The sequence below is a fragment of the Parvibaculum sp. genome (genome assembly GCF_046297875.1).
GTDB lineage: Bacteria > Pseudomonadota > Alphaproteobacteria > Parvibaculales > Parvibaculaceae > Parvibaculum.
In genome coordinates, this window is record NZ_JBKBHD010000001.1 from 1,402,501 (window position 1) to 1,458,120 (window position 55,620).

At 62.0% G+C, this 55,620-nt stretch carries 50 protein-coding genes, 1 tRNA gene, 2 rRNA genes and 1 pseudogene (2 of these 54 cut by a window edge); 26 read left to right on the forward strand and 28 right to left on the reverse strand.

Annotated features, from left to right (window positions below; all coding sequences use genetic code 11):
* The 3 genes from ACK4FH_RS06935 to ACK4FH_RS06945 all read left to right on the forward strand — a co-directional run.
* Nucleotides 1-941: ribosomal RNA gene (locus ACK4FH_RS06935) — 23S ribosomal RNA — on the forward strand; it begins 1,800 nt to the left of the window's first position.
* Between the two features lie 103 nt (nucleotides 942-1,044).
* A 5S ribosomal RNA gene (rrf, locus tag ACK4FH_RS06940) occupies nucleotides 1,045-1,159 on the forward strand.
* Between the two features lie 130 nt (nucleotides 1,160-1,289).
* A tRNA-Met gene (locus ACK4FH_RS06945) sits at nucleotides 1,290-1,366 on the forward strand.
* Between the two features lie 160 nt (nucleotides 1,367-1,526).
* Here the strand turns inward: ACK4FH_RS06945 and ACK4FH_RS06950 are convergent.
* The 3 genes from ACK4FH_RS06950 to ACK4FH_RS06960 all read right to left on the reverse strand — a co-directional run bounded on the left by ACK4FH_RS06950 (nucleotide 1,527) and on the right by ACK4FH_RS06960 (nucleotide 6,820).
* Entirely contained in the window at nucleotides 1,527-3,971 is a 2,445-nt protein-coding gene (locus ACK4FH_RS06950; protein WP_409812123.1) for a hypothetical protein, read from the reverse strand.
* The gene (locus tag ACK4FH_RS06955; RefSeq protein WP_409812125.1) at nucleotides 3,968-5,557 is read right to left on the reverse strand and encodes a hypothetical protein; all 1,590 of its coding nucleotides are present in this window, start codon (nucleotides 5,555-5,557) and stop codon (nucleotides 3,968-3,970) included. Before ACK4FH_RS06955 ends, ACK4FH_RS06950 begins: the two co-directional genes overlap by 4 nt.
* Nucleotides 5,558-5,647: 90 nt before the next feature.
* Nucleotides 5,648-6,820: a Fic family protein gene (locus tag ACK4FH_RS06960; protein ID WP_409812127.1), complete on the reverse strand. Its 1,173-nt coding sequence runs from the start codon at nucleotides 6,818-6,820 to the stop codon at nucleotides 5,648-5,650.
* A 162-nt stretch (nucleotides 6,821-6,982) separates the two neighbouring features.
* Here ACK4FH_RS06960 and ACK4FH_RS06965 point away from each other — a divergent pair, with 162 nt between their 5' ends.
* Together ACK4FH_RS06965 and ACK4FH_RS06970 are read left to right on the forward strand one after the other, a co-directional pair.
* Entirely contained in the window at nucleotides 6,983-7,768 is a 786-nt protein-coding gene (locus tag ACK4FH_RS06965; RefSeq protein ID WP_409812129.1) for a hypothetical protein, read from the forward strand.
* A 56-nt stretch (nucleotides 7,769-7,824) separates the two neighbouring features.
* Entirely contained in the window at nucleotides 7,825-8,904 is a 1,080-nt protein-coding gene (locus ACK4FH_RS06970) for a hypothetical protein (RefSeq protein ID WP_409812131.1), read from the forward strand.
* A 143-nt stretch (nucleotides 8,905-9,047) separates the two neighbouring features.
* On the opposite strand, the gene ACK4FH_RS06975 is transcribed toward ACK4FH_RS06970, so the two are convergent.
* From ACK4FH_RS06975 to ACK4FH_RS07005, 7 genes are all read right to left on the reverse strand, one after another.
* Nucleotides 9,048-9,995, reverse strand: a complete 948-nt coding sequence (locus tag ACK4FH_RS06975) for a GIY-YIG nuclease family protein (protein WP_409815193.1) — start codon at nucleotides 9,993-9,995, stop codon at nucleotides 9,048-9,050.
* Nucleotides 9,995-13,090: a type III restriction-modification system endonuclease gene (locus ACK4FH_RS06980; protein WP_409812133.1), complete on the reverse strand. Its 3,096-nt coding sequence runs from the start codon at nucleotides 13,088-13,090 to the stop codon at nucleotides 9,995-9,997. The genes ACK4FH_RS06975 and ACK4FH_RS06980 overlap by 1 nt, the downstream gene beginning before the upstream one ends.
* Nucleotides 13,091-13,099: 9 nt before the next feature.
* A complete protein-coding gene (locus tag ACK4FH_RS06985; RefSeq protein WP_409812134.1) occupies nucleotides 13,100-15,013 on the reverse strand; it encodes a site-specific DNA-methyltransferase in 1,914 nt (637 codons plus the stop codon).
* Between the two features lie 10 nt (nucleotides 15,014-15,023).
* A complete protein-coding gene (locus tag ACK4FH_RS06990) occupies nucleotides 15,024-15,845 on the reverse strand; it encodes a DUF4391 domain-containing protein (protein ID WP_409812136.1) in 822 nt (273 codons plus the stop codon).
* The gene (locus ACK4FH_RS06995; protein ID WP_409812138.1) at nucleotides 15,842-19,114 is read right to left on the reverse strand and encodes a helicase-related protein; all 3,273 of its coding nucleotides are present in this window, start codon (nucleotides 19,112-19,114) and stop codon (nucleotides 15,842-15,844) included. The genes ACK4FH_RS06990 and ACK4FH_RS06995 overlap by 4 nt, the downstream gene beginning before the upstream one ends.
* Entirely contained in the window at nucleotides 19,098-19,958 is an 861-nt protein-coding gene (locus ACK4FH_RS07000) for a WYL domain-containing protein (RefSeq protein WP_409812139.1), read from the reverse strand. Before ACK4FH_RS07000 ends, ACK4FH_RS06995 begins: the two co-directional genes overlap by 17 nt.
* Nucleotides 19,959-20,078: 120 nt before the next feature.
* On the reverse strand, nucleotides 20,079-21,233 hold the full coding sequence (locus ACK4FH_RS07005) for a tyrosine-type recombinase/integrase (protein WP_409812141.1): 1,155 nt from the start codon (nucleotides 21,231-21,233) through the stop codon (nucleotides 20,079-20,081).
* A 218-nt stretch (nucleotides 21,234-21,451) separates the two neighbouring features.
* On the opposite strand from ACK4FH_RS07005, the pseudogene ACK4FH_RS07010 reads away from it, so the two are divergent.
* From ACK4FH_RS07010 to ACK4FH_RS07025, 4 genes and pseudogenes are all read left to right on the forward strand, one after another.
* Nucleotides 21,452-22,890, forward strand: a pseudogene (locus ACK4FH_RS07010) (DUF6880 family protein).
* A 449-nt stretch (nucleotides 22,891-23,339) separates the two neighbouring features.
* Nucleotides 23,340-23,585, forward strand: coding sequence for a hypothetical protein (locus tag ACK4FH_RS07015; protein ID WP_409812143.1), 246 nt, complete (start codon nucleotides 23,340-23,342; stop codon nucleotides 23,583-23,585).
* Nucleotides 23,586-23,666: 81 nt separating this feature from the next.
* A complete protein-coding gene (locus ACK4FH_RS07020; protein WP_409812145.1) occupies nucleotides 23,667-24,104 on the forward strand; it encodes a hypothetical protein in 438 nt (145 codons plus the stop codon).
* The gene (locus ACK4FH_RS07025; protein ID WP_409812146.1) at nucleotides 24,094-24,876 is read left to right on the forward strand and encodes a TIR domain-containing protein; all 783 of its coding nucleotides are present in this window, start codon (nucleotides 24,094-24,096) and stop codon (nucleotides 24,874-24,876) included. Before ACK4FH_RS07020 ends, ACK4FH_RS07025 begins: the two co-directional genes overlap by 11 nt.
* Here the strand turns inward: ACK4FH_RS07025 and ACK4FH_RS07030 are convergent.
* Complete coding sequence (locus tag ACK4FH_RS07030) at nucleotides 24,873-25,217, reverse strand: DUF2190 family protein (RefSeq protein WP_409812148.1); 345 nt, start codon at nucleotides 25,215-25,217, stop codon at nucleotides 24,873-24,875. The two genes, ACK4FH_RS07025 and ACK4FH_RS07030, sit on opposite strands and share 4 nt — an antisense overlap.
* Before the next feature lie 169 nt (nucleotides 25,218-25,386).
* Between ACK4FH_RS07030 and ACK4FH_RS07035 the strand changes: the two genes are divergently transcribed.
* The gene (locus ACK4FH_RS07035; protein WP_409812150.1) at nucleotides 25,387-25,527 is read left to right on the forward strand and encodes a hypothetical protein; all 141 of its coding nucleotides are present in this window, start codon (nucleotides 25,387-25,389) and stop codon (nucleotides 25,525-25,527) included.
* A gap of 90 nt (nucleotides 25,528-25,617) precedes the next feature.
* Nucleotides 25,618-25,782, forward strand: a complete 165-nt coding sequence (locus ACK4FH_RS07040) for a DUF3309 family protein (RefSeq protein WP_409812152.1) — start codon at nucleotides 25,618-25,620, stop codon at nucleotides 25,780-25,782.
* Nucleotides 25,783-26,002: 220 nt separating this feature from the next.
* Here the strand turns inward: ACK4FH_RS07040 and ACK4FH_RS07045 are convergent, their stop codons facing one another.
* Both ACK4FH_RS07045 and ACK4FH_RS07050 read right to left on the reverse strand, forming a co-directional pair.
* Nucleotides 26,003-26,761: a winged helix DNA-binding protein gene (locus ACK4FH_RS07045; RefSeq protein ID WP_409812154.1), complete on the reverse strand. Its 759-nt coding sequence runs from the start codon at nucleotides 26,759-26,761 to the stop codon at nucleotides 26,003-26,005.
* Nucleotides 26,762-26,914: 153 nt separating this feature from the next.
* The gene (locus tag ACK4FH_RS07050; protein WP_409812156.1) at nucleotides 26,915-27,043 is read right to left on the reverse strand and encodes a hypothetical protein; all 129 of its coding nucleotides are present in this window, start codon (nucleotides 27,041-27,043) and stop codon (nucleotides 26,915-26,917) included.
* Nucleotides 27,044-27,309: 266 nt separating this feature from the next.
* Here ACK4FH_RS07050 and mtnB point away from each other — a divergent pair, with 266 nt between their 5' ends.
* Genes mtnB through mtnC form a run of 3 tightly spaced genes read left to right on the forward strand, consistent with a single transcriptional unit; the run spans nucleotide 27,310 to nucleotide 29,134 of the window.
* Nucleotides 27,310-27,876: a methylthioribulose 1-phosphate dehydratase gene (gene mtnB, locus ACK4FH_RS07055; protein ID WP_409812158.1), complete on the forward strand. Its 567-nt coding sequence runs from the start codon at nucleotides 27,310-27,312 to the stop codon at nucleotides 27,874-27,876.
* Complete coding sequence (locus ACK4FH_RS07060; RefSeq protein WP_409812160.1) at nucleotides 27,873-28,427, forward strand: 1,2-dihydroxy-3-keto-5-methylthiopentene dioxygenase; 555 nt, start codon at nucleotides 27,873-27,875, stop codon at nucleotides 28,425-28,427. Before mtnB ends, ACK4FH_RS07060 begins: the two co-directional genes overlap by 4 nt.
* Entirely contained in the window at nucleotides 28,424-29,134 is a 711-nt protein-coding gene (gene mtnC, locus ACK4FH_RS07065) for an acireductone synthase (RefSeq protein WP_409812161.1), read from the forward strand. The genes ACK4FH_RS07060 and mtnC overlap by 4 nt, the downstream gene beginning before the upstream one ends.
* A 55-nt stretch (nucleotides 29,135-29,189) precedes the next feature.
* Here mtnC and ACK4FH_RS07070 read toward each other — a convergent pair whose 3' ends face one another.
* The 5 genes from ACK4FH_RS07070 to ACK4FH_RS07090 form a co-directional block, all read right to left on the reverse strand.
* A complete protein-coding gene (locus ACK4FH_RS07070; RefSeq protein WP_409812162.1) occupies nucleotides 29,190-29,423 on the reverse strand; it encodes a hypothetical protein in 234 nt (77 codons plus the stop codon).
* Between the two features lie 102 nt (nucleotides 29,424-29,525).
* Complete coding sequence (locus ACK4FH_RS07075; RefSeq protein ID WP_409812164.1) at nucleotides 29,526-29,945, reverse strand: DUF6691 family protein; 420 nt, start codon at nucleotides 29,943-29,945, stop codon at nucleotides 29,526-29,528.
* A 1-nt stretch (nucleotide 29,946) separates the two neighbouring features.
* Nucleotides 29,947-30,366 (reverse strand): YeeE/YedE family protein, encoded by a 420-nt coding sequence (locus ACK4FH_RS07080; protein WP_409812165.1) that lies wholly within the window; start codon nucleotides 30,364-30,366, stop codon nucleotides 29,947-29,949.
* Nucleotides 30,367-30,376: 10 nt separating this feature from the next.
* Entirely contained in the window at nucleotides 30,377-31,252 is an 876-nt protein-coding gene (locus ACK4FH_RS07085; protein ID WP_409812167.1) for an MBL fold metallo-hydrolase, read from the reverse strand.
* A gap of 186 nt (nucleotides 31,253-31,438) precedes the next feature.
* Nucleotides 31,439-31,672: a YMGG-like glycine zipper-containing protein gene (locus ACK4FH_RS07090; RefSeq protein ID WP_409812168.1), complete on the reverse strand. Its 234-nt coding sequence runs from the start codon at nucleotides 31,670-31,672 to the stop codon at nucleotides 31,439-31,441.
* 149 nt (nucleotides 31,673-31,821) lie between these two features.
* On the opposite strand from ACK4FH_RS07090, the gene mtgA reads away from it, so the two are divergent.
* Nucleotides 31,822-32,565 carry a monofunctional biosynthetic peptidoglycan transglycosylase gene (mtgA, locus tag ACK4FH_RS07095; RefSeq protein WP_409812170.1) on the forward strand — a complete coding sequence of 248 codons (744 nt, stop codon included), beginning with the start codon at nucleotides 31,822-31,824 and terminating at the stop codon, nucleotides 32,563-32,565.
* Between the two features lie 3 nt (nucleotides 32,566-32,568).
* On the opposite strand, the gene ACK4FH_RS07100 is transcribed toward mtgA, so the two are convergent.
* The 3 genes from ACK4FH_RS07100 to ACK4FH_RS07110 all read right to left on the reverse strand — a co-directional run bounded on the left by ACK4FH_RS07100 (nucleotide 32,569) and on the right by ACK4FH_RS07110 (nucleotide 35,182).
* Nucleotides 32,569-33,051, reverse strand: coding sequence for a hypothetical protein (locus tag ACK4FH_RS07100; RefSeq protein WP_409812172.1), 483 nt, complete (start codon nucleotides 33,049-33,051; stop codon nucleotides 32,569-32,571).
* Between the two features lie 14 nt (nucleotides 33,052-33,065).
* Nucleotides 33,066-34,613, reverse strand: a complete 1,548-nt coding sequence (locus ACK4FH_RS07105; protein ID WP_409812174.1) for an FAD-dependent oxidoreductase — start codon at nucleotides 34,611-34,613, stop codon at nucleotides 33,066-33,068.
* Nucleotides 34,614-34,858: 245 nt separating this feature from the next.
* Nucleotides 34,859-35,182, reverse strand: a complete 324-nt coding sequence (locus ACK4FH_RS07110; protein WP_409812176.1) for a hypothetical protein — start codon at nucleotides 35,180-35,182, stop codon at nucleotides 34,859-34,861.
* Nucleotides 35,183-35,462: 280 nt separating this feature from the next.
* On the opposite strand from ACK4FH_RS07110, the gene ACK4FH_RS07115 reads away from it, so the two are divergent.
* The 3 genes from ACK4FH_RS07115 (at nucleotide 35,463) to ACK4FH_RS07125 (ending at nucleotide 38,191) form a co-directional block, all read left to right on the forward strand.
* On the forward strand, nucleotides 35,463-36,890 hold the full coding sequence (locus ACK4FH_RS07115; protein ID WP_409812178.1) for an aldehyde dehydrogenase family protein: 1,428 nt from the start codon (nucleotides 35,463-35,465) through the stop codon (nucleotides 36,888-36,890).
* Nucleotides 36,891-37,484: 594 nt separating this feature from the next.
* On the forward strand, nucleotides 37,485-37,787 hold the full coding sequence (locus tag ACK4FH_RS07120; protein WP_409812180.1) for a DUF2834 domain-containing protein: 303 nt from the start codon (nucleotides 37,485-37,487) through the stop codon (nucleotides 37,785-37,787).
* 11 nt (nucleotides 37,788-37,798) lie between these two features.
* Nucleotides 37,799-38,191 carry a limonene-1,2-epoxide hydrolase family protein gene (locus ACK4FH_RS07125; protein ID WP_409812182.1) on the forward strand — a complete coding sequence of 131 codons (393 nt, stop codon included), beginning with the start codon at nucleotides 37,799-37,801 and terminating at the stop codon, nucleotides 38,189-38,191.
* Nucleotides 38,192-38,305: 114 nt separating this feature from the next.
* On the opposite strand, the gene ACK4FH_RS07130 is transcribed toward ACK4FH_RS07125, so the two are convergent.
* From ACK4FH_RS07130 to ppk2, 4 genes are all read right to left on the reverse strand, one after another.
* Nucleotides 38,306-39,607 (reverse strand): MFS transporter, encoded by a 1,302-nt coding sequence (locus ACK4FH_RS07130; RefSeq protein WP_409812184.1) that lies wholly within the window; start codon nucleotides 39,605-39,607, stop codon nucleotides 38,306-38,308.
* Nucleotides 39,608-39,740: 133 nt separating this feature from the next.
* Nucleotides 39,741-40,592, reverse strand: coding sequence for a 23S rRNA (adenine(2030)-N(6))-methyltransferase RlmJ (locus tag ACK4FH_RS07135; protein ID WP_409812186.1), 852 nt, complete (start codon nucleotides 40,590-40,592; stop codon nucleotides 39,741-39,743).
* The gene (locus ACK4FH_RS07140) at nucleotides 40,589-41,797 is read right to left on the reverse strand and encodes an MgtC/SapB family protein (RefSeq protein ID WP_409812187.1); all 1,209 of its coding nucleotides are present in this window, start codon (nucleotides 41,795-41,797) and stop codon (nucleotides 40,589-40,591) included. Before ACK4FH_RS07140 ends, ACK4FH_RS07135 begins: the two co-directional genes overlap by 4 nt.
* Nucleotides 41,798-41,804: 7 nt before the next feature.
* On the reverse strand, nucleotides 41,805-42,605 hold the full coding sequence (ppk2, locus tag ACK4FH_RS07145; protein ID WP_409812189.1) for a polyphosphate kinase 2: 801 nt from the start codon (nucleotides 42,603-42,605) through the stop codon (nucleotides 41,805-41,807).
* A 185-nt stretch (nucleotides 42,606-42,790) separates the two neighbouring features.
* Here ppk2 and ACK4FH_RS07150 point away from each other — a divergent pair, with 185 nt between their 5' ends.
* A complete protein-coding gene (locus tag ACK4FH_RS07150) occupies nucleotides 42,791-44,920 on the forward strand; it encodes a TonB-dependent receptor (protein ID WP_409812190.1) in 2,130 nt (709 codons plus the stop codon).
* A 100-nt stretch (nucleotides 44,921-45,020) separates the two neighbouring features.
* Here ACK4FH_RS07150 and ACK4FH_RS07155 read toward each other — a convergent pair whose 3' ends face one another.
* Both ACK4FH_RS07155 and ACK4FH_RS07160 read right to left on the reverse strand, forming a co-directional pair.
* Complete coding sequence (locus tag ACK4FH_RS07155) at nucleotides 45,021-45,719, reverse strand: ChrR family anti-sigma-E factor (protein ID WP_409812191.1); 699 nt, start codon at nucleotides 45,717-45,719, stop codon at nucleotides 45,021-45,023.
* Complete coding sequence (locus ACK4FH_RS07160) at nucleotides 45,716-46,399, reverse strand: sigma-70 family RNA polymerase sigma factor (protein WP_409815195.1); 684 nt, start codon at nucleotides 46,397-46,399, stop codon at nucleotides 45,716-45,718. The genes ACK4FH_RS07155 and ACK4FH_RS07160 overlap by 4 nt, the downstream gene beginning before the upstream one ends.
* A 180-nt stretch (nucleotides 46,400-46,579) precedes the next feature.
* On the opposite strand from ACK4FH_RS07160, the gene ACK4FH_RS07165 reads away from it, so the two are divergent.
* The 7 genes from ACK4FH_RS07165 (at nucleotide 46,580) to ACK4FH_RS07195 (ending at nucleotide 55,133) form a co-directional block, all read left to right on the forward strand.
* Entirely contained in the window at nucleotides 46,580-47,968 is a 1,389-nt protein-coding gene (locus ACK4FH_RS07165) for an NAD(P)/FAD-dependent oxidoreductase (protein WP_409812192.1), read from the forward strand.
* Nucleotides 47,965-48,789, forward strand: coding sequence for a DUF1365 domain-containing protein (locus ACK4FH_RS07170; RefSeq protein ID WP_409812194.1), 825 nt, complete (start codon nucleotides 47,965-47,967; stop codon nucleotides 48,787-48,789). The genes ACK4FH_RS07165 and ACK4FH_RS07170 overlap by 4 nt, the downstream gene beginning before the upstream one ends.
* A gap of 85 nt (nucleotides 48,790-48,874) precedes the next feature.
* On the forward strand, nucleotides 48,875-51,124 hold the full coding sequence (locus ACK4FH_RS07175; RefSeq protein WP_409812196.1) for a putative bifunctional diguanylate cyclase/phosphodiesterase: 2,250 nt from the start codon (nucleotides 48,875-48,877) through the stop codon (nucleotides 51,122-51,124).
* Between the two features lie 164 nt (nucleotides 51,125-51,288).
* On the forward strand, nucleotides 51,289-52,482 hold the full coding sequence (locus ACK4FH_RS07180; protein ID WP_409812198.1) for an acyl-CoA dehydrogenase family protein: 1,194 nt from the start codon (nucleotides 51,289-51,291) through the stop codon (nucleotides 52,480-52,482).
* A gap of 11 nt (nucleotides 52,483-52,493) precedes the next feature.
* Nucleotides 52,494-53,591 carry an acyl-CoA dehydrogenase family protein gene (locus tag ACK4FH_RS07185; protein ID WP_409812200.1) on the forward strand — a complete coding sequence of 366 codons (1,098 nt, stop codon included), beginning with the start codon at nucleotides 52,494-52,496 and terminating at the stop codon, nucleotides 53,589-53,591.
* 39 nt (nucleotides 53,592-53,630) lie between these two features.
* Nucleotides 53,631-53,975, forward strand: a complete 345-nt coding sequence (locus ACK4FH_RS07190) for a SemiSWEET family sugar transporter (protein WP_409812202.1) — start codon at nucleotides 53,631-53,633, stop codon at nucleotides 53,973-53,975.
* A gap of 63 nt (nucleotides 53,976-54,038) precedes the next feature.
* Nucleotides 54,039-55,133, forward strand: a complete 1,095-nt coding sequence (locus ACK4FH_RS07195) for a zinc-binding dehydrogenase (RefSeq protein WP_409812204.1) — start codon at nucleotides 54,039-54,041, stop codon at nucleotides 55,131-55,133.
* 4 nt (nucleotides 55,134-55,137) lie between these two features.
* On the opposite strand, the gene ACK4FH_RS07200 is transcribed toward ACK4FH_RS07195, so the two are convergent.
* A protein-coding gene (locus ACK4FH_RS07200; protein ID WP_409812206.1) for a glutathione S-transferase N-terminal domain-containing protein crosses the window boundary here: on the reverse strand, nucleotides 55,138-55,620 show its 3' portion. Its footprint extends 120 nt past the window's final position; 483 of the gene's 603 nt are visible here — the last part of the coding sequence; its start codon lies beyond the right edge, outside the window; the stop codon is at nucleotides 55,138-55,140.

The following is a 55,620-nucleotide window of genomic DNA, read 5'->3' on the forward strand; positions in this document are numbered from 1 at the left end:
CGGGTAAGTTCCGACCTGCACGAATGGCGTAACGACTTCCCCGCTGTCTCCAGCATCGACTCAGTGAAATTGAATTCCCCGTGAAGATGCGGGGTTCCTGCGGTTAGACGGAAAGACCCCGTGCACCTTTACTATAGCTTTGCAGTGGCATTAGTGACGGCATGTGTAGGATAGGTGGTAGGCTTTGAAGTCCGGGCGCCAGCTCGGATGGAGCCGTCCTTGAAATACCACCCTTACTTTTACTGATGTCTAACCGCGGTCCGTTATCCGGATCCGGGACCCTGCATGGTGGGTAGTTTGACTGGGGCGGTCGCCTCCCAAAGAGTAACGGAGGCGCGCGATGGTAGGCTCAGGCTGGTCGGAAATCAGCTGTCGAGTGCAATGGCATAAGCCTGCCTGACTGCGAGACGTACATGTCGAGCAGAGACGAAAGTCGGTCATAGTGATCCGGTGGTTCCACGTGGAAGGGCCATCGCTTAACGGATAAAAGGTACGCCGGGGATAACAGGCTGATCTCCCCCAAGAGTCCATATCGACGGGGAGGTTTGGCACCTCGATGTCGGCTCATCACATCCTGGGGCTGGAGCAGGTCCCAAGGGTTCGGCTGTTCGCCGATTAAAGTGGTACGTGAGCTGGGTTTAGAACGTCGTGAGACAGTTCGGTCCCTATCTGCCGTGGGTGTAGGAAAATTGAGAGGATCTGTCCCTAGTACGAGAGGACCGGGATGGACATACCTCTGGTGGACCGGTTGTCGCGCCAGCGGCACAGCCGGGTAGCTATGTATGGACGGGATAACCGCTGAAAGCATCTAAGCGGGAAACCCACCTCAAAACCAGTTTTCCCTTGAGAGCCGTGGAAGACGACCACGTTGATAGGCCAGGTGTGGAAGTGCGGCAACGCATGTAGCTTACTGGTACTAATCGCTCGATTGGCTTGATTACTCTCATTTATCTCTGCTCATTTCCAAGTGAGCATTGCGAGAGACGACGACAGACCAAAACAGACAACAATCATTCGAAACCCTGACGATATGTTCTTCGCCGGCCTGGTGGTTATAGCGAGGAGCCTACACCCGATCCCATCCCGAACTCGGCCGTTAAATTCCTCAGCGCCAATGGTACTATGTCTTAAGGCATGGAAGAGTAGGTCGCTGCCAGGCCTGCCAAGCACATATCGTTCATCCCTTCTTCCGATAGAGCCGTCTCGCGGCTTCTCCGCACACATCCTGACCCTCTTGTCTCGATCGCGTGTGCGGGCGAGCAAGCGGGGTCTGGCTTTCAAGCTATTGACGCGGGGTGGAGCAGCCCGGTAGCTCGTCAGGCTCATAACCTGAAGGTCGTAGGTTCAAATCCTACCCCCGCAACCAAATTCCTACGCGTTTCCAAACGCTTGAACGCCGCCCTCTGGGGCGGCGTTTGCGTTTGAGCAGCCCGTGGAAGCACTGTGGAAGCAAGAGGGAACGAAGTCCTTCATGTCGCTTCGTAAATCAGCACGGGCCGAAATGAGTGCAGCATGAGCGGCGCCCCTCAAGGGAGGATCCTCTCGCAGGCTGACCGATGTGCCCGCGACAGCGCCTCTGGATCGATGCCAAGCCGATCAGCGTACTGGATGCTCATTCCGTCCATCACATCGGTGATCGACGCCGCGAGCAGTTCGTCCTTCGAGAGGTGCGTCCTGCGATAGACCTGCTCCATCAAGGGAAGGATGTGGCGCTGTATCTTGGTGCTTTCGCCTGGTGAGAGCCGTGCGCACAGGCAAGCATGCATACACCAGAAGCAAGTGGCCCAGCATTCGAGCAAGTCGGCAGGAAGTTGGTCGTGGACGCTGTCGAGCTTCAAGCATCGTATCGCGGGCTTTGACCCGCCGAAGACTTTGAAGATCAGCCGTCCGAGGACGTAGGGCCAACTGTTGGGATCGCCCTCCACGGGAAGAACCTGCAAGCTTGTCCGATCTTTCGGCTTTTCGCCTGCCTTGTCCGTGCCTCTCCACGAGGCGGCACAGATGATCATCAGTAGAGCGCGAAGCCGGAGAAAATCGCGGGACGAAAGGCTGCCACTCTCCTGCTTGAGTTCGATGCGCTTGGCGAAGTCCGCGGCCGCCTTCACAAGCTGATCCTTCGTCGCCTTCGCCCGACGAGCGTTGCGACGCTGCTCTTCCTCGCCTTCGTCCTGAACTGGCCGCGAAGTCGGTCTGGCCGCGAACTCCTCCCCTGCCGCCATCGCGGCTTCGGCATTCTGGGTCTCGTCCCCGAGATCGAAGGCAGCCTTCAGGGCGTCCTCGTCGTTCTCATCGACCGGCGTTACGAGCGAATTCAACCCGACGATCCGGTTCAGAAAGCCGCGGACGATTGAGACGTCGCTGCCGCCGAGGCTGTTGTGCTGAACATGCCCCGATTGGTGTGGCCGACGACCAGCGATGAAGTCGTCGTAGCTCAGTTGGCGATGCTTCTGGCCGCCTTCATCCGTTTCCTTTCGAGCCTTCGGGATGGAGACGCCTTCGCCATGCCCGTCGGCATCGCGATCTTCGATATTCTCGAGCAAGTCCTGCACTTCGAGCAAAGCGAGGGTGGCTTCTGTTTCGCCGTCCAGCTGAGCGAGCGCATTCTCCGTTTGTCGTGAGTGTGTTTCGCGAATTGCGATCTGCAGCGCATCGACGTGCGTGATGATCCCTGGCGTGAACTCCTGCGGCCCGAACAGTCGTGCGAAGGCCGGAAGGTCATCGGTTGCCTCAATCTGGAAGCGGATTCTCCGATGATCAGTACCTTCGAGTCGTGTCGGGTTGCTGACCAGCGGCGCGCCGGAAGCAGCCAGCAATTCGACTTCATATGCCTCGGGTGCGCCGACATGCGTAGCTGGTCGCCAGCTGAGTGTGTCGCCGTGAACCGCGAAAATGCCCGGGTGACTCTGCGAGAGGGCGTCGAACGGGATGTCGTCTTCGACGTGCAGCGGCGGCAGCTCCTCAACCTCAAGTCGCCCCTCGGGCGTGAGCACCTTCTCCAGCCCCAATTCCGAAACAGCCCGACCGGGCGGCAGCTGCCGATATAGGCTTGCCTCGCTGTTGGAGCCCGATGTGTTCCCGGTGCCAAGAGCTGCAACCGTGCAGTTCGCGCTGCCGATCAAGAGGTGGTCCGCCGTATCGGTCTGCGCGATCAAGGCCTTTGCATGAATGAAGCGACTGCCCCCGAACCCGTCCCGGCGATAGAGCGTTATGCCGGAAATGCTCCCGGTGGCATCCCGCGGGAACAACCCGGTGTCCGTGTCGATGAGCGCAGCGATTTCCCGTGGGCGGAGCCGCTCAGCCAGAGCTGACAAGGCTCCGAGCCGCTCATCCCAATAGGGGCTGATCACGATTAGGCGCTTCACTTCGCCGTCGATCTCGCGGGCGAAGCGGGTGCCTATGCCCTCGGCTGAGTTTGACAGTAGGAGCGCAGCCCGTGTTCCATCGCAAAGCTCGATAGGTCCCTCGGCAGATGCTGCAGAACGCAACCAGGCAGCGCGGGCGAGCATCCACTCGAACTGCGTCGGAAGCATCGGGTCAGCCGGATCGATAAGGCTGGAGAGGTAGCGATAGGCTTGAGCGATCAGACGCTGCGCGCCATCATCTTCAACTCCGGAGGTGAGAAGCGTGACGAGTTCGAGATTTCCAGCGAGACCTGCTGCCGTCAGGTTGGCAGACCCGATAAACAGGCGACCACCGTGACGTCCGATCTGCAAGAACAGCTTTGGGTGGAAAAGGCCCGCAACTTGGGCTCCAGAGGCGGTGTAGAGTCTTCCCGCTTGCCTCGGCAGCGGCGAGGCTCCGCCAAGAGCATGAGTCAGCATGCGCGCGTCAGCGAGGACCATGTTGTTGCGGCAGCCTGCACCGCGAATGCGTGGCAATACGATGCTCTCGTAAGCATCGAAATCGATACCGAAGGTCGTGGCGATGCTGCTATGATAGCCCTTGTCGGCGAAGCGTTCGTACAGCCTCATGAATTGACAGCCTCTCGGCCCGCCTCGGTGAGGCCGCTACTGGCCAGCAGCCCAATATCTTTAAGGAATGTGATTGCGGGGCCAAGGCGCGGATTGGTGAAGACTGGACCATCCTTCTCGCGGAGCCGCAGCTTGCCGTCATCGGTCTCGATCAAGAAGGTATAGTCCCCTTGGTGGCGCAGCTTCCGTAAGGCAACCCACAGATGCCGGCGGATCACCCGCTCTTCCAGGAGTCGCTCGATGGTTTGCCCGAACGGGGCTTCGCGATGCCGATCGAGGAATCGCGTTTCACTCAGCAGCGAGCGAAAAGCTTCTGGATTGAAGCCGCCGAGTGGCTCTTTCAGGTCCGGCCCTACCAGGTCAATCCGTCGATGGAGTATGGCCAGCAGGCGAACAGCCTTTGCTGCCACCTCCCGCGTGCATATCCGCGCGTCGTCACGGCCGGCTCGAATAATCTCATTGGTCAGCGAAACCGCGGAGTCGGGATCGCTTGCATCGAAGGCGTTCGAAGCCGGCTCCAATCCCTCAAGCAGGGCCGACCAAGTTTCCGGCACAGGTGAAATTTTTGATCGAATGTCGTGCGCACAGCGCCCGATCAGTCGCTCCATTCCCAGACCAGAGGGACAATTACCCAATGTATCGAGCGTGAACTTCAGCAGCGCCTCATGCGCGATGTGGCACAGATCATTTGCGTGATAGACCCACCATCGCGACCGCTGCACTTCGAGCGATGGATCGTCGAGGCTCAGGATGTTTCCTTGCTGATCGTGACCCGCGTAGAGCACCCATCGAACTTCATCGGCTCGGGGCTCCCGCTTAAGGAAGTCCGCCACCTTGAGGATCAGCAGGATGCTCAGCTTGCGCGAAAGGGCCCCGCTCGATGGAGTGCTGGCGCGTGACAGGAGGATGGCTTCGTAGAACTTCTGCTCCGTGCTCTCGCCGGTAATCCGTGAAGGCAGCAGGGGAGCGAGTTCATCGAGCTCGTCGTGAGTGACCGATCCAAGCTTGATCAGCCTGAAATAGAGGTCAGCCTGCGAACCGAGCGAGTGCTCGAAGGCATGAGCGAGTCCCTCCCCGAGGTCCTTGCTGGGCAGCGGGATCTCATGGTCGTCGGAGCGGTCGAAGATGCCGATCTCAAAGAGCTGGCTGCGATAGGCTGCGCCGAATGCGCCCCATGCCTGTTTCAGATAGTAGGCCTCGCTCCCAGGCTCGGCAGCCTCTTTGAAATCGATGGTGTCGCCGGACACCTCCTCGAGCGTTCGCGTGGCCCAGTCCGTTCCGGCGACGCCGGGCTCACCTCCATGGCGCGTTGCTACGAGCGCATAAAGCGCTTCAGCACGCCTGACATGCCGCTTCCAGTTGTTCGGGTCGGTATCGCCGATCTCCTTGGCATAGCGCTGCGCCAGCCAAGCATAGAGCCCGTAGTAGCGCATCCGCAGCGTCACGTTCGATATGCCGGGCAGAAGCGACTGGTAGAGATTTACGCTGCTGTTTTGCATCCCTAGCGGGTCGAGACCGTTCTTCTTCCGGTACTCGGTCCACTCGGGAAAGGCGATAAGCTCCTGCGTTTCTGCCAGCTCGTTCAATGTTCTCAATTCCTGTTCCGAAATTCGCTCGTTCCCGATGTCTTTCCCCGTCTGCCTTCTTCGCAGGACCGGCTTCGGCAGATCTCTGAATTACAGTGGTTCCGTCCCTCGACTGAGAATGCCGAGGTAGTCGCTGTAGACATACATCCGGCCACGTTGCTTCCCCGTCACCTCCCGCACGATGCCGAGATCCTCCAGATGCTGGATCGACTTGGCAATTGTTGGGGGCGAGATGCTCAGCCGCTGTGCCGCCGCAGGAATGCCGATGATCGGCTTCTGCTGAAGCAACTGGTGCACCCGGAGGGCGGATGCGGCCGGGCGCCCGAGATTCTCGATCCGGCGCCGATCGGCTTCGAACAGTGCGAGGATCTCGCGCGCCGCTTCGGAGGCCTGAAGAGACGTTTCGGCGATGCCGTCGAGGAAGAACTCCAGCCAAGTCTCCCAATCGCCGTGCTCGCGAACCTGCTGCAGCAGGTCGTAGTACTGGCGGCGATGCGTCTTGAAGTAGAGGCTGAGATAAAGGATCGGCTCCTTCAGGATGCCCTGCGTGCAGAGAAGGAAGGTGATCAGCAGGCGGCCGAGACGGCCGTTTCCGTCGAGAAACGGATGAATGGTCTCGAACTGCACATGGGCCAGCCCGGCCTTGATGAGGGTCGGCATTTCTGGCGTGTCGGTATGTATGAACGCCTCCAGGTCCGACATGAGGTCGAGGACGTTCTCGGGGGGCGGCGGGACGAAGAGCGCATTGCCTGGTCGCGTTCCGCCGATCCAGTTCTGGGACCGCCGGAACTCTCCCGGCTGCTTCGTGCTCCCGCGTCCCTTTTCAAGAAGGATGGCGTGGATCTCCCGGATCAGGCGCAAGGAAAGCGGAAAGCCCTCGCGGATCCTGTCGAGGCCATGGTTCATAGCGGCGACGTAGTTGGAGACTTCCTGCACGTCGTCGAGCGGGACGCCCGGCGCTTCCTCGCTCTCGAAAAGCAGCAGGTCGGAGAGCGACGACTGCGTGCCTTCGATCTGGGACGACAGCAGCGCCTCTTTGCGGACGTACATGTAAAGAAAGAGCGGAGTGTCGGGCAGGATGGAGGTCACGCCATCGAGTCGCCCGATCGCACGGTTCGCGTGCTCGAGGTGACGGTGGAGCCGTTCCATCCTGACTGGCGGAGACGGCGGCAAGGGTGGAGGCACGAACGCCTCTGCGCGCTCCCCCGCGGTCGAGATCGCTACGAGCCGTCCCAGGCGCGATGGCTCCGCTGCTAACGCCATGGTTGAAAAAGGATCCTTTCCTTGGCAGACTGATTGAGAAAGGATAGCACAAAATCCTTTCTTTGTCGTGTTTCTAACGGAAGGTTCCTTGGTTTGTCGAGCGCTCATTCCCCCAGTCCGCACCGGGTCCGGTTCGGGCGCACCCTCTGAGCCGGTGGCGCGATGGGACATCAGCGCCTCGGCAAACTGCCCACCCACCGATACTTGCCGGACATCGTCAGGTATCTGGTGAAGGGCGGCACGCCCACAGCACCTATAGTGGAACAGATCACCGAAGTGGGCAGGGATGCGCTGAAGCGTGCGCTGAAGGACCCTGTCTTCGTAGAAGCGCTGTGGTTGCTCATCAGGTTGCCGCAGGCCGCTGCGTCGAAGGATTTCGCGGCGGCTCTCGCCGAGATCGGCATGGGCCCGAAACGGCCGACTTCAGTGGCGGAACTGATGGTTGCCTTCGACAATACGCTCGAGCGAGTGCAGCGGCGCGAACATCGGGATGCCACGGACCTTGGCGAGATCGCCCGTCAGGCGGCCCTCACCGCGCTCGGCGATGCTGTGCGAGCCGGGATGCCGATGTGGTCGCCGACGGCGGATGATGTGCAGGCTTCTGTGGCTATGCTGAGGTCCCCGGAGAAGTTCGGTTCTCTGGCCCACCACTTCCACGCAAATACCGTGGAGCGCGTCATCCACTATTACGTCGATCGGAACCTTCATGAGCTCGTCGGCGCCGATCGCGTTGTCTCGTCCATTCAGGATCTCGCTACATACGATTCAGCGATACGCCGCCATTGCATGGAAGCCGCGCTCATCATGCGCGCCTTCGCCAGGGACTGGCTCGGCAAGAACCAGTACCGGGACGGCAAGGACATATCGAAGAACGAGGCAATAAAGTTCTCGGCCTACGCCGTCCGGAAGATCAGTATCGAGCTCAAGAACAGGAAGGGGCCAAAGTGAAACGGTGCCTGATTGAATGTGGCGTGCGGCAGGCATCCGAAGAGGGCGCTCTCGCGATGAACGTGAGCGACCCCGGCAAGAACGTCAATCTGAGGATCGAATCCATCAGCCGCGCGATGGTCGGGAATATCCCTAACCTTCTCATCGATCTCTTGGAGATCGCCGCATACGTCTACTGCGTCGATCAGCGAATCAAGCGCGGGACTGAGATGCTCATGGACTACGGGAAGGATTGGCGCCGCAGCCTGACCTTCTCGATCCCTGTGCGCCATCCCGAGGTCTGGAATGGAGAAGAGGTTCAGGAGCTGCTGGTCAAAACCCTCGGCTTCCTCTCCGACGACAGCTATGCATTCCGCTTCCGCAAGGCGGAAGCGCCGGTTCAGCCGCGCGATCCCTACTTCCACGAACTCCTCGATGCTTTCCAGGAGAACGACGAGGTGGCGCTGTTCTCGGGCGTCGTCGATTCCCTTGCCGGCGCGACCTGGATCGGCACGACGCCCGCGGTGCTGCAGAACATGGCGCTGCTTGGTGTCGGCACCACCGCCGATGCCGCCAATCCGTTCTCGGCCAAGCTCAACGCCGCGCATTGGACGGCGAAGACCGTGGCCGAGGGGGGTACAGGCGATCTGTTCTACACCATGAACAGGGAGGCTGCCGGAGACGATCTCGGGCTGACCCTTCAGACCGGCTTCGTGACCAAGGCGCTGGTGGGGCTGTTTGGCTCCGACAGGTTCCGGCTGGCGGTTTCGGCCGACGGCAGCACCTTCTTCGACGGCCTCAGCGTGGACAACACCACCGGCATCGTCGACCAGCCCCGGCTGCCGCGGTTCAAGGCTTGGACGAATTACGACAACTACGTCGGCGTCGGGACCTGGACCAAGATCGGCCTCAACAACACCGACTATAACGATCAGGGCGCGTTCGACGCCGCGAACAACCATTTCGTGGCGCCAGTGGACGGCACCTATCTCTTCGGCGCGACGCTGCTCTACAAGATCAACGCCAGCACCACGGCCCGCATGAGCGGACGGCTCGTCCTGAACGGGACCACCGAAATCCGCGGCTCCTCGGCGAAATCTCAGCCACCCACGTCTCGCTCGCCACCGCGATCTGGCTGCAGACCATGGTGCCGCTGACCGCGGGCGATACCGTCGAGCTGCAGGGGTATTTCCGGGTCGCGGACGGCTACTTCGCCGCCGATCACACGTCCTTCTGGGGCTGCAAGGTCGGTTAAATTCACGCGACGCTGACGGTACCGTTCCCCCCGTAGTCGCACCCTTCAGAATTGGCCTGACGCATCGCCCGCCACATCCTGGTTTGCCTCCCAATCCGCGTAATTGCGTCCGTCTGGGAGCTTCCAAAGGATCCGGCCATTGGCGCTCGCACCAATGACGGCCGCAGCCGCGGCAGAGGCAGACGTGAAGCTGTAGGCGCTTGTGAAGACAAAAAAATCGCCTTCCTCGCGGAGGACGCCCTTCTCGACCAGGGTGTTCCGGAGCGTGACCGTCCCTCTCGGTATCGTTCGCGTCGTCCGGACCCTTGCCCTCGAACCTGCTGTGACGACGAAATCTCCGGACGGCCCGAGCTCCATTTCAGCTTCGAACCCCTCTCCCCGGAAGAAGAATCGAGGGCTCCCGAAAGGAGCAGCGTCGGAAGGATCATCGTCGACCGGAATCGCTTCAGCCGCTCGCCCGCGGATTTTACGAAACAGATCCCAGCCGAGGGCTCCAACCAGCGTTTTCGTCTGATCCACGAACTCGTCCATGGCTGCGCGGTCGGGGAGCGGTAGCTTGCCCGCGTCGTCAGACGGCGTGCGCGTGTTGGGCAGGGTCCAGCGAGGATTGCTAACAACGCCCCGGATCAGGCAGGCTTCGACATAACGCGCGTGGCTCTTGGTCAGGTTCTCGTCCTTGCTGATCAGCACGACCGTGTCGGTCCAGAAGCCTTTGGCATCGCGACCCGCCTCATTCGAGTTGTGATACGATAGTCGAGCGCCGACACCTTCGGACTCGCCGATATATGAAAGCTGCCGGTCCTGCGCGTCTTCATCGGCCCCGATCAGGATGTAGACTCCTGGCCGTTCGATCTCGGGGAAAGCCTCACGAACCCGCCGAAGCTGGTTGCGCCGGAAGGCGATCGCCTGGATCGTCGACATCGAGATTTGTGCCACTCGTATGCCATTCGGATCGCCGTCGAGTAGGAAGATATTGATCGAGCGGGGCTTCATCACGCCGCACGCCCGACCAAGTCCATTAGCTTGCCGTAGTCGGTAACAACGTCGTACTTCACGCGATCAGCTGTGATGTGCTTACTGATCTCGTCGAAAAACTTGCGAGCGCATTCGATCTTCGTCTTCTCAACCTCGCGTAGCTTCATTGTAGACATCGTGCCTTTGGTCTCGGCGACGAAGTAGATGTGCCGCACGCTACCAGCCTTGAAGGATATCGCCCAATCGGGGTTGTAGTCCCCGACCGGAGTCGGGATCAGGAATCCACGTGGGAGTTTGGCATAGACAACGACCTCGCTGCTTGTATCCAGCTCTTTCACGAAATCTCTTTCGACATCGGAATCGGTGATCGCATAGTCGTAGACGTGGTTCTTGAGCTTCGCCGTGGCTCGGGAGAAATCCTGGCCGGTCTGGTTAGCAGTGAAAATGTCGACGTCGTATCGCTCATCAACTTCGTCGTAGGCCAGACGCTCGATCACCATGGCCGCCTTCTGCTCGGCGATGATACGCGAGGCCTCGGAGATAAAGTGCTCGGGGTTCTTCGTGAACTGTTCGAAAACTGCAGGCGCGATCTGGCCTAGGATGGTCGCCGTCGTGTCTCGTGTCAGCTGTGCGTTCTCGGCCACCTTCCCCACGAGGTCGTACTTCACGAGGGAATGGATTGAGTCCCCGCGCTCGGTCGTCGTGTTGGTGACCGAGAAGCCGTCGCCGCTGCGAAGCTGGCCGTCGGTCAACCCGTCGTTTTGTACGCCGACCTGAACGGTGTACTGCAAGGGGGTGACCCGCAGCTGGCTGTCCAGCGCGCTGACACACTTCCGGATCAGCTCCGCTGAGTCGAACTCAACCCGATAGACCGCCTTGCGGTTGATCCGCGCCCAGAGCTCCTGGAACTCCTTCTTCTCGAAATTCGCATTGAGAGGATTGGTCTTAGGCTTTCGGCCGTCATCGACCTTGGGCAGTTGTGCGTCGCTGAAGACGCTGTCGATGAGCTGGAACACCTGCTCGGCGTGCAGCTTCAGTTCCTCGGGCAAGTCGGCCAGTTTCCCCGCCGCCTTGGCCTCGTGGTAGGCGTCGGCGATCTGGTCCGCATCGTCGGTGTAGTCATTCTTCACCAGATAGCGGTAGATCTGCTTGGCCATGGCGGCAGTTACTTCAACCGGGCCATGCTCGGTCGCGAGTGTCTTGCCCGTGAAGTACTCCTCGGTTGCCTGCCGCGGACGCGACGAGAGAGTCTCCGCGATCTCCTTCTGGAGCCCGGCCACGAAGTCTTTGTAGCTCTCGCTTGCTACGACGGTCAGCACGTTGATGTCATGCACCACCGCCGGGTGGTCCATCCTGTCCCCGTGCTGATCGACGCTCAGCCGCAGGCCACGCCCCACTTCTTGGCGGCGCGAAATGGTGTTGTCGCTGTGCTTCAGCATGCACATGACGAAGACGTTCGGGTTGTCCCACCCCTCCCGGAGCGCCGAGTGTGAGAAGATGAACCGGGTGGGTTCGGCAAAGGAAAGAAGGCGCTCCTTGTCCTTCAGGATCAGGTCGTAGGCATCCACGTCGTCGGAATCGACAGAGCGGGCGCCAACGGCGGGGTCTTTCAGGCGGTTCGTCTTCTTGTCGATCGAGAAGTAGCCGTTGTGGGTCTTGCCCGGGTCGATGCCCGCGAGATACTTCCGGTACGCCTCGTTGTCGATCGCGAGCTCCGAGAGGTACTCGTCCTTCAGCAACTCGTACTCTTCCTCGAAAACCCGCGCGTACTCACCGTTAGCGTCGGCCTGGTCATAGTCCCGGTACTTCACCACCTCGTCGATGAAGAACAGCGACAGGACCTTGATGCCCTGTGCGAACAGCTGCTTTTCCTTGTCCAGGTGTGCCTTAATCGTCTCGCGGATCTGAATGCGGCGGATGTCGCGCTCGGAGACGTCGCCGTTCGCTTCACCAGCGCGCAGCACTTCGCCATTCGTGAATTCGACCGTGTCGTTGACGGCGTCGATCTGGCTGATCGTGAAGCCTCGATACTGATCCAGCCCGCCCGACTTCACGAACAAGTCATCGCGGAACTCAAGGCGCTTCAGCTGCCGTTTGATTTCACCCGATGCCAGCTTCACCTCGATCTCGATCCGCGCTACGGGGGCCTTCTTCGAGATTTCGATGCCCTCGAGGTAGAGATAAGCGTTGGTGCCGGCCAGCCCGCGGGTCTGGATGCCGCGTACTGCGATCTTCTTGACCAGCTTCTGGTTGTAGGCGTCCAGCGCGTCCAGCCGGTGAACGCGGTTGTGCTGGGTCCGGTGGGTCGCAGAATAGCGCATGATGAACAGCGGCTTAAACTTTGGCAGCGCCTCCATCGTCGCCGCGCCTTCCATCTTCTGCGGCTCGTCCAGGATCAGGATCGGCCGGTTAGAGGCGATCACGTCGATGGGCCTGCGCGACTGGAAGTCGTCCAGCTCCTCGTAGATTCGCCGGTTGTCGGCCCCGCGCGCGTTGAATGCCTGGATGTTCATCACCATCACGTTGATCCCGGCGTCGGACGAAAAGCTCTCCAGCTCGTGCAGGCGCTTGGAATTGTAGATGAAGAACCGCGCCTTCTTGCCGTAGCTTTCGGTGAAATGGTCAGCCGTGATCTGCAGCGACTTGTAGACACCCTCGCGGATCGCGATCGACGGCACCATGATGATGAACTTCGACCAGCCGTGCCGCTTGTTCATCTCAAAAATCGACTTGATGTAGCAGTATGTCTTTCCCGTGCCGGTCTCCATTTCGACGTCGAGGTGAACCCGGGTCGCGGCCAGCGCGTCGCGCTTGTAGGTGGCCGCGACGGGCACGCGCTCGCCCTGGGCGTTGAAGTTGGTGAAGTCCGTCAGCGACTGCGAGACGGGCAGGTTCTGCCGTCGTTGGACGGATCGGATGTTCTCCAGGATCTGCACGTCGGTCAGGGCGAGGTCGGCGTTCTTGAAGCCTTCCTCGAAGGCGCTGGCTTGCGCTTTGCGGCCGGGGTCGATGCGGTAGGTCAGGCCAGAGGTCATGGGCTGGCCGGCGAAGCAGTCGACCACATCGTTGACGGCATTGGTCTGATAGGGTTGAACCTTGAACTTGAGCTTCATGGTGCGCCCTCAGATCGACTTGACGTCAGTGGTGGGCGAGAGCTGGCGGAAGATCTGTTCTACGTTGATTTTCACTGCGTCCGAGACGAATCCGTTGTCGCGGAAGACGACCCGCAGGGGCTCGCGTTTCGCCAGCTCCTTGACCAGATCCTCGGTGATGCCGCGGTCGAAGCAGGCGACAAGGGCGTTGTCGTCGACGAAGAACACGGTCTTGCCCTGCACCGTCTCGCGGCGGATGGGCAGCGTCAGGTCCACGCCCCAATCGACCAGCACCTGGAAGAGCAGGTCCTCGGCCGTGCGGCCCTCCTTCACGTTGTCCACCATGTCAAGCAGGTCGGACTGCTTCAGCTCGTCGGGGCGGTAGTAGACGTCCTTCATGTTCGAGGTTTCGACCTTGAGCACCCGGAAGCCGACATCGCGGTTCCAGTCGGAGTGGCATTCGCCTTCGAGGATTTTCTTGCCAGCGCGGCGGATGCGCTCCTTCGAAATTTCAGCGATGGTCGTGAAGCCACGCTTGTAAGGTGGAAGCGAGGGGTCGATTACTTCCGGCACTTGCACCATGATGAAGCGCCGGTTTCCGCCATCATTTGCATTGAGCTGCATGACAGCGTGCGCGGTTGTCGCAGACCCAGCAAAGAAGTCTAATATGATCGCGTCTTTGTAGTTCCCGGTCACTGCTTCAATCGGATCGTACACGGCCCAAAGACTCTTCGGGAACGTAAATCCTGATCCTTCAACGAGACCATTCACCAACTTAGTACCGTATTCGTTCGAATCATAGCGCTTATCAGTCCAAACACTCCTGTAAAGACCAAATGTTTTTCCAATTTCAATCTGATACCCATCTCCGGAGCGCTTCGCCCTTAGCATGTTGGCGATCTCTTCTACGCTCTGGCGGGCGTAACGCCACTTCCTCTCGGTGCCAGAGTTGTCGATTGGATAGACGTACGCTACGTCATCCCTCCACTCGGTCTGCTCGGGGTGGAAGTCATCCGGGCAGACGTCTCCAAACCCAACAATCTTCCCGTCCTGGACCAGAACAGGGTAAAAGCAGTTCTTTGCATCCGTGCGCTCCGACTCTCCGCCCCAATTCCTGAACTGAGACCAGTTTACGTCCTCCTCACGAATTTTGCGATCGCCTATGGACTTTGTGCCGCTCGGATAGACGAAGATCAGGTACTCGTTGATGTAAGAGAAGTTTGTGCCTTGCTGGCCTCGCGGGTTGTGGATAACGCTTACGTAAGTGTGCTCCCAAGCGGCGCCGCTGAACACTTCTTTCATCAGTACAGACAGCGTTCCAAACTCATTCTCATCTATTGCGCAAACGAGAACCCCATCTTTTGCCAAGATGTTTTTTGCAACCATCAAGCGCTGATACATCATCGATAGCCAGTCGGAGTGAAAGCGCCCACTTGTCTCTGGATTGGCAACTAGTCGCCCGCCTTCATCGGATACTTGTCCTGATCTTTCAAGAAAGTCCGAGTATTTCGCACTATAATCGTTCTTATATATGAGGTTCCTCCCCGTGTTGTATGGAGGATCGATATAGATAATTTTGACTTTGCCAAGATAGTTTTCTTGAAGAAGCTTCAGTGCTTCTAGGTTATCTCCTTCGATGAACAGGTTTTGCGTGGTATCGAAATCCACGCTTTCCTCGCGGCAGGGGCGCAAGGTCTTGGCAATAGGCGCATTCGCCAGCGCCAAAGCCTCCCGCTTCCCCGGCCAGTCCAGCCGATACCGCTCTTGCGGCCCCTCCACGATGTGGTCGCTCAGCTCCTGACGCAGCAGGTCGAAGTCCACCGCCAGACGCAGCTTGCCCGTCGCCTCGTCCCGCGCCTCGGTCACGCAGCCGGGGAACAACTCGCGGATCTTCGCGATGTTGTCCTGGCTCAGGTCCGGGCTGTGCATCTTCAGCTTGTCCATGCTCGTCCTCTCAATCATTCGTCGTCTTTGGTGGCGCAAATCCGGACGCGGAAGCGGTGCCCACTTCCGCTGGATTTGCTTGTGCGGCGCTGGGGTGTGCCCCTGTCAGCCGCTCCAATTCCTGTTTGGCCGCGCGCAGCTCGGCATTGATCGCCACGCGCTTGTTGAATTGCCTCTCGCGCATGAGCCGCGCCTTGATCCGCTCGACCTCACGAGTCTGCGCCTTGATCGCCTCGGCCTGCGCGATGCGCTCTTCCAGCGACATGGGGCGCTCGGCTGCGGCCGGGGCGAAGGGCGTCTGCGGCGCCTCGCCCATGCCGGGGACCAACCGGGCCGTCTGCCCGGCCACCAGCGGCTCGAGCAGCCGCTCGTACAGCGCGCCCATGTCCAGCGCCACCGGCAACGGGGTGCGGGCTGCGTCTGCGGGCAGCCAATCCCCCTGGAAATAGTCGCCCACCACCCAGCGGGCGCTGTCGGCCTCGCCCCGACTATTCAAAGACTGGCGCTTGTAGGCCGCCACCATCCTCACGCGGCCGCCATGGGCCACCTCGAAGATCAGCGGAAAGGGGATGGCCTTGTCGATGGCGCGCAGCACGTCGCGGTCGAGCGTCGCGGTGCGCGTGGCGATGCGGAAGACCTGTATCTCGGTCACTTGGCGAGTCGCCGCCAGATTGATCGTCTCGGGCGCCAGCTTGTGCGACCAGACGATCTGGTCGACCTCGCGCACGAAAAGGTCCTTGAGGCCGGTGTTCGCCCCGGCGTGCTCGTAGATCTTGGTCTTGGGGATCACGCGCCCGAAGGCTGCGGCGCGGGGCCAATCGTAGAGGGTCATGACGCGCCGCCTTCGATGACCAGGAAGGCGATCAACTCAAAATCGTCCAGCCCCTTGATGGTGTGGGTCAGCGCCGTGGTCCGCCCGCCGCTGAACAGGCTGTCGATGTCCTTCTCTTCCTTCACCTCGATCATCGACCGGATCGCGCTGGAGAGCAGATCCGAGTAGCGGCCCATCTTGCGCCCGTCCTCGGTGCGCTCGTTGAAGATGCGGCAGACGTCGTGGATCGGCTCGATCCGCCCCTTGCAGCTGGATCGGATCAGGTCGAGCAGGCGCTTGACCTCGGTGTGGTCGGCGACGATCCGGCCGTCGTCGTCGATGTAGACCAGGTAGAAGGGGTGCAGGCGGTTCTGCTGGTTGACGTTCACGCTGTCGTGGATGTTCTTCAGCGCGAAGATGACGCCGGGCAGCAAGCCCAGCTCCGGCTGCGCGGGCACGACGGCGTGCATCCCGAAGGGCACGTTGTCGAGCTCGCCATGCTCCTTGACGTAGTTGAGCAGGTCCATCCGGAAATCATTGAGCCCGAGATCGGTGATCGAAATCCCGGCCTTCACGTCCTCCAGCTCGATGACCTCGTCCTGGAGCCGCTTGAGCTGTTCCTTGCGGTAGGCGATGTCGCTCGACTTGGCGGTGAGCACGTTGTCGTCGCCGGTGGCGGTGATGTCGGTGATCACCATCCGGTTTTCGACGCGTTCCTTCAGGTTGATGTATTCGTCGAGCGTGATGTCGGGCCAATAGTTGACCAGTTGGATCTGGCTGTTCGGGGAGCCGATACGGTCGATCCGGCCGAACCGCTGAATGATGCGCACCGGGTTCCAGTGAATGTCGTAATTGATCAGGAAATCACAGTCCTGAAGGTTCTGGCCTTCCGAGATGCAGTCGGTGCCGATGAGGATGTCCAGCTCTCCCGGCTCGTTCGGAAGGACGATGGCCTTCTCCTTCGACCGTGGAGAGAACAGCGTCAGGACGCTCTGGAAGTCGTAGGACTTCTTGAGCGTGGTCTTGGGCGCGTCCGACCCGGTGACCTTGCCGACATGCAGCCCGAGCTGTGCGGCGAAGGGCGCCAGGTTGTCGAAGAGGTAGTTGGCTGTATCGGCAAAGGCCGTGAAGACCAGAACCTTCCTGTTTCCGGGGTTCAGCGGCTCGTCGACCTTCTGCCGGATGAGGGCGAGCAGGTGCTGGAGCTTGGCGTCGTCCGCCGGTTTGACCTTTTCCATTGAGGCGATCAGATCTTCGATCAGGACGAGGTCCGCAGCCAAGTCGTGCTTCCAAGACGGCAGGTCCATGTCGGCGAGGCTGATCTGGACCTTCTTGCCGACCGTGAATTCGTCGAGCCCGGAGAGGTCGTCATCCTCGGGATCGAACTCGCTCATTTCTGCAAGGTAATCGCTGACGCTGTCGCTGCGTCCTGTTTCCTCAAATTCGTCGATTGCGTAGAGGGTGCGCGAGATATTGGCGCCGAGGGATCGAAGCGTGAGGCGGAAAGCGGCGACCGAGCTCTCCAGGCGTTTCAGCAGGTTGGTTGTCATGAGCGCCTGAAGGCTGCGCTCTCGATCGGCCTGCCTGAGCTTGCCGCGTCCGCCCTCGACCTGCGTGTCGTAAATCTCCTCATACTTCCGCAGACGGCTGGGCAGGATGTAGCTGATCGGGGCGTAGACCGCGAGCTTCAGCACAGAGAGCTGCGTGAAAATGTCGTTGAACCCCATCACGTCCGACCGTTCGGTGATCGGGCGGTGATACGAGAGCGGCTTGCGCCTTTGGGGAAACTTCCCGATGTCCGTCGTGTCGTAGAAGGTTTCGATGTGCTTGCGCGACCGGGCGATGGTGACCGCATCGAGCAGCTCGAAAAAATCGAAGTCGAGCGCCTTCAGGATCGACGCAGCGGTCCTCTCCTCTGGCGGGAGGGAAGACCATTCATTGAAGGCCTTCTGGGCCCGGCGGAAAATCTCTTCGACGCTGGCCTGTGTCTTCAGGTTCTTGCTGAGCGCTTCTGACTGCCCTTCGTAGGCAAGAGCCAGCTGGTTCCGAAGATCGTTGAACCTGTTGTTCACCGGGGTCGCGGAAAGCATCAGGACCTTGGTCTTCACGCCGGCGCGAATGACCTTGTTCATCAATTTCTGGTAGCGAGTCTCGCGGTCCTTGTAGACATCGTTGTTGCGGAAGTTATGCGACTCGTCGATCACGACCAGATCGTAGTTGCCCCAATTCACTCGATTGAGGGGGATGCCGAAGGACTCGCCGGAGGTGCGGGAGATGTCGGTGTGGCAGAGGACGTCGTAGTTGAACCGGTCCCTGGCGAAGATATTGGTGGTCAAGTTCGTATTGTAGTTCCGCCAGTTGTCCGCGAGCTTTTTGGGGCAGAGAACGAGAACGGAGCGGTTCCGCAACTCATAATATTTAACCACCGCCAAGGCGGTGAATGTTTTCCCGAGACCGACCGAGTCCGCGAGAATGCACCCATTGTAAGTCTCAAGCTTGTTGATGATGCCCGTTGCGGCGTCCTTCTGGTAGTTGAAGAGTTTGTTCCAGACCACGCTCTCCTGGTAGCCTGTCAGATCGTTCGGAAGGACGTCTTCATCGACCTCGTCGAGGAAGTCGTGGAAGATGTTGTAGAGCATCATGAAGTAGATGCGCTCGGGGGAATTCTCCTGATAGACGGACTCGATGTGCTCGCAAATGGCAGCGGTGACGTCCTTCACTTTGTCCGGGTCCGACCAGATCTGATCGAAGAGCTGAAGGTACATCTTTGCGTGTGCCGGATCATCGAAACGGGTCACGAAGTTCGAGACGGCATCACCCTTTTGGTACCCGAGATCGACTGCCGTGAAGCCGCTTATCGGCATGTAGGCCACTTCGCCTTCAGACCCGGCGACATGCAAGAATTGCTGCATCGGCGCTTTGGTCGTGTTGGACCGGAACCTGGCCTTTTTGCGGATCCAGTCAGCGCACTCACGGGCGACAGCGCGCTGAGTGAGCTTGTTGCGCAGCTGGATCTCGAATTCCGTGCCGTAGAGGCCGCTTTCCCGCCTTGCCTTGGGAATGAAGAACTCCCTCCGCTCCTTCCGGAGGCGGTCGGTCACCTCGGTAGGCACGAAGGTTGGCGCAGTGAAAATGAACTGCAGGCTGTCGACCTTCGAGAGTTCGGACTTCAGAGCTTCGAACGCGTAGATCGAGAAGCAGGACGCAGCAATCCGCAAACGCGTACCCCGACCGACTGAGGCCTTCAGGTCATCCCCGAGAAGGTGAGAGGTGTTATCGATGATCTGCATCGATAACCTCCCTGTTGAGAAGCACGATCTGCTGATCCTGCGGATTGCGGGCTCCCGGGTCGGTATCAAGCCCGAGACGCCTGAGCGCGTAGTACAGCAACGCCCGCCGGACTTTGATCTTCGCCTTGCCGGCCCGCATGCCGTAGTCAAGCGCAATGACCTTCGCCTGCGTCTCCGAGAGGTCGGGGTGGGGGCCGACCTCTAGGGTGACCTCTAAGTGCCAGTCGCGGTCATTCTCGGCCGAGGTGTCGCTCTCCCGCGATCCGCGGATGTCGAGGATCCGCGAGAGCAGGAAGTCCTTGAAGCAGTCATCGGTCAGGCAGAGCGCCCGGGTGTGCCAGCGGAACCCGTCGAACGCGATGGCGTGAGGCGCGATCCAGCGCCAGCGCGGCTCGGGGCTAGACAGGGACTGGTACTTCACCTCGATCGCCTCGGACCGGCGGATGGCGCCGACGACCGAGCGAAGTGTCACCGGCTCAACGCCGCGAACCGGCGTCGGGGCGGATGCGTAGGGTGGCAGGTCAGGGATCCAGCAATCTTCGCGCTCCAGCACATCGTCGGCAACCAGGCGGATTTGGGCGAGGTAGTGCGCTGCGTCCGGCGGGCGGAACTTGCAGTCGAAGTCTGGGCCGCGGACGTAAGTCCGCGCGCTCTTGTCGTAGACCATGTTGTCCGGTGCCAGCGCGATGTAGCGGTTCAGGTCCGAGGATGCCTGGTTCACCGAGACGCCGAACTGCTGCATCACGTCGATACGATTGACGTGTCCCTCCCAGAACAGACGGAACTCGATGAACTCGAGGCGCTGCTCAATCCCCCAGCGAAGTTCGGCATTGTCCCGGTCCACGTCGCACTCCCGCCCAGCCCTGCGCGCACGCGAACTGTGCGCGCCCAATTTCTGGGCTTTCTTGGACCGTAGCCGCGAGGGATCGAGCAATCAATCGAAAAGGGGAGCGACGGCGCGCGATTATCCCAAGGATTGCCGCAGGTTCTGCGCCACCGCGTCCGCCGCCATCCGCACAGGCTCGGCCGCGAGATGGGCGTATCGCGCCGTTGTCTGGACCTGCGTGTGGCCGAGGAGCTTGCCGATCATCGGCAAACCCTGACCCGAGGCGACGGCGGTCGACGCAAAGGTGTGGCGCAGGTCGTGGATGCGGACGTCCTTCACCCCGGCGCGAGCACGGACGCGCTGCCAGAAGGGCTGTAGATCGCTCAGCCGCTTGCCCGTCAGGGTGCCGCTGATGACCCACGGGTTCCCGTCAATGCGCTGGGCGTCGCGGAGCAGGTCGACGGCAGGCAGTCCGAGATGGACGATTTTGGCGCCGGACTTGGAATCCGGAAGGCGCAGAACGCGTTCGGCCAGATCGACGTATTCCCACTTCAACGTCATGATCTCGTTCAGCCGACACCCGGTCAGGATGAGCAGGCGCGCGGCGAGGACGGCCGAGGGCAGCTCGATCCCCTCCGCCTCCATCTCGCGCAGCACCTCACCGATCCGGCGGAGTTCGGCCGCGCTGAGAAAGCGCTCGCGCTTCTGCTCGGGATACTTCCGGATGTGCTTTCGCGGGTTGGTGCCGTCCGGACGCAGGCCCCACATCTCGGCGAGGCTGAACATCTTCGAGACCACTTCGAGGCAGCGGTTCGCTTGATAGGGAATGTGGCGGAGGTCGTGATGGAACTTCGCCACATCCGCCCGGGTGATGCCCGTGACCGTCAGCTGCCCGAGCGCGGGCAGGATGAAGCGTTCGAGGTTCCGGCGATATTCCTTGGCTGTGCTCGCCTTCACGCGGATGGCGATGTGCTCCTTGTCGAACCGCTCCGCCAGCTCCTTCACCGTGATCGCCTTGCGTCCAGCGTCCCGCTCGGCGGCGGGGTCCGCGCCATTGCGCGCGGCGGCGACGATGGAGATGGCGCGGTTGCGCGCCTGCTCGCATGTAAGGACCGTGCTGGGCCCGAGGCTGATCCGCCGGGATCGGCGTCCGGCGCGATACTGGACCACGTAGCCCTTGCGCCCGCTCGGCAGCACACGCAGCCCGAAGCCAGGGATCTCGCTGTCCCAGACGAAGTATTCGGCGGAGCGGGCTTCTGCGGCGTCGACGAGGCGTTTGGTGATCCTGGGCATGGCACTCTTCGGTGGTTCTTTCGCCGTTCCACAGTGCTGAAGCGCGGGCGACAGTCAACGAACACATTGAAATCGCGAAGAAAAAGGAAATGGCGCGTGGTTCCGCGCAGGGCGTTTCGGCGCGCTGGTGCGGGAAATCGACGAGCCCAGCGAATCAGAACGCAGGTTCCGGTGCCTGCGGACCGCTGATAGGCTCGGGGAAAAGAACTGGCTATCCGATGGCGTCGAAGACCACCCTCAATGCGAAGAACCTCGAAGCGCTGGGCGCCGAGCGCCTTGCGCAACTGCTGATCGAGGTCAGCACCGGCAATGCGGCGGCCAAGCGCAAGCTGCGGCTCGCGTTGGCGGGGGCCCAGAGCCCGAGGGAGGCCGCGCGGGAGATCACCAAGCGGCTGACCAGCATCGCCCGCGCCCGCAGTTTCATCACCTGGAAGAACCGCAAGGCGCTCGTCACGGATCTCGAAACCCAGCGACGCGCCATCGTCGAGCAGATCGCGCCGGCCATACGGACGAGGCGCTGGCGCTCATGTGGCGGTTCATGGCCCTCGCCACACCGGTGTTCGAGCGCTGCGACGACTCCAGCGGCACCGTCATCGGCATCTTCCGCCAGGCCTGCGCCGATCTGGGTCAGCTCGCCGCGAAGGTCCGGCCGGTCCCGCAGGCGCTCGCCGGCACTGTCCTCGATGCGGTGCAGGACAACGGCTATGGCCAGTATGACGGCCTGATCGGCATCATGGCGCCGGCGCTTGGTGACGAGGGGCTCGCGGCCCTGAAAGCGATGGCGGAGGACCTCGGTCGCTCGCCCGTGCCGGTGCCGCCGAAGGACCAATGGAAGGCGGTGGGCTGGGGCCCTGGCGGCACCACCTACGAGCACGAGATGCGGGCGCGCGAGCGCACGAGCACGGTCGCCATGGCGCTCAAGGACATCGCCGATGCACAGGGCGACGTCGACGGCTTCATCGGCCAGTACGATCCGAAGACCCGCAAGGTGCCGCAGATTGCGGCGGAAATCGCGCAGCGTCTGCTGGCGGCTGACAGGGCAGGCGAGGCGCTCGGGTTCCTCGAGCGCGCGGAGCTCGGCGACGGGTTGCGGGTTCCACGAGCCTGGGAGGACATTCGCCTGCAGACGCTAGAGGCGCTGGGTCGCGGCGAGGAGGCGCAGACGTTCCGGTGGGACTGCTTCGAGCGCACGCTCTCCGACAGCTACCTGCGGGCCTATCTCAAACGGCTTCCCGACTTCGACGACATAGAAGCTGAAGAGCGGGCAATGGCGCACGCCATGGCCTATCCGAGCCTTCTTCACGCCCTGCAGTTCTTCCTCGATTGGCAGGCGCTGGACCGCGCGGCCGAACTCCTGGTGGCTCGGCACGACGAGATCGACGGCGATTGCTACGAATACCTGGCACCTGCGGCGGAGGCTCTGACAGAGCGTCATGCGCTGGCTGCGACGTTGGTGCTCCGCGCGATGATCGACTTCACGCTCACCCGGTCACGGGCGAAGCGGTATCGCTATGCCGCCGAGCACCTGGCCAGCTGCGCCCGGCTCGCGCAGTACATCCCGGACTTCGGCGCGTTCGAGACGCACGAGGCCTACGTCGCCCGATTGAAAGAAGAGCACGGCAGGAAGTTCGGCTTCTGGTCGCTCACCGCCGCCTGATGGTCGTGCTACCGGAAAATCAGGTTTCAGCCCCGTGGAAGCATTGTGGAAGCAAGAGGGCGCGAAGTGCTGCCAATTTCCGCGCAATCGCGCGCATGGCGCGCGTGGGGCAGGGGGCTCCAACTGGCGGAAATATCGAAGGAATATGCAAACGAACGCAATCGTTCATGGTTCGTTCGATACGACTCATAACCTGAAGGTCGCAGGTTCAAATCCTACCCCCGCAACCAAACTTTCCTGCAAGATATCAAGCACTTAGGCCGCCCTTGGGGCGGCTTTTGCGTGTCGCGTCGTGTTGCAAGGCGGTCCCGAGAACTCCCCAAAGATTTCAAAGGCTTACGAACATCCCCGATTCCTCCGTGCTACACGGATGCGACACGGGACAGAGGCCTTGTTCGCGGGACGTTCGCGGCCAATGGCGCTTGCCATCCGCTGCGACCGGAGCCGTCATGATCCCCGACACCATGTCGGAGACCGCCATGCCCAAGACCAACGACGCCGCGCTCGCCGCGTTCATCGCGCGGAAGGCCGAGATTGACGCGGCCCTTGACCGCATCCGCGCCGCCAGCGACGACCATTTCTTCGCCAGCCCAGGGGACGTGCACTGGGGCCATGTCACGGCCCTCGCTGACCACGCGGCGCTGCTCAAGCGGATCACGGACGCGATCTACGCCGAGGGCGAACACATCGCCTGACGGCACTATATGTTGTGTGCCGATTGAGTCGGACATACAATCGCGCCGATTCTGCTATTCGACGGGAGCGGCGAATTCACGGTGGCGACTGACAAGGACGATCTTCCAAAGCACCTGGAGCTCATCCTGGATGTGGTCGAGCGCCACGCCCGCAACTCGTTTGTCCTCAAGGGCTGGTCGGTCACGCTGGTCGCTGCAGTGTTCCTGTTGGCCGTGAGGGGGGCTGAACCGGCGCTCGCCATGGCCGCGGGACTTCTGCCGTCCCTGACCTTCTGGGCCTTGGACGCGTACTATCTTCGGCAGGAACGAATGTTCCGCGCGCTCTACAATCACGTGCGAAAGGCGGAGCCGAACCCTGCCGACCGCTTCAGCCTCGATGCCCGGCCGTTCGCCGGTGAGGTTGCGAGCTGGTTCCGCACGTTGGGCGCCACCCCCGTGCTCTGGTTCCATGCGGCTGTCCTCGCAGTTGTCGTCGTTGCGCTGGCATTCTTTTCGTTGAGGCCTCCCGATGCCCCGTAAGGTGTTCTTCAGCTTCCATTACGATGACGTCACGCGCGTCAACGTGGTCCGCAATTCCGACCAGATCACAAGGCGGTATACGAAAGCTGCCCGTTTCCACGACAAGAGCCTATGGGAAGAGGCGAAGCAACAGGGGGCGCTCGCGATCAAGCGGATGATCAACGGCGGTCTCGACGGCAGCTCGGTCACGTGCGTCCTGATTGGTAGCCAGACATGGCAACGCCCATGGGTGCGCTACGAGATCATCAAGAGCCTTGCTCGCGGCAACGGCATACTCGGCGTGCGGATTCACGATGTGGGTTTCAAGCCGGGGCAGCCGACAAACGCTCTTGCCGGGCTCTTCGGAACATCGCTGCCTTCGAACGCGCTCACAGGCTACGGATCCCGCTCGGAGCCGACACTCGGTGGGCTACTGGGCCTTGCTGCTCAGCGGCCGGCGCCATCACAGAATGCACTGCTCGGCGCCCTGCTGGCTGGCGAGCAGAGCGTAGCACCAACGCCGCAGCGGGGACCGAACCCGCTTCGCTATCTCGGTTACACGGTCGACCGGCGCTACGGGTTGGTGCGGTTTCACGAAGTCGGCACCAGTGGGCAGTGGCGCGAGTACACGGAGGTGCAAGCTGTTCCGCTGCTCTCACTTCCGTGGCTCCCGAGGTTGAAGGATGCCGACAACCTCGAGAACCTGTTCCGCGTCTACGACTGGAAACAGGACGATGGCTCGTTCTACTTCCCGACATGGATCGAGCAAGCCGCTGCTCAGGTCGGACGCTAAGCCGCCGCCGTCGCGACCCCGTCCAGCCGCACCGCGACGCTGGCAACGCCGTTCCCGGCCGCCTCCACCGCCACGCCGATGGGGAAGCGTCCCGCAGCTGGGGTGTTCACCTGCTTCGCCGTGTTGTCCCACGCCACGCGCGTGCCGATGGCGAGAACTGCGGCGCTGGCCTTCGGCAGCTGGAACACGCCGGTGGTGGAGAGCTCGACAGGGGCGCCCTCGGCCGAGGAGTAGGCGGTGATGCCGAAGATGCTGCCGACGATCAGCCCGTCGCCCGAGGCGATGCCGCCTGTGGGCGTGGGCACGGTGATAACGTGGCCGTTCTGGATGTAGGTCTTCATGGGTTACAGCCCTTTCGAGGATTGGATGCGGACGACCGAGATGCGGTCGGTCGTCCCCGCGATCTGCCGGTTGAGGTCCGCGAGATGGAATTGATTTGCCCCGGGCGCGCAATCCTGAAACGGTGAGAACGACCCATTTGGGTCGGAATTGCAGATCAAGGTGGCATGAATGAACAACAACACGCTTTACCTCGTGATCGGCCTGCTCGCCGCCGGCGTCATCATTGTCGGTTTCCTGCTCTATCAGGAGCGTCAAAGCGGCGTCAGCATACAAATCGGTGAGAGCGGCGTATCGATCGATGGCAACTAGCCGAACGGTTCGGGCGGTGCCGGATTTTCCAGCCGTCAAATCGAAACAGGCAGGTCCGCTCAGCCGGGTCCTGCCAGAAGGGGAAGGCCCATGTCGATCGGAACCATACTAGTAATTATCTTGATCATATTCCTGCTCGGCGGCTTCAGCGGCAGGTTCGGCGGTTATGGCTATGGCTTCGGCCATGGCGGCGTCGGCGTCATCGGTGTCGTGCTGATCATCCTTCTCGTCCTGGTGCTTATGGGGCGTCTGTGAGACGCTCTGCTCATTCACCGCGGATATGAAGGGCGGGCGGCGGCGCCCGGAACACCAAATCAGAAACCCGCCATGCCTTGCATGGCGGGTTTTTTGTTTGCGGCATCGCGACGGCCGTCTCGCCTGTCAGGCGGCGCTCAAGATATTGCCGCTCGAGCGGCTGGCCGGCGAGATCATGCAGTCGACGCAGAGCTGGTGATCCGGCGCCGTGAGTTTGCGGTCAGGCCTTTTTCGATGATACGCGGGGGTCTGCCGCGAATGCCCCGCGAACATACTCGACATAGGCGAGCATGCGCGAAAAGCCGTCCTCTGTGAGATCGACGAAGACGCGCCTTCCGTCATTCTCGTCACGGACGCGCGTGGCGAGGCCTTCTGCCACAAGATCGCCGATCCGTCGAAGCGCCGTTGTCGCCGGCACACGCGAGGCAATGCACAGGCTCGACACGGAGACGCGCTTGCCGGCGAGGCGGGCATAGGTCAGGTCGAGAAGCATGTCCCAGGCAGGATCGCAGAAGAGCCCGTCCGGAAAATGATTCTGCCTTGCCGCGCAAAGACCGATCAGCATCCGCACCCAGTTGCGACCGGCTTCCTCGGGGGTGAAAAACTCGTGATCTGCCGTGGCACGGCTGCGCATTGGTGCGGGGGTGCCCGGTGCGGGCTGCGAGTTTGCCGGCTCCGGTGCAAAGCCGCTGCTCAGGCGGTCCGCGATGCTGACAAGATTGCCGAGCGCTGCGGGCGCGCTTGCGTTCTGCAGGGCGCCGACGATGTTCCGCGTCCGCACAAGGAGATCTTCCGCTTCGGCCCGGATCGCCGTCGACAGCATCGCAAGGCGGTGCTGGTCGGCCGCTTTGGCCGATGCCTCCAGCAGGATTTCGGTCAGCTCGCCGGCATCGCAGGGCAGGGCGAGAACCGACCAGGAGGCGAAGTGGCGCAACTGCGCCAGAAGCGGCGGCGTAACCCTGTCGCGCGTGACGAGCACCGCATGCAACCAGGCGCGGCCGCGAATCTGGTCGATATTTCGGGCGAGATCGCGAAGCAGGGGGTCGGCATCTTCTTCTGCGGCGATGATGACGAGGCGGACCGTATCGTCCTTCAGAAGCCTGTCCTTGACGGCGCCCCGCGAGGCGGCGACCTACCAGGCGAGTTTCGTTTCGGAAGGCGGCGGGGGCGCGAGATCGTTCTGCTGGAACAGTGCTGCGCAATCGGGGTCGACAAGGGCGGAAAAGGCGGGCGTCTCAAGATTCTGCGTAATGGAGATCATTGGACTAGACCTTAATGCTTAGGCGAATCGGATTGTGTTCAACCATAATGACGCACATAAATAGGTTTATGCAACTTTAAATATATGTGGCTATACCCTTTGGTGTAATCGCCCAATCCGGTGCCAAACCGGTGGAGTGCTTTCATCGTCATAGAATTTCTCTATGGTGGCGCCGAATTGACGGCTGAATGGAGAAAGTCGAGCAGATGCAAGGGTCCACGCCGCCTGTCCTTAGTTTTGCGGAGGCCGCCAGCGGCGTCATTGAGATGGCGCGGTTCGCCGGGTCGCGGGGCTGGGTTCCGGCAACCAGCGGCAATTTCTCGGTCAGAATGGATGCGAAAAAAGCTGCCCTGACGGCGACGGGGGCGAACAAGGCCGCGCTCACCGAAGAAGGTATTATCGAGGCGCAGATCGGGGGGCCCAAGCATCCGCGCGCCTCGGCCGAAGCCCCGCTGCATCTTGCACGATACGCCGCGGCACCGGAGATCGGCGCCATCTCCCACATGCATTCCATGGCCGCGACCGTGCTTTCGCGGCGGCACGAGAAGGCAGGTGCGCTCCGGCTCGAAGGCTGGGAGCTGCTCAAGGCCTTTTCCGGCATCACCACCCATGAGACGGCGCTCGATGTTCCGATCGTGCCCAATGGCCAGGATACGGACGCGCTTGCCCGGCAGGTCGAGGAACGGCTGGCGGCAGCCGGACCGGCTTACGGTTACCTCATTGCCGGTCATGGCCTATATGTATGGGGACGAACGGCGGCGGATGCCATCCGCCACATGGAAGCCTTCGATTTTCTTCTGACCGCACAATTGCACGAGGAGGGCGCGCGATGACGCATCTCACCGTTTATCCCGACACCGATCCCGCCACCGTTCTGATGGAGATAAGCGACGGCGCGAAGATCGCCGAAGTGCTTGGCGCTATCGGCGTCGACTTCGAGCGCTGGGCGGCACCGCATGCGCTTGCCGAGGACGCGGACCAGGATGCCGTTCTCGCCGCCTATCAAAGCGACGTCTCGCGGATCATGAAGGACGGCGGCTATCAGAGCGTCGATGTGATCCGCGTGAAGCCCGACAATCCCAACCGCGCGGAGCTGCGGCAGAAGTTCCTCGCCGAGCATACGCATGACGATGACGAGGTGCGCTTCTTCGTCGATGGCGCGGGCGCCTTCTACCTGCGGAAGGAAGGCAAGGTCTATCGCGTGATCTGCGAGCGCAACGACCTCATCAGTGTGCCTGCCGGAACGACGCACTGGTTCGACACCGGGCCCGCACCGGATTTCTGCGCCATCCGCATCTTCACCACGCCGGAAGGCTGGGTCGGGCACTTCACGGGCGACGATATCGCATCGCGTTTTCCGAAGTTCGAGCGCGAGGCGGCATGACGGAAATTCGTGCCGTCGTTACCGATATCGAAGGAACGACGACGCCACTCGCTTTCGTGCATGAGGTTCTCTTTCCCTATGCGCGCAACAGGCTTGCCGCTTTTGTAAAAGACAATGAGGGCAATGCCGGCGTCGCGGCGGCGCTTCGCGATGCGCGTGCGCTCGGGCATGTGCCCGATGCGGATCTGGAAGGCACGATCGCGCTTCTTCATTCGTGGATGGATGAAGACCGCAAGGCCGGGCCGCTGAAACTCCTGCAAGGTTTGATCTGGCGCCAGGGCTATGAGGACGGCGTGCTCAAGGGCGAGGTTTATGGCGACGCCGCCATGCTGCTTCGCCAGTGGCATGAGCGCGGGCTTCGGCTCTTCGTCTATTCATCGGGCTCCGAAGAGGCGCAGAAGCTCATCTTCGGCTTTTCCGACAAGGGCGATCTCGCCACGCTGTTCGAAGGCTTCTTCGATACGCGGATCGGAGCGAAAGTCGAGAGCGCGTCCTATCGCGCGATTGCCGAAGCCGCGAAGCTGCCCGCGGGCGCCATGCTTTTCCTGTCCGATCATGCGGGCGAAATCGCGGCGGCGGCAGTAGCCGGCATGAAGGTGGTGCGTATCGACCGGGCACTTTCCCCCGATGGCTGGAGGGATGACGGCGCCTCATTCGTTGCCGGGTCGTTTGATCCGGTTGAGAGGCAATTTCTTTCCCGCAAATAAGAAAAGGCCCGGCGCAATGGCCGGGCCTTTCGAATCGAGATTTGCGGACATTGCGTCAGCAATTGCCTTCCTTCTTGCAGCCCGAATAGGCGCCTGCGGCTGCGCCGACTGCGCCGCCGACAATCATGCCTGCTGCAATGCTGGAACCGGCGATAGCGGTCGCCGCCGCGCCGACGCCTGCGCCGATCGCACCGCCCGACAGCGCGCCCTGCTCGGTCTTGCTGAGATTGGTACATCCCGTGGTCAGGAAGAGGGCGGCAATCGCCAGGGCCGTTGCTGACTTTTTCACGATGGTCTCCATCTTCGGTGAATCGATCCGAAGAGTCTCGCGGGCGTTCGGGGCCTCAGAATGGCGGAAATGGGGCCATTTGGCCCCACTTCTCCATATTGGTTAACGGCCGAGCGTGAAGCGGAAGGCGAGCGCACCGGCAATCATCGCTGCGACGAAAGTGAGCGCATCCACCGGCGCAATGCTGATGGCCGCAAGCGCCGGGCCGGGGCAGAAGCCTGCCAGACCCCAGCCGATGCCGAAGAGCGCTGCCCCGGCGACGAGGCGCGGGTCGATGTCGTTGCGGTCGGGCAGCGACCATTCTTCTGCAAGGAGAGGCTTTTGCCGGCGCGTTGCCCAGCGAAAGGCGGGTAAGGCAACGAGGATGGCGCCGCCCATGACGAAGGCAAGCGTCGGGTCCCAATTTCCGGCAATGTCGAGAAAGCCGAGCACCTTGGCAGGGTTCGCCATGCCGGAAATGACAAGGCCAAGCCCGAAGATGGCGCCGGCGGCGAAGGATGCGAGAACCGTATTCCTGTTCATGTCAGCCTCCGATCACATGACGCATGACGAAGACGGTCAGAAAACCGAATGCCATGAAAGTGGCCGTCGCCACGATGGAGCGCATGGAGAGGCGCGAGATGCCGCAAACGCCGTGGCCGCTGGTGCAGCCGCTTCCGAGCCGCGTGCCGAAGCCGACGAGGAGACCCGCCGCGATCAGCAGCGGCGTGGAGGCCTCGATCTCGACGGTGACAGGCACGAATGCCGTCCATGCCGCAGGTGCTGCGACAAGACCGGCGAGAAAGGCATAGCGCCAGGCGCCTTCCGCCGATCCCTGCTCAAGCGCACCGCCGAGAATGCCGCTGATACCGGCGATGCGGCCATTGAGCAGAAGGAACAGCGCCGCCGATGCGCCGATGAGCAAGCCGCCGATCAGGCCCGAGACGGGTGTGAAGTTTTCCATTCGTCAATCCTCAGTTTGCCTTGCGGATGGGTGTCTTCAGATAGACCGAGCCGTCCTCTTCGGGTTCCGGCAGATGGCCGCCGCGAATATTCACCTGCAGCGAAGGATAGAGGAGACGCGGCGAACCGAGCTTTGCATTGCGTTCCTCGCGCAGCTTCACGAATGCTTCCTCGCTCACGCCTTCATGCACATGGGTATTCGACTTGCGCTGCTCTGCGACCGTCGATTCCCAGCGCACATCCGTCCGCGTCTCGGGCAGGTAGTCATGGCCGACAAAGACCCGCGTTTCGCCGGGTAGCGCCAGGATCTTGCGGATCGACGCATAGAGCGTGTGGGCATCGCCGCCGGGGAAGTCCGTGCGGGCGGTGCCGTAGTCCGGCATGAAAAGCGTGTCGCCGATAAAGGCCGCGTCGCCAACCACATAGGTTATGTCGGCGGCTGTGTGGCCCGGCGTATGGATCACGCGCACGGGCAGATTGCCGATGCTGAAGCTGTCGCCATCGGCAAAGAGGCGGTCATAGGGCGTCCCGTCCGCGGCGACATAAGGCATGTTGAAGACCTTGCGCCAATAGGACTGGATGTCGGCGATATGTTCGCCGATGCCGCTTTTCGCGCCGAAGCGTTCGCGCAGCACCGCCGTGGCGGTCAGATGGTCCGCATGGGCATGGGTATCGAGAACCCATTCGACCGTGAGGCCCTTTTCCTTCACGAAGGCCGAAATGTGATCGGCGCATTCATGGGAAATGCGGCCCGAGGCCGGGTCATAATCGAGCACGGCATCGATCACCGCGGCGTGCCGCGTCTGCGGGTCGGCGACGACATAGGTGACTGTCGACGTCGCCTTGTCGAAGAAGCCGGTGACGTCCGGTCTCAGGGCTTCTGTCATGGCTCAACTCCATTTCTTTTCGGGGCTTGCCCGGAACATTTGAACCAATATAAGTCCTAATAATCCAGAATTTAAGTGTGATAATCTGCCGCATTTATGGGAATGAAAACCGGCGGGAAGCCCATGAAAAAGGGCCCTGCAGCCATGCTGCAGAGCCTGATTTCCGTGGTGACGGAACCTTCCGGTTCAGCACTTGCCTTCTTCGCGGCAGCCCTTGTAGCCGCCTGCGGCCGCGCCGACCGCACCGCCGATCACGGCGCCTGTGGTTGCCGAGCCGCCCGTGATTGCGCCGGCGGCGGCACCTACGCCTGCACCGATCGCACCGCCCGACAGCGCACCGGACTCCGTTCTGTTGAGTTCCGTGCAGCCCGCCGTAAAGAGAAGCGCGGCGGCGGCCATCGCAATCGCTTTCTTGGTCATCACGTATTCCTCCGTGGTTGCTAACAGAAGAACGCGTGTGACCGAAAAGCGTTCCACTCCAAAAATCGCCGTCTTGCCGCCACTCGCAAGGCGGTTGCCGGATGAAAAGACTTGTATGAGTGCGACCGGCTACCGATGATCGCGCCGGCATGAGCAGCGATTTGAAACCAGAAGGGCCCGGCGGCGACCGGTTGCGGAAAGATGAGGCCGCCGAAACTTCGGGGCCTCTGCCGGTTATTCGTCTCGCCGCTCTCTATGCAGCCCGTGTCGCCGCTTTTCTCTTTTTCGCGCCCGCTTTCGTCATTCTTGTCTATGCAGTGGTGCCGCCGCCCGTGACGCCGCTCATGCTGATCCGCGCGGTAGAAGGGCATGGCCTCACGAAGGACTGGGTGCCGCTTTCGGAAATCTCGCCGCATCTGCAGCGCGCCGTCATCGCGGCCGAGGACGGAAAGTTCTGCAATCATGGCGGCTTCGACTGGGAGGCCGTCGACACGGCCTTGCAACGAATTCGGCGTGGCGGTTCGCTGCACGGGGCGAGCACGATCAGCATGCAGACGGCGAAGAATCTCTTTCTTTCACCGCAACGCACATTCGTCCGCAAGGGTGCGGAGGCCTATATCACCGTCTGGCTTGAGACGCTGTTGAGCAAGAAGCGGATACTCGAACTCTATCTCAACGTCATTGAATTCGGCCCCGGCATTTATGGTGCGGAGGCGGCGGCGCAGCATTACTTCGGTGTCAGCGCGAAAGACCTGTCGCGCGCACAATCGGCACAACTTGCTGCCGTGCTGCCGGGCCCGCTGACGCGGCGGCCCGCTGCGACCGCCTATGCGGGCACCATCGCCGCGCGCATGAACCATGTTGTGCTTGGCGATAACGGCCCCTGCAACTGACCGTCAGCCATGCGCCTCACTGCCGCCGGATGACGTGATGGCCGCAAGCGCGCAAAGGCTTCCTTCCGTCTGCGAGAGATGCCATTCGGCAATCGACACGGTGCGGGCAGCCGCGTAATCCGCGCGGACGGCGGCGGCGAGGGCGCGATGCGTGTCTTCCACGCTCATGCCGGGCGTCCAGCCTTCGGCGCACAATGCGCCGGCAAGACGCTTTTCATGAATGATCGCGCTTTCCGGTGCGCCGCCATCTGCGATGAAGCGGCGGCCGAGATAGGCGGCGCTTTCAGGGTCGGCGAGCAGCGCGATGAATTCCCCGGCTGCGACGCCGGAGCCCGCGGGCGTTCTCGTGAACAACATGCCGGGAATGGCTGCGGCAATGATCGCCGTGCCGCCCAGGATCATCAATGCGCGGCGCGAGACGGCGGGGCCGCGATGTGCCTCGTGGCCGTGGCCGCCACCATCCGCGTGGTCATGATCGTGGTTCATCTTTTCGGTCCTTTTCAGAGCGGCGTGGCAGAGGCGAAGCGGCGCTTCAGATGATCGGAGAGGCGCAGCGCCAGCGCGACAAGCGTGAGCGTCGGGTTGACTGTGGAGCCGGTGGGAAATACCGACGAGCCGGCGATGAAGAGGTTCGACATGCCATGTACGCGGCAGTCCGCATCGACGACGCCGTGCTTCGGATCTTCGGAAATGCGCGTCGTGCCGAGATGGTGGTTGCCCCAGCCTTCTGCGACCGTCCATTCGTCGCGCTCGGGAAAGAGCACGCGCACGCGCCCCTCGCCCCAGCCGCCAAAGGCGCGGGCAACCGCTTCGAGATTGGCGCGCAGGCTGTCGCGGTCGGATTTCTTCAGCCGCCAGGTGAGTTTGGTCCTGTTGAGACCGAGCGCATCCTTCTGATCCGACAGCGTGATGCGGCTTGCCGGGTTCGGCTCCTGTTCGCTTGCGCAGCCGACGCCGAGGCGCCAGCCGAATTCTTCCGTTGTGGCGGGCGATGATGTCGTGCTGCGCGCGAGCTGCAATATTTTCGGGTGGAGATATTCGGCAGGGTCCGGCGGATTGTCCTTGCCGGTCTCGGCGGTGACGGGGCGCGACGGCGCGAAGGTGAGAACCGTGCCGAGCCGCTTCGTGCGGCGCAGATATTCCTCGCTCATCAAGAGGCAGCCGCGCATCACCACATTGCCTGTGGGCCGTTCGACGCGCGTATAGGTGCGATACCAGCTCGCGACGAGATCGAGATCGGTGACGAGGAATGTCGCGGGCGAGCCGACATGCGGATGCTCCATGAAGAAGCGGCCGACATTGCCCGTGCGGTTGCCGAGGCCTTCCTTCTCGACGCTGTTCGAGAGCAGCAGCACGCGCGCATTCTCGATGCCGCCACAGGCAAGCACGCAGACGCGCGGGCGGATCGTGTATTTGACGCCGGTCAGCGTTTCGATTTTCAGATGATCCACTTCCGCGCCGTTTTCCGCCGGCACGATCTCGGTCACATTCGACTCGAGATAGCAGGTGATGTTCTGCGCACGCTCGATCTCCGGGCGGTATCTCGTTCCGAAGCGGGTGGGCGGGCTGTAAAGGAAGAAGCGCGTTTCTACTTCGTCTCCCGCCAGCGGCAGGGGCGCACCGCCATCGGCCCATTCGGACGCATCGTCGAAGCCCGACGAGCGGATCTGGCAGATCTCGCGGGCCCGGTCGTAATAGGGGTCGAGGTCTGCCCGCGTCATCGGCCAGCCGGAATAGGGCACCCAGTCACGCGCCTCGAAATCGATGGGTTCGAAGGGCCGCGTCCAGCCGCCCCAGTGGTTGGTGGTGCCGCCGAAATAGCGCAGCCGCGAGCTTGTCAGCGGATATTCCACGCCGCCCATTTCGCCTTCATAAAGATCCTGCGTCGCGGCATCGAATTCGAAGCCGCCGCTTTCGATGAGCGCCACGGAAATGTCGGTCCCGGCGAGTTCCCGCGCGATCGCGATGCCGGCCGCGCCCGCGCCAATGATGGCGAGATCGGTGTCGATGATGGTTCCGTCTTCAATCTGGCGGCCGTCGATGAACATGGTCGGTATCGGTCCTCACTCTATTGTCCGGCACGGGAGCCATTCCTGCCCGCTGCCGATCTTATTGTTTGAATTCGCGACCGAATTGCGGCGGCGAGGTGTCCGGGCGTTGCGCGCAGATGCGTCAGCCGGAAATCTGGCGTCATGCCGCCGGACCGGAAGCCATTTGCGGCTTGCCGGGCATAATCATAATGATGTGCCGCTCGCGGCCATCTCGTGCAAGATGGCCGCAAGCGGCCTCCGTCTCACTCGATCGTATAGCTGCCGGTCTCGCAAAGATTGGCGGTATCCTCAAGCACATCGCCATCCGCGAAGACCATCCTGAGATCGTAGGTGCATTGCTCGCGGCCATCCGCGATGATCACGCGCACGGCATCGCCCGAGCGCAGGATGTCCTGTCCCAGAATGTCCTCTTCCCATTCCGAAATGTCCGACGGAGCGGCGTAGAACTCGATCAGATCGTAGCCGCTGTCATTGGCAAGCATGAAGGCGAGGTCCTGTGCCTTTGCGGGTATGGCAAACCCGATGGCGGCGGCCATGGCAATTGCGGCAAGTTTCTGCTTGGTCACGGATTTCCCCCATAGAAAAGGCCGTTTTGTTCGGCAGGATGAGGCTACCGGCCTGCATGGCGTCGGCAAGTGCTATTTTGGCGGCCAGTCTGCACCCTAATAATTCGCAGGGTTTTGGCGGCTTTCGAGGGCGTTTTCGGCTGGACCCGGAAGCGCGCTCCATGCGAGGTTTCTTCCCAACAGAACACCCCCAGAGGCTGCCGCCGCCGGGCCGGAAAGGCCCAAGCGACAAGACGGCGCTTGCCGAAGGAGGGACCCCTATCAAACAGGAGGACGGTCAATGAAGGACTATCTGAAATTCTATATCAACGGCCAGTGGGTGGACCCTGCCACGCCGAAGACGCTCGACGTCATCAACCCGGCCACCGAAGAGCCCTTCGCGCGGATCAGCATGGGTTCGGCCGCCGATGTCGACAAGGCGGTAGCCGCCGCGAAGGCCGCCTTCCCGAAATTCTCGATGACCTCGAAGAAGGAGCGCATCGAGCTCCTGCAGTCGATCATGGCGGTCTATCAGAAGCGCTATGCCGATATCGCGGCTGCCATCACCGCGGAAATGGGCGCGCCGAAGAACCTGTCGGAAAAGGCCCAGGCCGCGATGGGCATCGCCCATCTCAACACCAACCTCGAAATCCTGAAGAAGTACGAGTTCGAGGAAGACAAGGGCACGACCCGCATCGTGCGCGAGCCGATCGGCGTCTGCGGTTTCATCACGCCGTGGAACTGGCCGGTCAACCAGATCGCCTGCAAGGTGGCGCCCGCGCTTGCCGTCGGCTGCACCATGGTGCTGAAGCCCTCCGAAGTCGCGCCGATCAACGGCTACATTTTCGCCGAGATCCTGCATGAAGCGGGTGTGCCGGCGGGCGTGTTCAACCTCGTCAATGGCGATGGCCCCGGCGTCGGCGCGCCGCTCTCCTCGCACCCGGATGTGGACATGGTGTCCTTCACCGGCTCCACGCGGGCGGGCATCCTCGTCTCCAAGGCCGCGGCCGATACGGTCAAGCGCGTCGCGCTCGAGCTTGGCGGCAAGTCGGCCAATATTGTTCTCGACGATGCCGATTTCGGCAAGGCGATCACGGGTTCGGTCTTTGGCATGATGTCGAATTCCGGCCAGTCCTGTAACGCGCCCACGCGCATGCTCGTCCCCGCCAAGCGCCACGACGAAGCCGTCGCCATCGCCAAGGCGGCCGCCGAGCAGGTGAAGGTCGGCGATCCGAATGCCGAAGGCACGGTGATCGGCCCTGTTGTTTCCGACGTGCAGTTCGAGAAGATCCAGGGCCTCATCCAGAAGGGCATCGAGGAAGGCGCGACGCTCGTCACCGGCGGCACGGGCCGTCCGGATGGCCTCAACAAGGGCTATTACGTCCGCCCGACCGTCTTTGCGAATGTCACCAACGACATGACCATCGCGCGCGAGGAAATCTTCGGCCCGGTCCTCTCGATCCTGCCCTACAAGGACGAGGAAGAAGCCGTCGCCATCGCCAACGACACGGTCTATGGCCTGTCCGGCTATGTGCAGGGCGAGCCGGAGCATGCCCGCAAGGTCGCCGCGCGTCTGCGCACCGGCAATGTGCACTTGAACCTCGCCGGCCCCGACCTCAACGCACCTTTCGGCGGCTACAAGCAGTCCGGCAACGGCCGCGAATGGGGCGAGTTCGGCTTCGAGGAATTCCTCGAAGTGAAGGCGGTGCTCGGCTACAACGCCGCTTGATCGAGCTTCCGGGTTCATCCGGATACGGAAAAGCCGGTGCGAGAAATCGCACCGGCTTTTTTATTGCGTCACAAGTAAAAGCGTCATCCCGGCGAAAGCCGGGACCCACTCGCCGGTCGGCTTGCCGCAGTCTTCGGAAAGATGCTCTGCGTTCCAGCAACGAAAGCTGATCCAGCCCGCCATTGCTAAGGGAACCACCCGCCTTCGCAATGCCGATGCGCTGCTTCGGCGGGCAGGACGGTTCCAGGCTTTCGCCGGGATGACACTTGTGGATGTGGTAAAGCCTCACCCCCACCACGTCATGCCCGGGCTTGAACCGGGCATCCAGAAGCCGCCATTGGCGGCGTCATTCTTCGTACGACTCTAGTGCTCAAGCTGTGGCGACGTTCGCGGCATTTTATTGAAGGAAACGGCGCGCTTTGCGCGCCTTCTGGATTGGCGGGTCCAGCCCGGCAAGGACATGTGTGGTGAGGGCGGGGGAGATGGAGCGCCTGAAACCGCCGTCCACCTCCCACCTACCTCCCAGGTAATTGCCGCAATGACGCCCCCGAGCGAACATGGCTCCAATGGGTCAACATCCTTGGGGAGCCTTTCATGTCCGTCCGTCTTCTTGCGCTTCTTGCCGTCATTCTCGCCTTCGGGGCGCTCACCGTGCTTGCGCTGATGGAGGCCGGGTATTTCGGCATCTTCCTTCAGCATTTCGAAAACTATGCGGGGATGCAGGTGCTGACCGATCTCGTCATCGTCTGTGTGCTCGGCATCGTCTGGATGCTCCATGACGGCAAGACGAGCGGCGTCACGCCCTGGCCCTTCGTCGTGCTGACGCTGGCCGCGGGCGCTTTCGGCATTCTCTTCTATCTCGTGGCGCGGGAGATCAAGTCCCGCGCGGCGACGTGAGGGGGGCGACAATGAACAGCACCATGAGCCCCGCCGAAACGGTGAAGCGCTTTCTCTCCATCATGATGGAGAAGGATTACGACCGGGGCCTCGCCCTCGTCGCGCCGGATGCCGAGTATGACAATGTGCCGATCGGCAAGGTGGCGGGGCCGGAAGGCATCCGCGCCGTGCTCGAACCTTTCTTCGCGCCGACGATCACCAATGAATACAAGGTGCTGCGCGAAGTCGTGGACGGCGCGACCGTCATTCTCGAACGGCTCGACAGGCATCTGCTCGAAAGCGGCTGGGTGGAATTGCCGGTGACGGGCATTTTCGAGGTGAAGGATGGCAAGATCGCTCTGTGGCGCGATTATTTCGATGCGCCGACCTTGATGAGCAAATGGCCGATGGCACGCGCGGGATAATTTTCAGGTGCCCTCTTGAACAGCGTCACGCTCGTTCCCACCTGTTTCATTATCTCCAGTATTGCGTTCGTAAAATCCGGATGCGCGCCAGCGAAAGCGGCGCGCACCATCTTGTCACGGCGTCTTCCGCCGCTTTCTCGGTTCGTCCACGAAGAACATGGTGATGACGGCGCCGGCCAGCACCACGATGGAGAAGGAGAAAAGCGCGCTGAAGGAAAGTCCGCGCGCGATGAGGCCGCCCATCAGCGGGCCGACGGCCATCATCAGCGATGTCGCCGTGTTCAGCACCGCGATCCGCATGGGCAGGTCGTCGCGCGCGCCGAATTCGACGATGATATTCTGGTTCGAGTTCTGGAAGCCGCCTTGTCCCGCGCCAAGCCCTGCGAAAACGAGCGCGAGGCCGATCATGTCATGCGTGAAGAGCAGCGCGACGGTTGATACGGCCCAGAGGCCGACCGAGGAAATGAAGACGATGCGGTTGCCGAAGCGGTCGGCAAGCGATCCCCAGGCGAGGTTCGCGCATGTCTGCGCCAGCAGGAAGGCGGTCGAGAGAATGCCGAGCGTCGTGCCGGAAAGGCCGATGCGTTCGCCCGCAAAGAGAATATAGAAGGGCACCGCCATGGTGCCGAGGGCCGCGAGTGCTGCCGCGATATAGAAACGTGCCAGCGCGGGGTCCGCGCGGAGCATCGCGGGAATTTCGCGGAGCCGCCCGCCCAGTTTCGCGCGGGCGCGGATCGTCGGCGGTTCCGGCTCGCGCACCAGCATGAGGAGCGACAATCCGATGGAAGTCAGCACGAAGGCCATGAGGAAGGTCGAGGCATAGCCATTGCCGAGAAGATTGCCCTCGACGAAATAATGCCCGCCCATCCATGAGACGCCTGCCGCCGTGAGGCCGGCCGCGAAATTGCGGAAGCCGGTGAGGCGGCCGCGCAGGCGGAGCGGGATTACCTTTGCCATCAGCGTGTTGAAGATCACCGCCTGCATGCCGTTGAAAAGGCCGAACAGGCAGAGAAAGGCGAGCGCGGTGATGAGCGCGAGATTGGGCGGCAGGAAGAAGCCGCCAAGGGCGAGGCCCAGCACGCCCGCCCGCATGCCCCAGCCGATGAGAAGGCCCATGGGCAGCACGCGCTTTCGATGTTCGATCAGCGTCGCGCCAAAGATGGAAGAGGCCGACGCGCCGAACCATTGTGCGGCAAGCGCCAGGCCGACCGCGAATTCCGAGCCCGAGAGCAGGAAGATATAGGCGGGAACGAAAGTCGGCGCATTGACGAGGCGGAAGCCCGTCTGGCCGAGCAGCCCATGGGCGAGGTTCGCGGCATAGTTCCGCTTCAGGTTTGCCTCGATCTCGGCTTCATAGGCGGTTTCCGCCTCGGCGAGGCGCGCTTGCCTCTCCTCTTCGGTCAGCGACTGGTCCATTCCGCAAATCCGGTTTCCGGCCGCTTCTTCTTGTCTGGGCTTTGGGCGCGGCGCTGGGCCTTTATAGACCCGTTTGGCCGATCGGGTCAGTTTGCTTGTCGTAAAAGTTTCAGGGAAGCCTGTTCGCAGGCGATCAGGCGGTCAGCCATTCCTCCCGCGCGCGGGCGCCGGGCCCCTGCGCCAGCGTGGCGGCGAGCCAGTCGAGAAGCGACAGGGCGGCGGATTTGCCGTTTCCGTCCCGTTCGGTCAGGACAAAAGGCGGGTTCACGAGGATCATGCCCGATCCGGTCATGCGCATCGGGTCGGTTGCCATCACCTGCAGTTCGAGGGCGAGCGTTTTCGGCGGGCCGTCATTCGCAAGCCGCTCCAGAAACTCGCCGGAAACGGAAGGGTCTTTCAGCGGATACCAGATCATGTAAGTCCCGGTTGCAAAGCGGCGGCTGGCTTCCGCCAGCGCCTCCACGAGCCGGGCATATTCGTCGCGCTGCTCGAAAGGCGGATCGATCAGGATGACGCCGCGCCGTTCCTTTGGCGGCAGCATGGCCTTCAAGGCCGTGTAGCCATCCATCTCATGGGTCTTCACGCGCGCATCGCGGCGGAAATTCGCGCGGAGCGTATTCGCGTCCTCCGGGTGCAGCTCGCAAAAGGCAAGCCGGTCTTCGGCGCGCGCCATATGCGCCATCAGCGCGGGCGATCCCGGATAGCGCGTGAGCGGCGCACCGCCCAGCGCGCGCACGGCATCGAGATAGGGCGCGAGCAGCGGGTGCAGCACCGGCGCTTCGAGCAGGCGTGCAATGCCGTTCTGATATTCGCCGGTCTTCTGCGCTTCCTCGCCCGCGAGGTCCGTCATGCCGGTGCCTGCATGGGTGTCGAGCAGGAAGAAGGGCTTATCCTTCTTCTTCATGTGTTCGATCACGAGTGTCAGGAGTGCGTGCTTCATCACATCGGCAAAATTGCCGGCGTGATAGGCGTGGCGGTAGTTCATGAAAGACCGACCGTGAGAAAAATGGCGGCAATGCCTCCCGCCGACAGTGCGAAGAGCGACAGCGCGGGAACAAGGCCGTGCGCGCGTCCTGCAAAGGCGAGTGTGTAGGCGCCCTTCAGCAGATTGTTGGACGTGGCGGCAAGCAGGATCGCCGCCGCATCGAAATGGAGCGTGGCGTCGCCATGCGCCGATTGTGCGACCGAAAGAACGAGCGGGTTCGAAGGCGGCAGCACATCGGCCCCGTTGGCGCTGCCATTGCTCGCGCCGCGCCAGTACTGCCAGGCGGAAAGAAGCAGGCCCACGGCCAGAAGTGCCGCAAGCGAGGGCGCAAGCGCGAATGCAAGCTCGCGGTTGAATATGGCCACGACGATCAGGATGCGCAGGAACATGACGCTGGTCGAAATCGTGATCGCGGCATTGAGGATATGTGTGCCGCCCACCGCCGCGCCCGCGCGGCGCGACAGCACGACCGTCGTGGCGGTCGAGGAATAGAGCCCGCCAAGCGCTGCCGAATAAAGCAATCCGTGGCGCGGCGCGACATAGCGCTGCACGACATAGGATGCGTAGGACAACGTGCTCACCACGACGACAGCGAGCCACACCTGATAGGGCGTTATCGGCGTGATGTCGGTCACCGGCTCGTTCGGAACCAGCGGCAGCACGATGCCGATGATTATGAGGAATTTCGCAAGCGTCGCGAGTTCCGTGCTGCCCACCGATTCTGCGAATGTGTGCAGCCGTTCGCGCGCACCGATGAAGAGAACGGCGCTGACGGCGATCGCCACCGCTATCCAGAGCGGCTGCGTCAGCGTGATGGCGCCCAGCAGATAGGCAACCAGATTGGCGACCAGCGCCATGATGCCGCCGTCGAGGCGTATGCCGGGTGAATGTTTGATGCGGGGTTCGGCGCGCTGTATCGACAGATATTGCCAGTACCAGATGGCGAGCCAGGTGCCCGTTACCGCAAGCCCGCCGAAAAAGAGAAAACCCGTTTCGGGTGCGAGCGCATAGAGAAGCGCGCCTGCAAGCGCCAGCAGCGGGAATGTGCGCACGCCGCCTGGCGCCTTCAGCTTGTTGTCGCCGAAATATTCCTCGAAGGCGAGGCCGAGAAAGAAGGCAAGGCCGAGCAGCGCGACGAGCCGCGCCGGATCGAGAAGTGTGTCCGGGCCGGCCGAAAGAAAGGCATCCATGCTGTCTTCGTTCATGACGGCCTCAATGTTCGAGACGCCCGGCTTCGATCAGTGACGGATCGAAAGGCGTGACGATCCTGAGATCCGCATGAATGCCATCTTTCGGTTTGCCGCGATAGTCGATGCGCGACAGCAGGTCGCGGATCAGGTGAATGCGCGCAAGCCGCTTGTCATTGGCGGTCACGACATGCCAGGGCGCATGTGAAGTGGTCGTGCGTGTCAGCATTTCGTCGCGGGCATCGCTATAGGCCTGCCAGTGTTTCAGGGCGACATTGTCGACCGGCGAAATCTTCCACTGCTTGAGCGGGTTCTTGCGGCGGTCGGCAAGGCGGGCGCGCTGTTCGGATTTCGAGATGTCGAGATAATATTTGATGAGCACGATGCCGGAATCGACCAGCATTTCCTCGAAATGCGGGACGGAGCAGACGAAGCGTTCATAGTCGTCTTCCGTGCAGAAGCCCATGACGCGCTCGACACCGGCACGGTTGTACCAGGAGCGGTTGAAGATCACGAGTTCCTGCGCGGCCGGCAGGTGTTCGGCAAAGCGCTGGAAGTACCATTCGGTCTGCTGCCGGTCGGACGGCTTGCCGAGCGCGACGACGCGCGTTTCGCGCGGCGAGAGATGCTCGACAATGCGTTTTGCGGTGCCGTCCTTGCCGGCCGAGTCCCGGCCTTCAAGGATGACAAGGAGCTTCCTGTTGCGGGCAATGATGTCGCGCTGAAGCTTCACCAGCTCGACCTGGAGGCGGTAAAGCTCGTCCTTGTAGGCCTTTTTCGAGATGGTGAGGGGGCGCGCCGGCGCCGGGTTCTGCATTTTCGTCATCGTGATTTCCCTGCCGCTTCCGGGCTGCTTTCCGCCGAGGCGAGCCTATCGCTGCCGGGGCCGGGCGGGAAGTACGCATGCCCCATTCCTTTGAGGGGGTTGATCGGGGGTGGGGATGCGGCTATGAGAGGTATGTTATAACGTTACACTCAAGAATGTGAAATTCACGACATAAGGGGGCTGCCATGCGCGATCGGGTCCATCGCCATCAGGGTTTCAACAGGTTGAAGACGGGGCACCGGAGGCTCTTGCTGACGGCGGTTTCCGCGCTGGCGCTCGCGGCGGGGCCCGCGCTTGCACAAGGGGCAGCCGAAGAAGAATCCGGCAACACGGATGCCGCCCTGGAGCTTCCAACCCTTGTCGTTACCGGTTTGCCGCTTGCCGCGCCGCTCGACGAACTTGCCGCGCCGGTGACGGTCATCACGCGCGATGAAATTCTCACTTCCTCCGCGCGCACGATCGGCGGCCTTTTGAAGGATGAGCCCGGCATATCCGAAAGTGCCTTTGCCGCCGGTGCGAGCCGTCCGATCATTCGCGGTCTCGACAATACCCGTGTGCGCATTCAGGAAAACGGGATCGGCGCCGGTGACGTATCGGCGGTGAGCGAGGATCACGGCATCCCGATCGACCCCTATTCCGCCGAGCGCGTGGAAGTCATTCGCGGGCCGGCCGTGCTTCGCTATGGCAGCGAGGCGATGGGCGGTGTGGTGAATGTCATCAACAGCCGCATCCCGAAGGCGATGCCTAGGGGCGGTTTCGAGGCCGAGGCCAGCGCCTCCTATGACAGTGTGAGTACCGGCCGCCAGGCAGGCGGCATGGCGAAGGCGTCGGCAGGCAATGTGGTCTGGCATGCCGATGGATTTCTGCGCAAGGCGGATGATTACCTCATTCCGGGCGCGGTCAGCCGGCAGAGCGAAAGCTGGGCGGAGAGTTCGGGCGTCGCGGGCGGTGCGTCGCTCATCGTCGGCAATGGCGATGTCGATGGCCATGTCGGGGCCAGCATTTCCTACTACGACAGCAAATACGGCATCCCCGCGCCGGGAAATCCCGCCAATCCGGTTCACATCGACATGAACCAGACGAAAGTGCAGCTCGGCAGCGATCTGGAATTTGCAGGCGGCATCCTCTCGGGTGTGAGCCTGTCGGGCGGCTATAGCGACTACACGCATGGCGAGGTCGACGCGGCGGGCGTCACCGGATCGCGTTTCGACAATGAGGAATGGGAAGGCCGCGCGGAGTTTCTCCATCGCGCCATCGGCCCCTTCACCGGCGCTGTCGGCATACATGCGCATCGACGCAAGATTTCGGCGGAAGGCGAGGGCGGCGAACTCCTTGCGCCGGCGAAGATGGAATCCATCGCCGCCTTCATCTTCGAGGAAATGCCGATCGCAGGCGAGGCGCTGAAGCTGCAGCTTGGCGGCCGAATCGAGAATGTCGATGTGTCGGGCCGCGCGCTCGATTACTCGGACCCGCTCGCGCCGTTCGACTATCCGGTCTCACGCAGCTTCACGCCGGGCAGCGTTTCGGCGGGGCTTGTGTTCAATCCGGCAGAGAAATGGGTGTTCGGCCTGACGGCGCAGCATGTGGAACGCGCGCCCGATGCGCTTGAGCTTTTCTCGAAAGGGCCGCATGAAGCGACCGAGACTTTCGAGGTCGGCGATCCGGCGCTCGGCAAGGAAAAGGCGCTGAGCTTCGAAGCGAATGTGCGGCGCGCGGGCGATGATTTCTCGTTCGAGGCGGCGATCTTCCACACCTCGTTCAAGGACTTCATCTACAAGCGCCTGACCGGCGAAACCTGCGACGATGATTTCGATACCTGTACGCCACATGGCGCGGGCGATGAGCTCGATCAGGTGTTCTTCACGCAGGAAGACGCCACTTTCCGGGGCTTTGAAACCAGGGGCAGCGTGACGCTGGCGCGTTTCGGTACGGCGCGGGCAGGCATTACCGGACAGTTCGATGTGGTGCGGGCAAAGCTCGATGCGGGCGGCAACGTTCCGCGCATTCCGCCGATGCGGGCCGGCGCCGGCGTCTTCTATGAAGACGTACAGCTCTCGGGACGCTTCGGGTTCCTTCATGCCTTCAAGCAGGACAGGCTTTCGCCGAACGAGACCGAAACGGGCAGCTATACCGATCTCAAGGCGGAGCTCCGCTACCGTTTGCCGGAAGGGCTGTCGGGTGCATCTGCCTATGAGATTGCGATTGTCGGTGAGAACCTGCTCAACCATGACATCCGCACCCATTCCTCGTTCAAGAAGAACGACGTGCTGCAGCCTGGGCGCAATGTGCGCCTTGTCGCGACCGCACGGTTCTAGGCTCCCCCGAGAGGCAGGTTGCTGGCCTGCCCCCAAAAGCGTCATGGCCCGGCAATTTGCCGGGCCATGATCGTTTCAGGACTATTTCGACACCGATATTTCAGAGACCGATGAATGGCTGGAGCATTCTTGCGATCAGGCCCTTGAAGCGCGTCGGGCCCTCGGTGAGCGCGAGGCAGATGCATTCCTCGCCCTCGCCGGTGCGCAGCGCATGAACCACGTCGCTGGTGCATTCCTCGATATCGCCGGTATGGAACGTGCCATGCGGATCGGTCAGGCTTCCCTTGAGGACGAGCACGAGTTCCGTGCCGCTGTGACCATGCATGGGAATGTCGATGCCCGGCGCGGCGCGCAGCATCCAGAGCCGCTGATCGTTCTGGCCGCCATGCCAGAGATTGACCTTCTTCATGCCCGGCCCGAGCCATGTCCATTTCAGATCGTCGACGCTGCAGCCGAGCCAGTCGCGCAGCGGCGCGGGAAGCGGATCGCCGGCTTCGGCAGCGTGCTGCGGTACCGGCACGGCCGGTGCACCAGCCTCTTCCGAATCGAGCAGGGCAAGTGTGCGCGCAAGGGCGTCGGGCGCCATGCGATCGGCCTCAAGCCGCTCGAGCAATGCGCCGCCTGCCGCCTCGGCGAGCGAGATACGCGTCGGCGCGTCATTCAGGTAGCTCAGATGCGAGGCGACGATCAGCGACTGGCCTTCGCTCAGAGCGCCGGCCGCATAGGCCATCAGCCATTCATCGCCGAGGCGATGGTTCACGGGTTTGGTATTCACGCCAGCCGGCGTCGGGGCAGTCATCGCAAATCCTCCAGCACCGGGCGGAGACGCGCAAAGGCGAGCCGCAGGCGCGATTTCACCGTACCTAATGGAATGCCGAGACGTTCGGCGATAGCCGAATGGGGCATTCCTTCCAAGAAAGATAACTCGACGACTTCCGCCTGGTCGGGCGGCAGATCGCCGAGCGCCGCGTGGACGCGTTCACCGATTTCCGCGCCCGCCAATGCCTCGTCCTGCGGACGGGTCTCTTCGGGCAACAGCATCGGCTCTGCGGGATCGAGCTCGGGCCGGTTTTCCCGGCGAACCCGATCGATGAAGCGGTTACGGGCGATGGTAAAGATCCAGGTGCCCGCCGAAGCTTTCGACCTGTCGAACTGGCTTGCCTTTCGCCAAACGGTCAGCATGACTTCCTGCGAAATATCTTCCGCCAGCCGGTCTTCGACCCGCAGGCGCCGCAGATAGGATTTAACGCGCGGCGCGTAATAGCCGAAAAGCCGGGCAAAGGCAGTCCGGTCCGCATCGCTCGCAATGGACGCGATCAGATCGGCCATTTCGTTCGCGAGCTGCCCCTGGGGCAATGCCTCTGGTGTTTCACCGGATGTCCGGTCCCGGTTCATCAGGCCTAACTCTCTCAGGTTCGGCCGCCAAATGGGGCGGACGTTCAGGGCCGGTCTGATCTGGGGAGCGCATTTCGTCGGCATATTCAAACTACGATGCCGATCTGGCCCCGGATCACTTGATTTGGCCTATTGTGATCGAGTCTAGGGAAAAGGCGTCATTCGGGAAAGCGCAACGGTGCCGCAGCGGCGCGCGGTGATCCGTGGCGGGATGTGCCGCGTAAGCATGAGGTAAACCAGCGATTTCCGTTACCGGGGAAAAACATGTCGCCTTTCGACGACCGAACCACCACTCATGCCGAAACCTCCGATCTGGGAGGGCGCATGCGGATTGCCGTCGTCGGAACCGGCATATCGGGCCTGTCGGCCGCGTGGCTGCTTTCGTCGCGGCACGATGTTGTGCTGTTCGACAAGGAAGCGCGGCCGGGCGGCCATTCGAATACGCTGATTGCGGAGTGTCCGGAAGGGCCGGTGCCGGTCGATACTGGCTTCATCGTCTACAATGAACTCAACTATCCGAACCTGACGGCGCTGTTCGATCATCTCGGCGTTGCGACGCAGGCGAGCAACATGTCCTTTGCGGCCTCGCTGGAGACGGGCGGCAAGCGCCGCTTCGAATATTCCGGCGCCGGGTTCAACGGACTGTTTGCCGACAGGAGGAACATTGCCAGTTTGCGCATGTGGCGCATGATCGGCGATATCGCCAAACTCTATCGCGCAGCGCCCGAGCTTGCCCTGCAGACCGGGCTCGATGAAAAGCCGCTTGGCGATTTCCTGCGCGAGCAAGGCTATTCGGACGCGCTGCGCGACGATCACCTGTTGCCCATGTGCGCGGCGATCTGGTCCCTGCCGGTCGAACGCGTGGAGCAGTTTCCCGCGCTTGCCTTCCTGCGCTTCTTCGACAATCACGGCTTGATGCGGCTCAAGGGAAGGCCGCTCTGGCGGACGGTGCGCGGCGGATCGCGCGAATATGTGCACAAGATGCTTGAGGACTTTGGCGGCGAGTTGCGGCTCGGTACGTCGATCGGGCGCATTGAGCGCGACGCAATGGGCGTGACCGTGATCGACAGGTCCGGGCATCGTGACCGGTTCGACCATGTGGTGATTGCGACGCATAGCGACGAGGCTCTGGAGCTGCTCGGCGATGCGGATTGGCGCGAGACAGGTCTCCTTGGCGCCATGCCCTATCAGCGCAATATCGCATGGCTCCATTCCGACCCTTCCTTCATGCCGAATGAACGCCGCGTCTGGTCGAGCTGGAACTACATGGGCGGCGGCGCAGGCCGGCCCGTCTGCGTCAGCTACTGGATGAACAGGCTGCAGGCGCTGCCGACGGAGCGGCAGCTCTTTGTGACGCTCAACCCGTCGCATGAGCCGGATGCAGCGAGTGCCATTGCCCGGATCGAATATGACCATCCGGTGTTCGATGTGGGCGCTCTTGCCGCGCAGCGCCAGCTCTGGCAGTTGCAGGGTCGGCGCCGCACCTGGTTCTGCGGTGCATATTTCGGATCGGGTTTCCATGAAGACGGATTGCAGGCCGGGCTTGCCGTTGCGGAAGAACTTGGCGCTGTCAGGCGGCCCTGGACGGTGGACAATCCCTCGGGCCGGATCAGCCTGATTGCCGGCCTGTCAGCGCAGGAACTGGCTGCATGAGCAAGGATGTGACATCGCGGCTTTATGAAGGCGAGGTGTTCCACCGCCGCCTGAGGCCGCGTGTCCATACGCTGTCCTATCGCGTCTTCTACATGCTGCTTGAGCTTGACGAACTCGAAACGCTGTCGCGCCAGTCGTGGCTCTTTGCTCACAACCGGTTTTCGCTTTTCAGTTTCCATGACGCGGATCATGGCGATGGGAGCGGCGGGCCGCTTCGCCCCTGGATCGAGACGCAGCTTGGCCGGGCAGGCATCGGCATCGAGGGCGGGCGGATATCTGTGCTCTGCTTTCCCCGTGTGCTTGGCTATGTGTTCAATCCGATCAGCGTCTATTTCTGCCACCGGGCGGATGGGGCGCTCGCTGCCATCCTCTATGAAGTGAACAATACTTTTGGCGACCGGCATTCCTATCTGATCCCGGTTGAAGATGGCGCGGCCGAAACGCTGACGCAGGATTGCGACAAGGCATTTTATGTCTCGCCCTTCCTGCCGGTGGCCGGGCGTTATCATTTCAAACTGCTTCGGCCCGGCGCGCGATTTGCGCTGACCATCCGCGAGAGCGATGCCGAGGGGCCCTTGCTCACCGCTTCGTTTGCCGGGCGCGAGAGGGCTTTCCGGGACAGGGATCTCCTCGCCGCCTTCGTTCGCCACCCGCTGATGACGCTCAAGGTCGTGGCGGGCATTCATATCGAAGCAGCGAAACTCTCGCGAAAGGGCTTCCGTCTGGCGGCCCGGCCGGCTGCCCCGGCCAGCCCGGTAACGATTGTGCAACCTTCCGTTTCATTGCGGGACAGTGGCGGCGTATTCGTTCCGCCTGCGTAAAGCAATTTTAGACATCTTGTCTCTATATCTGGCCTTTGATCGAGGATTCCGGGACTTCCGGGCATCGGAGACGAAAGGGCCGCGTTTGTTGGATCAGCGAAAGGACGGGCAGACGGAAGCGGAGAATCCCTCCGCTGACGCAAGAGCCGCTGCGCCGGGCGACGGCGGGTCCGGCGCACACTTTCTTGCGCGCCTGTCGGCGTGGCGTGACGCATGCCTCAGCCATTTCGTATCTGTCCGTATCAAGGTCGTTGCCCTGATGACGGCAGTCGGCATGGCGCTCGTGCTGATGAGTGGCGCTTTCGTCATCTACAATTTCAACAGCAATCTCGAACGTGGTGCCTATGCGCGTTCGGAAGGTGTCGCCGATGCCGTGGCCCATGCGGCACTGAACGCGGCGGGCCCCGAGCAGATTGCGCCCGTGATCGCCGCAGTTGCGGGCGCGCCGGGGCTCGATGGCGCGGCGATGGCAACGCTGAACGGACGTGTACGCTTCGCGTCGCATGACAGCTGGCTTGGCAAACGGATCATGTTCAGCGCCGATCTTCTTGGTGAGGCGCGGCGTCAGGCCGCCGTGAAGGTGCCGGCGCAAGATGAACTCGAGGGTGCCGGGCATTATCAGGGCGACTTTATCAGGATTCTTCGCTTCGAATCCTCAGGAGAAGAAGCCCTGCTGTTTGTACGTGTCGATATGGAGAGCGTTGCGTCGGACCTGATCGTCGACGCCTGGAACCTTATGGCTTGGCTTGTCATTGCAGTAATTCTCGCGGTGCTCAGCATATCGCTTCTCATTCATCGCATCATCGTGACGCCGATCGAAGCCTTGCGCGACTATGCGGCGAGTGGCAGCACGGCCGCGCTGCAAGCCGTTGGGCCGAATGATGAAATCGGCGCCGTTGCGCGCGCGCTCAGCGAGAGTTTCAGCGCGCGCAGGGCTGGTGAGGCGCGAATCGAATCGCTTGCCGCGACAGACGGATTGACGGGGCTCGGCAATCGCATGCATTTCAAAACACGACTCGCGGAAGAAATCTCATCCGGAGAGCGTGGCGGGCGTATGGTCGGGGTGATGGTCCTCAATCTCGATAACTTCAAGGACGTGAACGACACAATCAGCCATGATGCCGGCGACATCGTACTGCAGCGAACAGCGGATATTCTCAAAGGTTGCGCGCGCGACGGCGACACTGTCGCGCGCATCGGCGGCGACGAATTCGGCGTCATCATGCCGGGCGTGAAGAGCGCGGATGATGCGCTTCAGCTTGCGAGCCGGCTCGTTCGCGCGGTGGGTGCGCCGTTCCGCCTCGGTACGCAGGATTTGCAGCAGGGCGCTTGTGTCGGCCTGACGCTCTATCCTCAGGATGGGCGCGACGCGGATGTGCTGGTCAAAACCGCCGACCTGGCGCTGTCTCGCGCCAAGCAGGAGGGCGCGGGCGCTTGCGTTCTCTATCGCCACGAACTTCATCTTCGTGCCATTGAGCGCAACACGATTGAGCGCGATCTGCGCACGGCGCTGGCGCAAAATCAGCTCATGCTCTTCTACCAGCCGAAGGTCGACATCGAGACGGGCCGCGTAACGGGGGCAGAAGCCTTGATCCGCTGGCGGCACGAGGATCGCGGGTTCATTCCGCCTGCGACGTTCATCCCCGTCGCAGAGCGCAGCGGCCTTGTGGTACCGCTGACAAAATGGGTGCTTGATGAAGCCTGCCGCCAGAATCGCGTCTGGCAGGATGACGGGCTGATGAAGATCGGCGTTGCCGTCAACGTTTCGGCGATTGACCTGCGGCGTACCGACCTGACCGACACGATCGCGAATACGCTGATCCGGCGCGGGCTTTCGCCCCGGTTTCTTGAGCTCGAAGTCACCGAAAGCATGGTGATGGAGGATGTCGATGTGGTGATCGGCACGCTGAGGCGCCTGCGAAGCCTCGGTGTCGGAATCAGTATCGATGATTTCGGTACAGGCTATTCCTCGCTCGCCTATCTGAAACGCTTCCCCGTAAAGCGGATCAAGATCGACCGCAGTTTCGTGCAGGATGTCGCCGACGGCCGCGATGGCAATGTGATCCCGAAGGTCATCATCGACCTTGCCCATGCGCTCGGCGTGAAAGTGATCGCCGAAGGCGTCGAGACGGCCGAGCAATATGAGGCCCTGCGCGCGCTTGGCTGCGATGAAGTGCAGGGCTATTTCGTCGGGCGGCCTATGCCGGCCGCGGAATTCGAAGTCTTCCTGCGCAATTCGCCGGCCGGCGGCTTGCAGGGAGCACCTATTGAGATGTCGAAGCCGACGGGCCTCAAGGCCGGCCGCAGAACCGGTTTCGAGGGTTCGGCAGCCTGATCCTTACCTTGCTCACTTTCTTGACGCAGCGTGATCCTTGGCCGTGGCGGGAAAGCCGCTTGGACGGCGGTGCGCCTTTACGAAATCGTTAGGGACGCTAAACTTCTCCCAGCCAAGAACGACAATGAGCGCCGGCTCAAGCGCGGCGTCACGGGAGACGAAGCATGGATCTCGCCTATGGGCCCGAATATGAGGCCTTCCGCGCCGAAGTGCGCGACTTCATTGCAAGGAACAAGGACAAGGCGCCGCGCCGCTTCGGCGTTGCGCGGCCATCGGAAGAATCATGCGCCTGGCAGCAACTGCTTATCGAGCATGGCTATGCCGCGCGAACGATCCCGAAGGAGTATGGCGGCTATGGCGCCGAGCCCGACATTTTGAAGTCCCGCATCATTGCAGAGGAGTTCACGGCGGCGAAGCTGCCGATGGGGCTTGCCAATCAGGGCATCTCGATGCTGGTACCGACGCTGCTGGAGCTTGGCACCGAAGAGCAGAAGAAGAAGTGGATCGCGCCGACGCTTCGCGGCGAAGTGATCTGGTGCCAGGGCTATTCGGAGCCGGGATCGGGTTCGGATCTTGCCTCGCTCCAGACGAAGGCGACGGAAGACGGTGACGATTTCATCATCAACGGCCAGAAGATCTGGACCTCCACCGCCCATGCCGCAGACATGATCTTTTGCCTTGTGCGGACAGAGGCCGACAAGCCCAAGCATGAAGGCATCTCCTATCTCATCTTTTCGATGAAGACGCCCGGCATCGAAGTGCGGCCGCTGACGACGATGACCGGCCATGCGGAGTTCAACGAAGTCTTCTTCACCGATGTCCGTGTTCCGCAGAAGGATATCGTGGCCGGACGCGGGCAGGGCTGGTTCGTTGCGAACGCGACGCTCAAGCATGAGCGCGGCATGCTCGGCGACCCGAACCAGGCAGGCACGCGACTCAGGGAAATCATCGACCTCATGCATGAGGAAACGATGGACGGCGTGAGGCTCATCGACCACCCGGTCTATCGCGACCGGCTGCTACAGTTGCAGGCGCGTGTTCTGGCCATGCAGTTCCACGGGCTTCGCCTGCTCACGGCCTCCTTGAAAAAGGAAGACCCCGGTATCGCGCGGCTGATCGTCAAATTGCAGGGCTGCGAGATCAACCATCAGCTGGCCGCGCTCGCCATCGACGCACTTGGCGAGATCGGCGTGCTTTATGGCGACAGCCCGCATCTGCGCGCGCATGGCAGCTGGCAGCATCGCTACATGTTCGACCTTGGCCTCATCATCGGCGGCGGCACGGCGCAGATTCAGAAGAACATCATTTCGGAACGGGGGCTCGGTATGCCGCGCGAACCGAAACCGGCAAAGGCATAAGGAGCAGGACAATGGAATTCGGATTGTCGGAAGACCAGAAGCTGCTTCAGGAAAGCATCCGCGGCACGCTGGAGCGCGTTTCGCCGCTGGATCGTGTCCGCAAGGTTGCGGAAGCGCGCGAGACAGAGGCACCCGAGATCCGTCAGGCTCTGGTGGAGCTTGGCGTGCCTGGCATGCTGGTGCCCGAAGCGCAGGGCGGCATGGGCATGACGCTGCTCGATGCGGCGCTTGTTTCGGAAATGCTCGGGCGCTTTGTTGCGCCCACGCCCTTCATCGGCACGGGCGTGATGGCGCCCATCGCCATTGCCGGTGCGGGCTCGAAGGCACAACAGGAAGCCTGGCTGCCGAAGCTTGCCAGCGGCAGCGCCGTCGCAGGCGTAGCCGTTTCGGAAAAGGCTTCGGGTTCGCGAGACGGCGCGGGTATTGCCGCGTCGGGCGAAAAGCTCTCGGGCAGGGCGCTCTTCGCGATCGATGCAGCCGCAGCCGATATCATCATCGTCGCCGACAAGGCGGGCGGGCTTCATCTCGTCAAAGGCGATGCGAAGGGGCTGACCAGGGTCCGCCTCACTTCCATCGATCTCACGCGCACACTGACAGAGCTTCAGTTCGACAATGTGGAGGCGGAAGCCTTGTCGTCTGGCGATGCCGGGGCGGTGCTTTCGCGCATGATCGATGCCGGCCGCGTCATGCTCGCTGCCGATACGCTGGGTGCGGGCTCCATGATGATCGAGAAGGCGGTCGCCTATGCCGGAGAGCGCAAGCAATTCGGCCGGGTCATCGGCTCCTTCCAGGCGGTCAAGCACATGTGCGCCGAGATGGCCTCAGAGCTTGAGCCCTGCCGCTCGCTGATCTGGTATGCCGCGCATGCCTTCGACGTCATCCCGGATGAAGCGAGCCTGATGGCGGCCCATGCCAAGGGCATGGCGGGCGAGGTGGGCCGCTTTGTTGCGCGCACCGCCACGGAAGTTCATGGCGGCATGGGCTTCACCGATCTCATGGGCCTGCACTACTGGTTCAAGCGGATCGGGCTCGACCGGCAATTGCTCGGCTCGCCGGAGCGGGTGCGCCATGAGGCGGCGGCGATGCAGGGCTGGGTGGCGGCGGACTGACGCTGCCTCCCATTGCCAAGCGAACCGGGCGGGCGTCATATGCGCGGCATCGTTTCCCGCTTGCCCGGTGCATTCATGGACAATATCGGTTACATCGCCGCCTTCCTCACGACCTTCGCTTTCCTGCCGCAGGCGATCAAGACGATAAGGACGCGCGACACCGCAGGCGTATCGCTTCTCATGTATGCCTGCATGACGGTGGGCATCGTGTTCTGGCTGCTGCATGGCATTCACCTTGGCGACTATGCGCTGATCGGCGCGAACAGTGTGACGCTTTTCCTGGCCCTGCCGATCCTTGTCATCGTGACGTCGAACACCCTTGCCGAGAAGCGGCGCCTGCGTGCCGCTGCGGCAGCCGCGAGACAACTGGACCGCAGTCTATAAATTCACTTGCGCGGGCCTTGCTCGCCTGCTTGCATACCGGCAACGAAAATCCGGAGGAAACCCATGCGCGCTGCCGTGTTCCGCAATGGCGATCTCGTCGCCGCCGACATTCCCGAACCCAAACCCGAGCTTGGCCAGGTGCTGGTGAAGACGCTGGCTTGCGGCATTTGCGGCTCGGACCTGCATGCCTTTCATCATGCGGACAAGATGGTCGAGACGGCGAAGCGCTCCGGCTCGAGCTTCAGCATGGACACATCGAAAGACATCGTGTTCGGTCATGAATTCTGCGCCGAGATTCTCGATCATGGGCCGGGCACGGAGAAGAAGCTGACACCCGGCACGCGCGTCTGCTCCATGCCGATCGCCATCAGCATTGACGGCCAGAAAGCCAAGATGCACCCCGTCGGCTATTCCAATTCAAAGCCGGGCGGCTTTGCCGAACAGATGGTGCTCAACGAATCCATGCTGCTCGAAGTGCCGAACGGGTTGCCGACCGAACAGGCGGCGCTGACGGAGCCAATGGCGGTTGGCTGGCATGCGGTCGAAAAAGCAAACCTCACGAAAGACGATATTCCGCTCGTGATCGGCTGCGGGCCGGTGGGGCTTGCGGTGATCGCGGGTCTGAAGATCAAGGGTGTGCATCCGATCATCGCGGCGGACTTCTCACCCGCGCGGCGCAAGCTCGCCGAGGAGATGGGTGCCGATATCGTGCTCGATCCGAAGGTCGAGGGGCCTTATGCCCGCTGGACGAAGGAAGCGACGCCTGAAGGCTACGACCCCGAGAACATCATGACGCTGCTCGGCGTGGGGCCGAAGATGCGGCCGGGCGTCATTTTCGAATGTGTCGGCGTGCCGGGCATCATCCAGCAGATTTTCGAAGGCGCGCCGCGCTTTGCCCGCGTGGTGGTCGTGGGCGTCTGCATGGAGCAGGATCGCTTCGAGCCCTTCTTCGGCATCAACAAGGAGCTGAACGTGCAGTTCGTCCTCGGCTATACGCCGGAGGAATTCGCGCTGACGCTGCACCATCTGGCGGAAGGCAAAATCGACGGATCGCCGCTTGTGACGGGCAAGGTCGGCGTCGAGGGTGTGAAGGAGGCCTTCACTGAACTCGGCAATCCGGAAAAGCACGCCAAGATTCTCGTCGAACCCTGGCGCTGATACTTCAGGCAGGCGGTGCGGTATCGATGAAGGACGGACGCTTGGCGATATCGCGCCACCAGCCGGCCAGATCGGGGAACTTTTCCTGCCAGCCCAGCGAGGCATGACGGAAGTCGAGATAGCCGAGCGCAGCGCCGACCGAAATCACGCCAAGATCGACCGGCCCGTCGAGGTCGGTCACTTCCGCCTCAAGAAGTGCGAGGCTTCTCAGGATGGCGCGCTCCCAACGGCCGAGCCATGTGGCCGACTGCTCGGCATCCTTGCGATTGCGCTCGAAGATGATTGAGACGGCGGCATCCATGATGCCGTCCGCGATCGCCTGCTGACGCAACACGCGAAAGCGCTCCACATTCGATGCGGGAATGAGTGAGGGGCCTTCCAGCATCTTGTCCAGTACTTCGCAGATGACCGGGCTGTCGAACCATGACGTGCCGTCGCCCATGACAAGGGCTGGCACCTTGCCGAGCGGGTTTGCCTCGTGGAGCGC

What these genes read in the sequence shown, in the direction of transcription:
- ACK4FH_RS06950 (WP_409812123.1), bottom strand. Translation starts at nt 3,971, where the DNA reads ATGAGGCTGTACGAACGCTTCGCCGACAAGGGCTATCATAGCAGCATC.
- ACK4FH_RS06960 (WP_409812127.1), bottom strand. Translation starts at nt 6,820, where the DNA reads ATGGCGTTAGCAGCGGAGCCATCGCGCCTGGGACGGCTCGTAGCGATC.
- ACK4FH_RS06965 (WP_409812129.1), top strand. Translation starts at nt 6,983, where the DNA reads ATGGGACATCAGCGCCTCGGCAAACTGCCCACCCACCGATACTTGCCG.
- ACK4FH_RS06970 (WP_409812131.1), top strand. Translation starts at nt 7,825, where the DNA reads ATGAACGTGAGCGACCCCGGCAAGAACGTCAATCTGAGGATCGAATCC.
- ACK4FH_RS06975 (WP_409815193.1), bottom strand. Translation starts at nt 9,995, where the DNA reads ATGAAGCCCCGCTCGATCAATATCTTCCTACTCGACGGCGATCCGAAT.
- ACK4FH_RS06980 (WP_409812133.1), bottom strand. Translation starts at nt 13,090, where the DNA reads ATGAAGCTCAAGTTCAAGGTTCAACCCTATCAGACCAATGCCGTCAAC.
- ACK4FH_RS06985 (WP_409812134.1), bottom strand. Translation starts at nt 15,013, where the DNA reads ATGGACAAGCTGAAGATGCACAGCCCGGACCTGAGCCAGGACAACATC.
- ACK4FH_RS06990 (WP_409812136.1), bottom strand. Translation starts at nt 15,845, where the DNA reads ATGACCCTCTACGATTGGCCCCGCGCCGCAGCCTTCGGGCGCGTGATC.
- ACK4FH_RS06995 (WP_409812138.1), bottom strand. Translation starts at nt 19,114, where the DNA reads ATGCAGATCATCGATAACACCTCTCACCTTCTCGGGGATGACCTGAAG.
- ACK4FH_RS07005 (WP_409812141.1), bottom strand. Translation starts at nt 21,233, where the DNA reads ATGCCCAGGATCACCAAACGCCTCGTCGACGCCGCAGAAGCCCGCTCC.
- ACK4FH_RS07015 (WP_409812143.1), top strand. Translation starts at nt 23,340, where the DNA reads ATGATCCCCGACACCATGTCGGAGACCGCCATGCCCAAGACCAACGAC.
- ACK4FH_RS07025 (WP_409812146.1), top strand. Translation starts at nt 24,094, where the DNA reads ATGCCCCGTAAGGTGTTCTTCAGCTTCCATTACGATGACGTCACGCGC.
- ACK4FH_RS07030 (WP_409812148.1), bottom strand. Translation starts at nt 25,217, where the DNA reads ATGAAGACCTACATCCAGAACGGCCACGTTATCACCGTGCCCACGCCC.
- ACK4FH_RS07035 (WP_409812150.1), top strand. Translation starts at nt 25,387, where the DNA reads ATGAACAACAACACGCTTTACCTCGTGATCGGCCTGCTCGCCGCCGGC.
- ACK4FH_RS07040 (WP_409812152.1), top strand. Translation starts at nt 25,618, where the DNA reads ATGTCGATCGGAACCATACTAGTAATTATCTTGATCATATTCCTGCTC.
- ACK4FH_RS07050 (WP_409812156.1), bottom strand. Translation starts at nt 27,043, where the DNA reads ATGATCTCCATTACGCAGAATCTTGAGACGCCCGCCTTTTCCGCCCTT.
- mtnB (WP_409812158.1), top strand. Translation starts at nt 27,310, where the DNA reads ATGGCGCGGTTCGCCGGGTCGCGGGGCTGGGTTCCGGCAACCAGCGGC.
- ACK4FH_RS07060 (WP_409812160.1), top strand. Translation starts at nt 27,873, where the DNA reads ATGACGCATCTCACCGTTTATCCCGACACCGATCCCGCCACCGTTCTG.
- mtnC (WP_409812161.1), top strand. Translation starts at nt 28,424, where the DNA reads ATGACGGAAATTCGTGCCGTCGTTACCGATATCGAAGGAACGACGACG.
- ACK4FH_RS07075 (WP_409812164.1), bottom strand. Translation starts at nt 29,945, where the DNA reads ATGAACAGGAATACGGTTCTCGCATCCTTCGCCGCCGGCGCCATCTTC.
- ACK4FH_RS07080 (WP_409812165.1), bottom strand. Translation starts at nt 30,366, where the DNA reads ATGGAAAACTTCACACCCGTCTCGGGCCTGATCGGCGGCTTGCTCATC.
- ACK4FH_RS07085 (WP_409812167.1), bottom strand. Translation starts at nt 31,252, where the DNA reads ATGACAGAAGCCCTGAGACCGGACGTCACCGGCTTCTTCGACAAGGCG.
- ACK4FH_RS07090 (WP_409812168.1), bottom strand. Translation starts at nt 31,672, where the DNA reads ATGACCAAGAAAGCGATTGCGATGGCCGCCGCCGCGCTTCTCTTTACG.
- mtgA (WP_409812170.1), top strand. Translation starts at nt 31,822, where the DNA reads ATGAGCAGCGATTTGAAACCAGAAGGGCCCGGCGGCGACCGGTTGCGG.
- ACK4FH_RS07100 (WP_409812172.1), bottom strand. Translation starts at nt 33,051, where the DNA reads ATGAACCACGATCATGACCACGCGGATGGTGGCGGCCACGGCCACGAG.
- ACK4FH_RS07105 (WP_409812174.1), bottom strand. Translation starts at nt 34,613, where the DNA reads ATGTTCATCGACGGCCGCCAGATTGAAGACGGAACCATCATCGACACC.
- ACK4FH_RS07115 (WP_409812178.1), top strand. Translation starts at nt 35,463, where the DNA reads ATGAAGGACTATCTGAAATTCTATATCAACGGCCAGTGGGTGGACCCT.
- ACK4FH_RS07120 (WP_409812180.1), top strand. Translation starts at nt 37,485, where the DNA reads ATGTCCGTCCGTCTTCTTGCGCTTCTTGCCGTCATTCTCGCCTTCGGG.
- ACK4FH_RS07125 (WP_409812182.1), top strand. Translation starts at nt 37,799, where the DNA reads ATGAACAGCACCATGAGCCCCGCCGAAACGGTGAAGCGCTTTCTCTCC.
- ACK4FH_RS07130 (WP_409812184.1), bottom strand. Translation starts at nt 39,607, where the DNA reads ATGGACCAGTCGCTGACCGAAGAGGAGAGGCAAGCGCGCCTCGCCGAG.
- ACK4FH_RS07135 (WP_409812186.1), bottom strand. Translation starts at nt 40,592, where the DNA reads ATGAACTACCGCCACGCCTATCACGCCGGCAATTTTGCCGATGTGATG.
- ACK4FH_RS07140 (WP_409812187.1), bottom strand. Translation starts at nt 41,797, where the DNA reads ATGAACGAAGACAGCATGGATGCCTTTCTTTCGGCCGGCCCGGACACA.
- ppk2 (WP_409812189.1), bottom strand. Translation starts at nt 42,605, where the DNA reads ATGACGAAAATGCAGAACCCGGCGCCGGCGCGCCCCCTCACCATCTCG.
- ACK4FH_RS07150 (WP_409812190.1), top strand. Translation starts at nt 42,791, where the DNA reads ATGCGCGATCGGGTCCATCGCCATCAGGGTTTCAACAGGTTGAAGACG.
- ACK4FH_RS07155 (WP_409812191.1), bottom strand. Translation starts at nt 45,719, where the DNA reads ATGACTGCCCCGACGCCGGCTGGCGTGAATACCAAACCCGTGAACCAT.
- ACK4FH_RS07160 (WP_409815195.1), bottom strand. Translation starts at nt 46,399, where the DNA reads ATGCCGACGAAATGCGCTCCCCAGATCAGACCGGCCCTGAACGTCCGC.
- ACK4FH_RS07165 (WP_409812192.1), top strand. Translation starts at nt 46,580, where the DNA reads ATGTCGCCTTTCGACGACCGAACCACCACTCATGCCGAAACCTCCGAT.
- ACK4FH_RS07170 (WP_409812194.1), top strand. Translation starts at nt 47,965, where the DNA reads ATGAGCAAGGATGTGACATCGCGGCTTTATGAAGGCGAGGTGTTCCAC.
- ACK4FH_RS07180 (WP_409812198.1), top strand. Translation starts at nt 51,289, where the DNA reads ATGGATCTCGCCTATGGGCCCGAATATGAGGCCTTCCGCGCCGAAGTG.
- ACK4FH_RS07185 (WP_409812200.1), top strand. Translation starts at nt 52,494, where the DNA reads ATGGAATTCGGATTGTCGGAAGACCAGAAGCTGCTTCAGGAAAGCATC.
- ACK4FH_RS07190 (WP_409812202.1), top strand. Translation starts at nt 53,631, where the DNA reads ATGCGCGGCATCGTTTCCCGCTTGCCCGGTGCATTCATGGACAATATC.
- ACK4FH_RS07195 (WP_409812204.1), top strand. Translation starts at nt 54,039, where the DNA reads ATGCGCGCTGCCGTGTTCCGCAATGGCGATCTCGTCGCCGCCGACATT.